Genomic DNA, 45,293 nt, shown 5'->3' on the forward strand with positions numbered 1-45,293 from the left:
GTTCTAATTTAGAACCTCATAGGTAATCTTCTTATCAGTTAAATAAGAATATTAGTGAATATGAAAAAACCAGCTTCGGCTGGTTTTTTGCGTTTTAGCGATCAACTAACAATATTTGAGTTGAAGCGACTCAATTTATTTATCTTTCAGCAACAATATCCGCGCTTCGAAGTAATCAGGGAAAGTACGATAAGTATTAATATAGTCATCCCAGTTTTTAAAATAACCACCGAGGTAATCTAGCTGATATTGGTTGTTTTCAAATGCACCACCCGTGTCTGCTAATACCGTTAATCGACTTTCGCCATTGTGCGTCAGCATAATTAACTTACCTAAACCTAAATGCGCTAGATCACCTGCAACCGTCACTAACGGATAAACCGGGATCTTATAATTAGCATCTTTACCGTAGCCCATTACAGAATTCGTTTTCTTGAAGTACCAGTAACGACCTTGTTCTTCTTTCTTTAGATTACGCTGATAACCGATGCCGTTATTACGATGCACATTAAAAAACTGGCTAGTGATCTCGCTACTATCGCCACTGATACTCTCATCATTAGTAATGTCGACTTTTACTGTGCCTTGCATTAATGAGTCTTCTAAATCGTAACGCGACAGCCATACCATAGGCTCGGCTAACTCATCTTTATCTAAAATACCCGTGATTACATCCTGCTTAGTGAGTTGATGGCGAGTCAAACTCAGTTCAGCATTAGCTTGCTCAAGTGTTAGATCTTTTTCATCATTCGGAATGGCATATAACGCATAAGGGGTTTCAGGGGTTTGCTTCGCAGTTCCTTTAGCGAGTTTAATATAATATTTGGTCAGTAAAATTTTATCGTCAGGCATGTTTTTTAACAGCGGTTTATTTTTGGCAAAGCCCTGCGCTTGCTTTTTATCTGGCATCCAGCGGATCACATCAAAATGTTGGGCAATAAACTCAGCGTCCATCAAACGGCTTGGCGCACCGGTTAATTTATCTTCTTGCTCTATTTGGCAAATAAAATTGAGAGTGCGTTTTACTCGTTCTAAATCACCACCAAATTGCGCCGTCATGCCAGCGGTAATAATACCGGGGTCGTAATCTTTACCTAAGGCAAGGTAATCCACAGTGCCTTTAGCAACACTGCAGAGCTCGGCGGTAGATGGTGTGACCATCTTGCCAATAGCAGGACTTTTTTCTAGTTGGTAAATACGCTTTGCAGATGATGTTACTGCCGCACCTGGGTTTAAGTTAAGCTTTATGTTTTGGTGACTAACAGTTGCAGTACTCGCATAAGTACTCCAGGCCACCAGCACATTAATGGTAAAGATAAATAAAGCACTAAGTTTCATTGTTTTATAAATCTCGCTGTCATTGGTCGCTATAAAATAATAGTCATGGTGATGAATAGGCTTAATTGTTTACAAGTGTGTATTTATCACCCCGATGTAAATCTAACCATCAAATTTCAAACACAAAACTGTAATGCAATTTAGACAAAATATAAACTCTAAGACGAGTAATTTACACTTTATTGACACCTGCAACCCCATACAAAATTAATTAAGGTAACCATCAATGCACTTTTTAATCATTACAAACTTGGTATGGGCTTTTTCATTTAGCCTTATCGGCGTTTATCTGGCGGGTCAGGTTGATGCTTGGTTCTCGGTACTATTCCGCATCGGCTTAGCCATGTTGGTATTTATCCCATTCTTAAAATTGGGCAACTTATCGCGTACCACAATGGCTAAAGTCATGGCGATTGGTGCTTGTCAGCTGGGTATTATGTACGGATTTTATTATCAATCCTTCTTGCTGTTATCTGTACCAGAAGTGTTGCTGTTTACCGTATTTACCCCGATTTACGTGACCTTAATTGATGATTTATTACATTCTCGCTTCAACCCTTGGTATTTAATTACTGCGATCATCGCGGTATTGGGTGCAGTGGTCATTAAATATGCCGGTATTAACGAAGGTTTCGTCGTTGGTTTCCTCGTTGTGCAAGGTGCGAATATGGCCATGGCGATTGGCCAAGTGGCTTATAAAAAACTATCTGAAAACGAATTAAAAGATGTGAAACACAGTGAAGTATTTGGTCTGTTCTATATTGGCGCATTCCTGGTTGCCGTTATCGCGTTCATGTTACTGGGCAGCACAGAAAAAATGCCGACGACTACTACGCAATGGGGGGTATTAACTTACCTTGGTATTATCGCGTCGGGTTTAGGTTACTTCATGTGGAATAAAGGCGCATGTTTGGTGAATGCAGGGACGTTAGCCGCGATGAATAACGTGCTAGTACCACTGGGTTTACTGGTTAATCTGGTAATTTGGAACCGTGATGCCGACTTAGTTAAACTGGCGTTAGGCGGCGGTATCATTTTGCTATCACTGATATTTAATGAAACTGTAGTTAAGCAGAAAGTGAAACAAAAAACATTAGTACAGTAAGCTAATCGCTAGAATAAAATCCTAGGTGATACCACTATCCACATTAAGTCACCTAGGTTACCTCTGCGGTCATATGATTCTAGAAATAAGTACTTCCCAATAACACTATATTCTCTGCTACAATCGCCTTTTTATACGCAAGCAGATCTCCATGTATTTTTTACTCCCGCTATTCACGGTTATCATTTGGTCAGGTAATTCCATTGTTAATGTTTTGTCGGCCAACGTTATCTCACCCGAAACCATCTCCTTCTATCGTTGGTTTATAGCCCTAATTACACTTACGCCTTTTTTAATCAAACCGGTATGGAAAAAACGCCAAGCGATTAAACCCTATTTAACTAAATTAGCATTCTTGGCATTATTGGGCATGGCGATTAACCAATCTCTCGCCTACTTTGCTGCGGCGACAACGACAGCAACACATATGACGCTAATTTTTGCCTTAGTGCCGTTATTAAGCTTAATGTTTAGTGTGCCATTACTCGGAATCTCATTGACTAAAAAAGCATTGCTCGGCGCGGCTATTTCGATGACGGGTTTGGTGTATATGTTAAGCCACGGTCAAATTAGTAACTTACTGTCTGAGGGTATTAATATCGGTGATACCTACATGCTTATTGCAGCCTGTAGTTACTCGCTGTACGGGGTATTACTCAAGCGCTGGCGTCTGCCGTTTAATAACTGGATTGCGCTTTACGTGCAGATGGTATTTGCGGTCATGATCTTACTGCCTATACTCGCGTATAGCGGCCAAGTGAGCCTGAGCAGTGAAGCATTACCACTGGTATTATATGCCGCGATCCCAACATCGATATTAGCCACTTGGTTATGGATGCAGAGTATTCATTATCTCGGTGCCGATAAAAGCGCAATGTTCATGAATTTATTACCGGTATTTACTGCGATCATGGCGACCTTCATTCTTAATGAACAGCTATCAAGTTATCAGTTTATCGGTGGTGCATTGGTATTGGCTGGGGTAATAATGACGCAGTTAAAATCGAAGAATTCGACAGGGAAAGTGGTTACAATTCCGTCTTAATGTAAACGACATAAATATGAGACTTAAAATTCTAGAGCGACATATTTATGGAACAAATAATATTCAAGTTCATGGATAATTAAGGGGGCTATCTTCGCCCCTTAACTAAGTACTAAATTATTGTTTTTTTGTTCAGTTAACCATGTTTTAGTTACTTCATCCAAAGACTTTCCTTCGCGGGAGACCTGATAGTCGAGCGCTGCAACAATCTCACGGATCGTGTATTGGTGGTGTAAAAACTGCGGTTTCCATAGCGGAACGACTACCCACTCTTTATTCACAACGGCTTGTTCGAATGCATTAAAGCAATCTTCTTCACTGCTTGTATAGAACTTATATCCAACATCGTTAAGGCTGTATTCATCCATCATCTTAATTGAAAATCGCGTTATCCCTGCTCCAGGATTAATACCTTGGATGTCTTTTTCATACGAGTAAGCACTGCAGGTTTAAGCAAATCATCTACCTCCGCAACCGCCTCTTCCGGCACATAGTCTGGTCCCCCTCCAAAGTGCATACGGTTTATAATGCAAACCTAATTCAAGCAATGGTTCCATCTCTTCGACATCTGATTTATACATTCCATTATTGGACGGAAGCCAAGCGGAGGATAGCATGTCAACCTTTCCAGACTTCAACTTAGCAAAGTTTTTGATGATAAAAAAGAGTGATTCATTTGAATGACTATCAAACATAATTTGATAGTCATTCGTAGCGATGGCTAGATATGTTAATGTTTGGATTATGGGATTTGGTAAAATTTTCGATGGCATTTTAAAATCGAGGATATAGCGGTAGTTAAGACGTCCGGGGACGGAGCAAAATAAGATGAAATGTGTCGAACCGCACGAGAATAGTCATCAATGGTCGCTGCTCGTTTACCTTGCAGCCTTAAATTGTTAAGGTATTGTTACTAAAGAAAATTAAATCGTTGCTGTTGTGAATGATTAATACTGAATACTCCAATAAGAGATCACTATAATAACGAACCCAATGTATGGGTTGAACAAAGGCGCTTAAAATGAGAAGTGCTAACAAGCAGCGGCAATCTTACCTCCGGCTACTAAAGGTATTTTGGTAAGCAGCCACTAATTTTTGGAGTAAATTTATGACTCAAGCCATACACACTAAAGGTTTCACTCTTGTAGAGTTGCTTATTGTGATTATTATTTTAGGGATCTTGGCATCCGTGGCGCTCACCAAGTTCGTTAATCTGACAGATTCAGCACGTAAAGCTTCATTTAAAGGCTTAACAGGGGCATTACATGCTGCAGCAGATATGACCTATCTTAAGCAACGTGTTAATGGTAAGCAACCTAATGACTCCATTGTGATAGACGACTCTACAATTACCATGATTAATGGCTACCCCTCTCCCAGAAGCATGCGAGACTTAATCCTTGCTTCGGGTGGTAGATGGGAACTGGAAGACCCTAATAATTCCAGTTCTTGGAGTGGTGCGGTTAATTATGCTGAATATATGTGGGTGAAATCTGACGGAACTTATAACAGAACGTGCCGTGCTTACTACTACATAGATGTGACGATGACCAAATATGTAGTTGAGATTGACGAGTCGGGTTGCTAAGTACTGTTCTTCTTTCTGGGGCTATATTGTAAATATTTAAAAGGATAGGTTAGTGAATCCATATAAAATCTACATCTTCTTATTTTGTATAATATTTTCCAATTCTTTATTGGCTCAAAGTTATGAATTCAAAAACTTCCTTATTACACCTGATGCTGTAGGACCAATAAAGAAAGGAATGACGGTAAAAGAAGTTATGGATTTTCTTCCTAAAAACCAGATTAAAAAAGTAATCGGTTATGGGGAGTTTGGAGAGCCTGAATATGATGACTTTGAAATTTATGATGGCTTAGGAAATCATTTGTTAACTATCACCCCATATGGTAAGGCTGATTTAACGAGAAAAATAAATAGAGTTCTAATCTTAGATGATAGATTTAGAACTGGTTCAAACATTGGTTTAGGCTCAAACTATAAAGATATAAAGAAGGCTTATCCAAATTTGAATGCCTCACCAGATATGGACGTTGTGGTCCTTGCGCTAGATGAATTAAATGCATGGATTAGCATTAATAAGAAGCTGTTACCAAGTGATTGGTGGGATAATGAAAATAAGCAAGTTCTCCTTAACAAAATCCCTTTAGATGCGATCACCAATATATTTGTAATCTGGTGGTAATGAAACGTGACGATAAAAATGTGCACTTTAGTGAGGCGTTAACCTCAATTTCGCTATACTTTCTGTAATACGAACCCTATCCTTTGAAGCTCTAAGCTATTATGTCTATAAACAAGATAGTACAGATCTATAAAATAGTCTCATTGTGGTCATTTTGAAAACACCCCCAAGTGATGCCTATTACTTGGGGTTACATTCACTAACCAATAATCTAATTCAAACTACCAATCAACGCCTTTTCTAATTTTAATCCCGGCTCTGAATGCATGTTTGGTATCTTGAATATCACTGACGGTGTCAGCCATTTCAATTAACTCAGCACTGGCTCGACGGCCAGTGACAACCACAGATTGCTCGCGTGGGCGGTTCTTTAATGCATCAAGGATTTCGTCTTTCGGCAAGTAATCATAACTTAGCATGTAAGTTAATTCATCCAGCAACACCACGTGAATATCCGGATCTTTTAAAAAAACTTTAGCCTGTTCCCATACGATTTTAGCCGCAGCAATATCCACCTCTCGGTCTTGGGTATTCCAAGTAAAGCCAGTGCCCATCACCGCAAAAGGGACTCCATGTTTTTCTAACAGGTTACGCTCACCGCAATCCCATTTACCTTTAATAAACTGCACCACTGCCGCTTTATAACCATGGCCGACGCAGCGCGTGACATTACCAAAACCCGCTGTTGATTTACCTTTACCATTCCCCGTGATCACCAACATAATACCGCGTTCTTCTTTGGCTTTTTCGACGCCTTTTTCCACCTTGATTTTACGGTTACGAGACTTACGTAAATGTTTTTCTACTTCGGTCATTTCTGTCATTATTTTACCCTACCCTATAATTCCATTTGTTTTGGCAATGTTTGTTATTTTGGATCCGCGACTTTATTGGTATAACACAATTGCGGAAAATGCTCGCCTTCATGGGCAAATACACTGATGTGGCTAATGCTGGCGTAATCAATTTTAATCCGCTGAAATTGTACGCCTTGCAGATAATCTATTTTTAAACACCAAGCGATTAACGTACGGATCACCCCTGAATGCACAAACAATGCAATACGCTTACCTTGATGCTGTTGTAATACACTCAGTAATGCAGTTTCAACACGTTGTGAAAAATCCGCTAATGACTCCCCATTCGGTGGGGTATTGTTAGCCGGATCGATAAAAAAATTGTGCATGTCTTGCGGAAAGTCATTGTGTAAATCCTGATAAGAACGGCCATCCCAATCACCAAAATCAAACTCAACAAAGTCAGGTTTAATATATAAAGGCAATTGTTGTTGCGCTGCTATGTATTCAGCGAATAACGCACAACGCTGTAAAGGTGATGCGATCATCACATCAATATCAGTAAGATTGGCGCTAATGTCGAGCATTTTCTGCCAACCTAATTCAGACAATTCCGGATTAGTACGGCCTAATAACGCATTACGGATCTGCGGTTCGCCATGACGCACTAAATACAATTCAGTCTGCATCTACCCCCCTTTCAATGCTAACGGTAATCCAGCCACCACTAACGTCGCTTTATCAGACACCTTCGCTATCGCCTGATTTAACCAACCTGCATGATCAACAAAACTGCGGGACAACTCGCCCATCGGCACAATACCACTACCGACTTCGTTACTGACAATCACACAGTCGCCCTCGAACGTCGTTAACGCAGTGATAAATGCCTGGCGTTGAGATCCAAATCCAGCAAAGTTATCAGAACAGATCCAATTGCTTAACCACAAGGTCATGCAGTCAATCAGTACCACGGCATTGGTGCCCGATAATGTTTGCAAACAACTCGCCAGTTGCAAAGGTTCTTCCACCAGCGACCAATTCTGATCACGACGTTGCTTATGTAAGTCAATGCGTTGCTGCATTTCATCGTCGTAGATGGTTGCAGTGGCGAGATAAATTAATTTTTTACCTGTATTTTTCTTACTCGGGCTGTACTGATCAGGGCTTTGGCTTAATTCACCCGCGAGGTTTTCAGCATAGACACTCTTGCCCGAACGAGCACCACCAATGACTAAATGGATCATCCTTGCAGTCCTATAATTAATACCATATAAATTAATAACTCACTGAGTTGCTGCGCTAAACCAAGTAAATCACCGGTGATTCCACCCACTTGTTTATGCACAAAACGACGAAAACAAAACACAAACACCACTAATGCAAATAGCATAGGCAAGATTAATTCAGGCAGCAGTAATAGTGGTAACAATCCTAATATTAAGCTGATATATAAATCACTACGTTGCTTAGGTTCAGCCACAGATTTAGATTTAGTATCGGCGGTTTCACGTACGTAAGGTGAGATAAACATCATCACAGTTGCTACCGTCCGACTTAACGGATGAGCAATAAGTAATGCCAGCATGACGCTGTTATAACTAGAGACACTGATGTTGCTATAACTCAATAACAACGCAAATTTAATCGTTAATACAAACCAGATGGCAATCGATCCATAACTGCCAACCCGCGAGTCTTTCATGATCGCGAGTTTCTGTTCGCGCGTCCAACCACCACCGAGTCCATCAGCCGAATCCATCAGACCGTCTTCGTGAAACGCTCCAGTAAGCAATACGCCAGTAAGCATGGCAAACAAGATGGCAATGTCGACACTAAAATAAAGTTGAGTAAAGTAATATACCGCACTGCAACAACCGCCAATTAGCCAGCCCACCACCGGAAAATAACGACAAGATTGATTTAACTTATTGGCACTAAAATCTAAATTAGCGGGCACTGGAATACGAGAAAAGAATCCCAATGCCAACCAAAACAGTGCTAACTCAACTTTGACTCGATTCATCATACCGCGTCAATACCTGCCGCTGCAAAGCTAGCCATATCATTATAAAAACTGGCTGCTGCTTGTAATAATGGATAAGCTAATGCCACACCAGTGCCTTCACCTAAGCGTAAATCTAACGTCAGTAACGCATCAACATCAAGGTGTTTAAGCATTAATTGATGACCTTGCTCTTGTGATTGATGACAGAACACCATGTATTGCTGACAATTAGGCTCTATCATCACCGCTAACATTGCTGCAGCAGTGGTAATAAAACCATCGACCATGATAATGCTTTGACGCTGCGCCGTTGCTAACATAGCACCGGTTATCTGCACGATCTCAAAACCACCAACGCTGGCCATAATGTCCATTGCCGAATCAAGTTTACCTTCATGCAATGCCATCGCCTGTTTAATTAACGTAATTTTCTTAGCGTAAGCGTCATCAGAAATGCCGGTACCACGACCAGCGCAGTCTGCAACCGGTAGCTTAGTAATGGCAGACATGATCGCCGCCGCAGACGAGGTATTCCCTATGCCCATCTCACCAAAACCTAATACATTACTGCCATTATCCAAATGTTTAATCGCCACATCAGCACCAAACTGTAAACCTTGCTCAACGCTGGCTAATGTCATCGCCGCTTGTTTAGTAAAGTTAGCCGTGCCATTACCGAGTGATTGCATGGTTAAGCGTTCATCCGTTACAGGTAACAAAATACCGGCATCGATCACGTCCATGGCGATTTGGTTACTGCGACAAAAACAATTGATTGCCGCGCCACCGTTGAGAAAATTCAGCACCATTTGCTGCGTTACCGCTGACGGCGCAATACTGATACCTTCTTCGGCAATGCCATGATCACCAGCGAACACTAATATCGTCGGCTGCTTAAGGCTGATCGACTCTTTGCCCGTGATAAGCGCTAATTGCAGAGCTAGCGATTCTAACGCACCCAATGCGCCCGGTGGTTTGGTTTTATTATTGATCTTGTTCTGAATAAATTCTTGGTCAGTGCGATCCAGCGTTTTAACATCAAACATACGGTACCTTTCATCCCTGTAAATAAAATCTGTTTTAATTCGAGCTTTCTTGTTTGGCATCGAGGTCTAACAATAACGATTGTAACTTGCCACTGTAGTCACCCGGTTCCTGCCATAATCCCCGTTGCGTTGCTTCTAATAATCGCTCGGTCATCTCCTCTAACGCATTAACATTATGTGCCAGCATAAAGGCTTGGTTTTCTTGATCAAAAATTAATGCATCCGCCACTTTTTCATATTGATAATCATCAATCAAATTGGTTGTCGCATCATAAGCAAACATATAATCAATACTGGCCGCCATTTCAAACGCGCCTTTGTAGCCATGTTCACGCATCGCTTCAATCCATTTCGGATTTAATACCCGAGAACGGATCACGCGGTTTAACTCTTCCTTTAAAGTTCTGATCTTTGGCATTGCCGGATTAGAGTGATCGTTGTGATATACCACCGGCATTTCATCTTTTAATACTCGAACCGCATTAGTCATGCCCCCCTGAAATTGATAATAATCATCAGAGTCGAGTAAATCATGTTCACGGTTATCCTGATTGTGCATCACCACATCAAGTTGCGATAAACGGTTTGCAAATGCGCCTCTGGCAACCACTCCATCAACATCCTCGGCAAGACTGCCGTAAGCATAGCCGCCCCAATTCAAATAGGCATCAGCCAGATCTGATTGTTGTTGCCAACAACGTTCATCAATCAGTCCCTGTAAACCGGCACCATAAGCCCCGGGTTTGCTACCAAATACCCGATAGGACGCTTGGCGTTTTGCTTCCGTTTCAGTTAGGCCTTGCGCAGATAATTCTTGTACTCGCTGCTTAATATTTTGTTGAATAGTATTTTGTGCACCGGGATCGTCATAATCCGCTAATGCCAATACCGCGGCATCAAACAGTTTCATCACATTGGGAAACGCATCGCGGAAGAAGCCAGAGACCCGCAACGTAACATCAACACGAGGACGACCTAATAATGCACAGGGAGTGATTTCAAAATCGATAACCCGTTGCGAACCCGGAGCCCAAATAGGTTTGATGCCCATTAACGCAAATGCCTGGGCGATGTCATCACCGCCAGTACGCATGGTTGCTGTACCCCAGACCGATAACCCAAGTTGTTTAGGATAATCGCCATGTTCTTGTAAATGACGTTCAATCACGGCTTGCGTTGACCGTTGACCAATTGCCCATGCGGCAGGTGACGGTATCGAACGGTTATCTACCGAGAAAAAATTACGTCCCGTCGGTAACGTATCTAATCGACCTCGGGTGGGGGCACCACTCGGTCCTGGCTCCACAAACAAGCCTGCTAAGCCATCTAACAAGGCTGAAATTTCATTCTCTACACTTTGTTCTAACGCGATTAATAAGGTATTTTTGACATAACTCAGCTGCTGCATCGTGCGTGGCAACGCTGTCATTAAGCTATTATATTTATCGGTCGCAATGCTCGGTTCAATTGTCGCTTCATTCACTAATACCAGCTCACTAACTAACTGCATGGCTAACAACTCTAGACGCTCACGGGTATCAAATTCACTGCGCCAACTGTCATCGGTGAGTTCTGCTAACAGCGATGGTTTCGCCCCTTGCCAAACATCACTACAGGCCGCCAACGGATCAAATATCTCACCCGCTTGTTGTAGATTAAGATCTAACGCCAGATTATGTAATATGCCTTGGCTGTGATGCGCTTTACCGCGTGGTAACCGTAACAACGCGACGATGGTATCGCTGAGTTTATCCGCTTGCGGTAATACCCCAAGAATATGTAAACCGTGACGTATTTGCGCTTCTTTGATGTCACATAAATAAGTATCGAGTTCAGCAAACATGTCATCGCTGCTATCACTATCACCATAACTATCACTATTACCACCGAGCTCTTCGGCGACATGCGAGTTCTTCACCGCATCTACAATTGCCTCACGCAACCAAAGTTCGCGTTGTTCATCCATGCCCATGGCTTGGTAATATTCATCCACCAGCCCTTCAAGTTCAGCCAGTTCGCCATAGACTTCCGCGCGGGTCATCGGCGGCATTAAATGGTCGATAATCACCGACTGAATACGCCGCTTAGCCTGTGCGCCTTCCCCCGGATCATTAACAATAAAAGGATAAAAGTTCGGCATCGGCCCCAATACCAGATCAGGCCAGCACTTCTCTGATAATGCATTGCCCTTGCCCGGTAACCATTCTAAATTACCGTGTTTACCCACATGAATAATGGCATCAACTTGATAGCTATGACGTAACCAAAAATAAAACGCCAAATAGCTGTGTGGCGGAATTAAATCGGGATCGTGATAATTTGCGGCTAAGTCAATATTAAAACCCCGCGCAGGCTGAATTCCCACAAAGGTTTGGCCTAAGCGAATACCAGATAACATTAAGCGACCGTCCCGATATTTAGGATCCTGTTCTGGCCCACCCCACTTATCCCAAATCGCTTGTTGGTTTTCAATCGGTAACTGTTGCAGATACTGCATATATTCATCAACCGCGATACTTTGCCAACAGCCTAAATGATGTAAAGTATCCGGGTTGTTAGTAATAGAGCCGAGTAACTCATTAATCAGCGCGGTGCCATTTTCAGGAATATTTTCGACCGGATAATTGGCCGCGGCTAACGCCGTTAAGATATTCACCGTTGACTCGGGGGTATCTAAACCAACGCCATTACCAATGCGCCCATCTTTGGTGGGATAATTAGCAATAATCAAAGCGATGCGTTTGTCTTGATTGGCTTTTATCGATAACTGGCAATATTTAAAGGCCAAGGTCACCACAAACTCTGCCCGTTCGCGGTGTAACTGATATTTAACGATGGAGGTCTGACAACGCTCACTAAAATCAGCGGCGGTTTTAAAGCTCACCGCCCGCGTCTGAATACGACCATCCATTTCTGGCAATACCACTTGCATGGCAATATCACGACTGCGTAAACCTTGTTTGTAATCCAGCCAATCTTGTTCGGTACTACTGGATAATACTAACTGAAATACAGGAATGTTAAGGCTAAACGGTGAGATGAATGAGCTAGGTTCAGCGCTTAAATCGGGACTGGCGGCGCGGTTACAAGAAAAACCCGTGGTATTGATGATCACTTTCGCTTGAGTCTGTAATAACAACTCATTCACTAGGCCAATAGACTCATCATCTTTCAATGATTGGATCGCAATAGGTAACGGCAACATGTCCTGCTGCTCAATACAATCGATTAAACCATCAAACATCGCGGTATTATCACTTTGTAAATGACTGCGATAAAACAGCAATAAACAAATAGGTCGATCTGATTCACTCACATCAGCGCGATCAGAGACTTGCTGCCAACGCTGCTGCCAGTCGTTCAAACTGACTTGCTGATACGATTTTTTATCATGCCTCAGCGCTGCCTGTATCGTTTTGGGCATATACAACATGCAATTGGGCAATACTTGTGGTGGCCGCCATGCATAATTGTGGTTGAGGTATTGGCTGGCAAGATAATGATACAGGTTGTTTATATTGGCTTCGCCACCCTCTCGCAAATAACGCCACACTGCAACCGCGTCATCACGAGCGACACTTGATGCCGAAAATAATGCCTCATCAGCTGTATCATCACCCGGCACTATGATTAATTGGCGAGGATTTCTGACTGAACCCGCCGCTAACCATGCCTGTAATTGCGCAAAACCATACTGCCAGTAATTTTCGCCGCCCAATAAAGACACCACCACCACTTTGGCGTGATCGAGTACTTTATCTTGATAGAGGTCGAATGCGGCAGGTTTTAATAACTGCATCCAGTTGGCTAACCGGATGGAGGGGAAATCAGGGTCTAATGCTTCAGCGGCACTGGCCAATGCCGCCAATGAACTATCGGCGGCTGACAAAATAACAATGTCCGCAGGTGATTGCTCAAGATCAATGATACCTTCGTCATCGGTGAAACCACCGGGTTGTGCCGCCAATAAATGCATTAAGCAGTTACAGCATCATCAGCGCCAATAACGGCTTGTTGCAACGCACTTTCCAGCACATTACGGTCAAGGTTTTTACCAATCACCACCAACTGAGTTTGACGTACTTCATCGCTATTCCACATACGATCAAAATGCACATCAAGGCGTTCACCCACAGCTTGCAATACTTGACGCATAGGTTTACCCGGTAAGGCCGCAAAACCTTTGGCACGGAAGATATTATGCTCAGTTAATAATTGCGTTAAGATCTGTTGTAAACGTGGACCATCCACTTCACCAAACTTCAGCACAAATGAATCGAAGTGGTCGTGTGCGTGGTCGTGATGTGCGCCATGGGCATGATGATGATCATGATGGTTATGCAGATGATCAATTTGCTCTTCCGCAGCCGCATCTAAGCCCATTATAACGTCTAGGGCAATGTCACCATTGTCGACATAAATGGTTTTAACGGCATCCGGAACTCGGTTCGCAACCACAATTTTAACCTGTTCACGCTCAGCGTCGGTCAGTAAATCGTTTTTACTGACCACCACTAAGTCTGCAGCACTTAATTGATCATCCAATAATTCTTGTAAACTTGGATCGTGATCTAAGCTTTCATCTGCCAAACGTTGTGCTTGTACTTTGTCGGTATCATTGGCAAAACGACCCGCAGCAACAGCCGGGCCATCAATCAGAGTGATAACCGCATCTACCGTACAATATTGCTTTATCTCTGGCCAATTGAATGCCTGAACCAAGGGCTTAGGTAATGCTAGGCCACTGGTTTCAATAAGAATGTGGTCGATATCATCACGACGTGCGACTAACTCTTTCATCACAGGTAAAAATTCTTCTTCTACCGTACAACAGATACAGCCATTGGCTAATTCATAAATACCGTTCACCCCCTGACGCTGCGGTGTCGATTCATCGTCACAATCGAGAGGGCAACTGCGTAATAAATCCGCATCAATATCCAATTCGCCAAATTCATTAACGATAACAGCGATACGTTTGCCCGCAGCTTGTTTTAAAATATTAGAAAGTAAGGTGGTTTTACCACTGCCAAGAAAACCGGTAACTACGGTAACGGGGATTTTGTTTAATTGCATGTATAGCTCCAAACTGCCATGTTGATGAGCGAAAAGTGCTGAAATTATAATTTGAGACTTGGGTTATTACAATGTTTGTTTATTGTTATAAGTTGGAGCCTTACACTATAAAGCATTATCAGTGTTTAACTATTTTGTCGTATACTGGCGCGCAGAGGTATTAATCATGACAACAATTGCAACATTGCCTGAAACTTCAGGTGTTCTTATTTGTGGGCACGGCAGCCGTGCGAAGCTCGCTGAAGAAGAGTTTTCTTTATTAGCAAAGGGACTAAAAGAACGTCATCCAGAATTGAAAGTTGAATATGGCTTTCTGGAATATTCTGCGCCGAATATGCATACCGCATTAGATCGTTTAGTGGCCCAAGGTGTCACAACGATCCATGCAGTTCCGGGTATGCTATTTGCGGCAACTCATGCTAAAAATGACATTCCATCGGTATTAACGACGTATCAAGCCAAGCACCCTAATTTGACTATCGAATACGGTAAAGAATTAGGTTTACATGATGAAATGATCATGGCGTTTCAACAGCGTATTCTCAATGCACTTGGTCACGACACGATCCCAGCTGCGGGTGAACTTTACGATACCATGCTGGTTGTGGTTGGTCGTGGTACATCGGTTGTTGATGCGAATGCCGATGCTGCGAAACTGACGCGTATCGCTTGTGAAAATCTGGGATTTGGCTGGTCAGAAACAGTTTATTCTGGTGTTACCTTCCCGTCTGTAGGCCGTGGTTTAGAAATGGCTCTGAAGCTCGGCTTCAAAAAGATCGTGGTGGCACCTTATTTCTTATTCGGTGGTAAGCTAATCGACCGTATCTACAATTACGTTGATAAAGTGGCCAATGAAAACCCTGACGTTACGTTTTTCAAAGCGGATTACCTGCGTGCACAAGACCATGTGATCAATACTTTTGAGCTACGTATCAATGAAACCATTGCCGAACCAGCGCCAAGTATTACCCTAATGGCCGACTTCCAGGCGCGCCTAGCACGTGGCGAAGTTGATGTTCACCACCATCATGCTGAATTTAAAGCTGAAGGTGAGCATAGTCATGAACACAGTAATAGTCATGACCATTCGCACGACCATGGTCACTCTCATAGTCACGGCCATCATCATGCACCTTACAAACATATTGCCCATCCACATGGTCCACGTACCATGGTGAATGACAATATTTGCGGATACTTCATGAGCCAATTACCAGAACAGGTGATTGCCGAAGAAAAAGCCGCAAGTGAAAAAAACTAATATCCGCGATGCCATTACATTGCTGAATGCCAAGTTTTTAAACATCATATAAAACGAGCTTAACAGCTCGTTTTATATATGAACGACCTCAATTCAAGTTAATAAATTAAATTAAAAACTAAATATTAACGCTCAGTTATACTATTAATCCTCGATTCCCCCCCACACTAAACTAACTAACATTCTATTTTCAAAATAAAACTACGCATTATTGAAAAATTACACTCATTGATAAAATAACCAAAATTGGGTAATTTTATGATTGACATTAATTTCATCTCATGGCTTAATCCACCCTACAAAAAGGTGAGAACGATTCGCATTAAGATTATCATTAGCGTTATTACTATAGGTCTCACCGGTGATATTGGCGCTGTCATCAATATCACTGAATATGGATATATAAGGATTAATAACGATAATGGATAAAAATAAATCAAAATTAATACTCTGCATCAGTGCTGCTTTATGCACTAGCAGTGTATTTTCACAAGCGTTAGCAAGTACTGCAGTATCAACCGCTGACGAGTCTGCGGGCATTGGACATACTCTTGTAACCGATACGCTAGATATCGACCATGTACAGGGTACAAAAATAATAACGATTGACAAAGCTGAACTGGATGCGACCTCACACCGTCATGCGGCGGAAATGCTACAAGATGCAACAAGTGTTTATACCCCGATGAGCTATGCTAACCCTATGCTAAGCGTCAATATGCGAGGAGTACAAGATTTCGGCCGCGTAAATACCAATATTGACGGCATGCGCCAGAATTTTCAGCGAAGTGGTTATCAAGATCAAAATGGCTCTTTAATGGTTGATCCTGAACTACTTCAGTCAATTAAGATTAATAAAGGACTGTCATCTGGTGCGGGAGGTTTGGGCACTATCGGTGGGCAAGTTAGCTTTAGAACCGTTGATTTTGACGATGTGATCAAAGACGGTGATGATGGCGGTATTATTATCCGTGGTGAAACGGGTGTTGGTAAATGGTCAAACGGCAATAAAGTAAAATCAAGCTTAACCGCAGGTTATAATATCACGGATAATGTTGCTGTTATGGGGGCTATTACCAAAACCAAAACCGATGATTACCGGATGGGAAAAAAAGGCAAAAGCATTATCGGTCCAGGGCGGGCTGACCGTTCATCAGGCCGTCGTACTCCAACGAAATTTGCGGTACCAGAACATCTCCTTGATACCTACAAAACAGGCTACTCGATAGAATCGGTATTAGGTAAAATACGCTGGAATATTACTGAACAGCAAAGCCTTAAGTTCAGTTATATAAAAACAAAATCTGAATTTAACGCCGTAGATTACGCGGCTTATTCAGGCACTTACCAGCAGTACTGGCTTTTTAAAACAAACAATAAAATAGCGAATGAAAATATTAGCCTTGATTATAGTTTTAAATCAGATAGTCCATGGTTGAATCTTAATGCTAAGGTGTATCGAGCAAATACTCAATTGGATGAATACTTCCCCAAATCACCGGACATTTCACAAGGCGCCCAAGGATACTGTCAAATGTTTCCTACTAAATTTTATTTCTCGACCGGTAAGCGCTGCTCTGCACAAACATCAACTTATGAAACAGACACTTATGGTCTAGTTGTCAATAACCAATCCTTTATTGATTTTGGTGATACGCTCTTTAGTGCTAATTATGGCTTTGAAGCTGCGCTTGATACAACTAAACCACGGGAGATCAACGGGCCCGACGGTGCTGCATCAGGTATCGCGTCCACACCAGACGGTCGCCGTGCATTAACAAGTATATACTTAGATAGTCGCCTTGATTATCAAGAATGGTTATCTTTATTTGCCGGTGTTCGCTACGATAGATACAATTTACAGGGTGATGCTCGTGTAAACACTAAACTAGGAGACATTAACCCGGCGGGAATAGATGAAACTTTCACGGTTGACAACACTGACACAGGTATTTCTCCTACGTTTGGTCTATCGTTACGTCCTTTTGATTTTATGGAAATAACATCTAATTATGGCAAAGGCTGGCGACCACCAAGTTTAACAGAGACCTTAATAGCGGGAGGAACACCTAACGTAGGCGCATTTGTATCCGCTCTTATTCCAAGCCCTGAACTTAAAGCTGAAACCTCAACGAACCTTGATCTAGGTTTAAAATTTAACTTTAACCAAGTGTTAACCCAGGATGACTCTTTAACACTTGCACTGTCTCATTACCGTACCAAAATTGATGATTATATGATTATGCATTTAGGTGTGATAACTAATGATAACAAAGGAACCACGACACAAGCATTTGTGAATAGAACCGAACCAGTGAAAATAAAAGGATCTGAATTAGCCATTAATTATGATGCAGGCTTTATTTATGGGGGTGTATCAGGCTCTGTCGTTGATGTTGATGAAGGATCGCAGTGTTATAATCCGCATGTACTACCAGATGCAGTAGGGACGATTCCACAGAGTCCATGCGGTCGTACATTCTATTCTCCTTTTCCTAGTCAAGATAAGTTAACCGCTTATTTAGGTACTCGTTTATTACACAGAACTCTGGACGCCAGAGTCACCATGCGTAGGCTTTCCGATAGAAAGGGTCTTTTAGATATAAAACCTTTAAAAGAAGAACGACTCCTCGATGAAAGTTCAGGCATAGGTTACACCCGATGGGATTTAACCCTAAAGTATACGCCTGTTGAATCACTCGCCATTAGCTTATATGGCCGTAACCTCACCGATCAACAATACAGCAGCGCTCTTGGTGCATATCGAGGTGTGATCCAAGCCCCAGGGCGCAGTGTTGCAGTAGGCGTTCAATATCAGTTTTAATTAAAACGACACTAAAATTTTTAGAACGACGAAAACCATCCTGAATGTCTCAGGGTGGAAAATACAAGGAAGGAATAACACATGTCACTTAACTTAACTTTTACTGACACTTTTGTTAACACCGATTTCAATAATGATGGTATTAACAATAATACTTTGAATGATTATTTTGGTTCACTTTCAGGAACCATGTCTTTTAGCCCGTTTGCATTATTTGGTTCATTTAATGGCGGTACTTTTTCGGGTTCTCAATTTGGATTAGAAACCAACAAATCAGGTTCAGATAATGCCTTTGTCGCTTCTGCTGCGGATGGTGACAGCATAACCTATAGCTTTTTCTCTAACCCTAGCCATACCCTATATGGAGAGTTAGACAGTCTGGATCTTGGCGTTGGATTAGACAAATCTGGCCCAGAATGGAGCACAGACAGCTCTATGCTGGGTATTAATGGCTTATCTGAATTTATCAATGATGGAAGAGACGATGCCGGAAATGTTATTGCGCGAACTACCGGTAACAACGACGTGCATAATATCGTTTGGGGGTTAATGCATGGTGATACATCGGCACTAGCAACGGTAATGAGTGATGCAGGCGTTGATCTTAATGGCGCAATTACAACTGCAGGTACTGTGAGTTATGCCGCTGCTGCAGAAGCAGCTGATATGATGGAACTTGCCGCTTAATTTATAATGACAAAGCCAGCTAGTTTAGCTGGCTTTTATTATCTGAGATATTATGAATCAACACGGTTTTTTAAAAATATATCTGACACGCTCAAAGCGAATATTAGCGCATATCGCCTGCTTTACTGCAGTGACAAATATTCTTATGCTAGTACCGTCTATTTATATGCTGCAAATCTATGACCGAGTGCTATCTTCGGGTAATACCTTTACTTTATGGATGCTCACGATATTAATGATTTCACTGATATTCTTGATCGGTGGATTGGAATATATCAGACAAATTGTATTACTTTATTTGGGTAGCGGATTAGATAAAGAAACAGCACCACGAGTTTACAGTGCGGTTTTTCAACAAAAATTGACTGGCAGTAGCCAGGCTCAAGTTAATGCACTGGATGATTTAAGTACGTTACGCCAGTTTATTACCGGACAGGCCCCAGCGGCATTTTTTGATCTACCTTGGTTTCCAATCTACCTCATTGTACTATATTCCTTCCATCCTTTACTCGGACATTTTGCATTATGCAGTGCAGCAATATTGGTACTATTTGCCTATCTAAATGAAAAACTTGCCGCAAATTATATGGAAAAGGCAATGTTGGTTGGAATGGCTGCAAATTACCAATTTCAAACTCAACTACAACATGTTGAAAGTGCACATGCGTTAGGCATCAGAAAAAACCTACAAGCTCGCTGGCTTGGTTTTCAAGAAAGTTTTATCGAATCATTTGTCGGCGGTTCTAAGCGCACCACCGCATTCACACATATGTCTAAAAGCCTACGTATGATAGTGCAGTCGGGCGTACTCGGTCTAGGCGCCTGGCTGGTTATTGAAGGACAGATTACTGCCGGGATGATGATTGCAGCATCAATCCTACTCGGTCGAGTATTAGCACCTGTAGATCAATTAATTATGGCATGGAAACAGTGGATATCGGCTCGTCATGCTTATGCTAGGCTAAACGACCTACTCTCAGGTACCGAGCTTAAAAAAACTAAAATAGCCTTACCAGCACCAACTGGAGCACTGACAGTATCTGGATTAGTTTCAGCACCACCGGGCGTTAATGTCGCGACACTGCGCGGGATTAGTTTTGCATTACAGCCAGGCGATATTTTAGCTGTCAGCGGTGATTCGGGTTCAGGAAAGTCAACGCTTGCCAGAGTGCTATTGAATATCTGGCCAGCCGCACAGGGGAAGATCTATCTCGACAAATCAGAAATTAAACACTGGGATCAACAAGAACTAAGTCAATATCTTGGTTATGTGTCACAGGATTCTGAACTGTTCTCCGGATCAATCCGAGCAAATATTTCCCGGATGGCCGATGATAACGATGAGGCAGTAATTAAGGCTGCCCAAGAGGCTAGAGCTCACGAACTGATTATGTCTCTGCCTCAGGGTTACGAAACAATATTAGGTGAAAATGGCCGCGGTCTATCCGGAGGTCAAAAACAAAAAATAGCGCTCGCAAGAGCATGTTATTTACAACCTAAAATCATCATATTAGATGAACCAGATACCAGTTTAGATAAGCAGGCGCTTGCAGAATTAAAGCAGATACTACAGTCATGGTCTAAACAACAGGTTACGATCATATTGATAAGCCATGATACAGACCTAATATCAATTGCCAATAAATCTCTAGCCCTGAAACAGGGAATGCAGACCTTCTTTGGTGATAACCCTTCATTCAAGAAAACAACAAGGTCATTATCAACCAGTTATCCTTCAGCATCGAATATAAGTATTAGCTTTAAACATACGCTACCTAAGGAACAAGCTAATGGATAGTTCAAATGCAGTAACTGATGTGATAACAAAATGGCTAATATCTGGCTGGTATATTGTATTGTTTGGATTTTTAGGTTTTATTATCTGGGCAACACTTGCACCTTTAGATCAAGGTGTACCTCTGCCTGCATTTGTGGTCGTATCTGGTGACAGACAAGAGATTCAATCTCTGAATGTTGGTCGTGTAACAGCACTGCCGGTTCAGGAAGGCCAGTTCGTACAGCAGGGGCAACTATTAATTCAGTTGGACGATGCACCATTACGCTCAAAGCTAAATGCGAATCTGGTTCAGTATATAACCAAAAATGCAGTACGGTTAAGACTGCAATCAGAAAAACAAATGACAAGTGATATTGTGTGGTCAAAAGAGTTACAACAACTGGCAAGTGAGTCTCAAGTTAGCCAAGAGATTATGACTCTGCAACAAACGCTGTTATTAAGTAATCAAGCCAATTACAAGAATTCTATCGATGCCCTTCAGCAAGAAGTTAATAGTTTAACAGCCACTAAAGAAGGATTATTTTTAAGCCTTGAAAGTCGTAAAAAAGAAAGCGCGGTTCTGAATAAACAGTTTGAAAGTTATCAGTTATTACTTAAAAAAGGCTATGCCTCTGAATCAATAAAATGGGAAGCCGAGCGCACTTTAGCAAAAGTAGAGAGTGAAACCGCCAATTTACAAGGCCAAGTAAATACGGTTATTCATAATATTGCCCGAGCACAAGCAAACCGTGAACAATTTAAAACCCATAAGCAACTGAAAATAAATGAAGAACTTGCGGACGTTAGCTTGGCAGCTGAAGTTATCAAGGAACAGCGAAATCAACTACAGTTACAATTGAAAAACACCACATTACGAGCCCCGATTGCAGGTACTATCGTCGGTTTAAAAGTGTTTCGGGCAGGTAAAGTTGTGAATGCCGGGGATATATTGATGGAAATTGTACCAGTCGACTCACCACTCGTCATACAAGCACAACTGCCTATTTCACTGCGGGATAAAGTTTTTATTAATGCACCTGTGGATTTGAGTTTTGTGGCATTTAGTCAGTCAACCACCCCCAAAGTATCTGGAATATTAACTAAAATAGCGGCAGACAGTTTACGTGACCAGTATACGGGCGAGTATTTTTATCAATTAGAAGCGAAACTCAACGATGATGCAAAACAGCAATTAACTGGTCTCAAAATAGAGCCCGGCATGCCGGTACAGATTTTTGTGAAAACAGGTGAACGTAGTCTCATGAATTATCTCTTAAAACCCTTGTATGATCGGTTAAATATAACGTTTTCTGAGGGGTGAATATTAATAATTTTAGATAAATCCACTGTACTTAAATCCACTGTACTTAAACCAATTAAGACTCACTTAACTGGTCTAAGTACAGTAAAAAATAGCGCTATTATTTCACTGGCGGACGGTAAATATGTGGCTGGTCTTTATCGTATAAATACGAATCATCAAACTTCTCAGTGCCGAGTACATGACCCACTAAAATAAGTGACGTCAGGGTAAACTTCTTCGCTCTGACCTTTTCGACAATGTCTTTTAACGTACCAGTGACTTTGTCTTGATCTGGCCATGAAGTACGGTAGCAAACGGCCACAGGGCAATCTTCACCATAGAACGGGAGCAGTTCATCAACAATTTTTGCTATCTTAGTCACGCCTAAATGGATCGCGAGAGTCGCGCCACTGGCTGCTAATGCAGGTAAACGCTCACGCTCAGGGAATGGGGTTTTGCCTTCATAACGGGTAAAAATAATAGTTTGTGATACCCCAGATAAAGTTAACTCTTTACGTAACCACGCTGCCGATGCAGCTGTTGCAGTCACCCCGGGGATCACTAGATAATCGATATCCAATTGCTCTAAGCGGCGGATCTGTTCGCCAATCGCGCCGTATAAAGAAGGATCACCAGAATGCACGCGAGCAACGTCTTTACCTGCGGCATCCGCCACCCGGATATGTTCAATGATCTCATCCAAGGCGATAGGCGCGGTATCAATGATCTGCTCAGCAGTCTCTTCCACATCCGCAAATAATGCCCGGGGCACCAATGAACCTGCATATAAAATAACTGGGCAGTTATTAATTAGTTTCTGCCCTTTGACCGTGATCAACTCGGGATCACCCGGTCCTGCACCGATGAAATAAACTGTCATAATTTTTTATTATATCCTCGCGGTGTATAAATCCATTCTTTTTGGCCGTTGATGATATGACGAGACTGACTATTACCCACCGTCACCATAGTGAACATATCAACATCATCAGAATGTAGTTTATCTAATGTGGTCAGGGTAATACTTTCATCTTCACGAGTAAGTTGACGTCCTAATAATACTGGCGTATTGGCAGGGCGATATTGCAGTAAAATATCTCGCGCGGTATTAATCTGCCAATCACGTTTTTTCGATCTTGGGTTATAAAACGACACCACAAAATCCCCAGTACCACAGCTATGGATACGTTTCTCGATGGTTTCCCAAGGGGTTAATAAATCCGATAACGAGATAGTACAAAAATCATGACCTAACATAGCGCCAACACGACTGGCACCGGCTTGCATTGCCGAAATACCGGGTACCACTTCAATATCCACATCTAACCACTCAGGGTGATCTTCTAACCCTTGCAACTGGCGATCTAATAATTCAAATACCAAGGTAGCCATCGCATAAATACCGATATCACCACTTGATACTAACGCCGTATCTTTACCACTGGCGGTTAAACTCAATGCTAAACGAGCACGATCAATTTCTTGTCCGAGTGGCAAATCATGATGGATTTTACCATCACAAATCTCACCTAATAAATCCAGATACAAGCCATAAGCCACTAAATCGGTACTGGCTTTAATGGCAGCTATCGCCTTTGGTGCAACCAGGTCTTTATCACCTGGTCCGGTACCAATTAAAAATAATTTACTCATTTCATCACCTTTGTTACTGCGCTATTTTTGCTTGGATATGCTCTGGCTATTGCGCAGGTAGCTACCGCTGATTTTTGCTTGGTTAAAATTAATTCACCTTGTTGTTGGGTGATCTGCTGTACATCAAACAAGGCCGCCGATTCAGCGACCCCATATACTCCAACAACACTGTATACATAATCTGATTTAGTACTTAATAAGTCTTCCATTTCTCGTAACTGGTATTTATCCCAAGTAACAAAAGGTTTATCAATCTGTTTTGCTAATGCAATTAAACCGAGTTCATCAGCTTTAATATCAATGCTGTTAATATGACTGATTTGCGCTAAGGTTAAATTTGCTTGCGCTAAACAAGTCATTAATAATTCATGTAACTTATCTACTGGACAATGTCGCTCACAGCCCATACCAACACTGTACACCGGAGCCAAATAAGGATTAGCGGTGGTCATCACTAATTGCGCCTCAATCAAACTGGCAATATTATCAGCCCAGTCATTAGCGCCACCTTCATGACCGGATAATAACGGGATCACAAACTGCCCTGCTTCATCTAATACCAATACCGCGGGATCAGTATTTTTATGCCTTAATACGGGCGCTAATGTCCGCACCGCAATACCCGTCGCACAGATCAAAATCAGCCGTTCTCCGGCTTGAAATGCCTGCTGCACCTGTGCCGTGAACGGTTTTGGTTTAAACCAGATATCGCTTTGCTCAGGCAGTAGTTGCTGGATTTGTTTCGCTAGCTTTTCGCCCGCTTCCGTTAACGCCACAATACGGATCATGGTTTACCTCGTTGTTGCGTTATGACGAACCACAAATAAAGAAAAATACGGCCCGGCTTCATGCGCCAGCTTAGTCACGTCTTTCTCGATAATCTGTTGTTCACGGCTGATATATTCTAAATAACTGGCATCTTGGGTGCGCCCTGTTACCGCTAACGCAGTTAAAATACGCGGACGAGATTGACCCGCCTTCATGATCACCACACTGTTGTGTTCGGTTAAGGTTTGGCGTAAGAATTCATCACTATGCCGACCACTCACCACAGCAAAAGAATCTGTTAATGCCGTGAGAGGGCTCACCAATGCGGATGCCGCGGCATTAATCGACGAAATACCCGGTACCACTTCACAGACAAACTTATCTTGTAAGCGTTCTAACAAATAACTGAATGAACCAAAGAATAACGGATCACCTTCACAGATAAAAACCACATCCTTGCCTAGCGCTAATTGTTGCTGCACACGCGCCGCACCATCATCATAAGCTTGATTAGCGAAGGTACGGTCTTTACTCATTGGCATCACAATGCCGATCTCTATGGCAGGTGACTTTCTGGCGGCAATCGCGTCACTGGCGATAATTTTAGCCTGCGAGACATTATCGTCATTGGTTAAATAACAGATCACGTCCACTTGCTGTAACAAACGAAATGCTTTTAATGTCATCAGCTCAGGATCACCTGGACCAACGCCAACACCAATTAATTTACCGGACTGGTTATTTTTCATTATCGACTTCTTCATATTTGCTAAATTTAAATAAGGTCACCGGCAGGTTCGGTTTATACATTAACTGACCCGCTAATTTAGTGCCTTTGCTAATCGCTACTTGCAAGGTTTCCGTTTGTTGATCGGACAACGACTGGGCAAAATGCTGTAATTGGTACTTAGTGGTTTCCGTTACCGCACTGGCAACTAATACCCCACCAGCAGGTAATTGCTGCCAACTTAGAGCTAGCACCGACGCTAACTCGCCATCACTGCCACCAATAAATACTTTATTCGCGACTGGTAATGTCGCTAATTCAGCAGGCGCACGGCCCGCAATAATCGCTAAGTTCGCCACCACACCAAAGCGCTGTTGATTTGCGGCTAAACAACTTAACCGGGCAGGATGATGTTCAATGGCATATACTTTTGCGTCTTGCTGCCAATAGGCCAACTCAACCGCAACCCCACCGCAGCCCGCACCAATGTCCCAGATTACATCGCCTTTAGCTGGCTGCATCAGTGACAAGATCTGCAGACGCACTTCACGTTTGGTTATCATGCCTTTACCCGCTTCACGGTCAGTGACAAAGTGTTGGTCTTCAATGCCCGGAAAGTTTGGCAATATGCCGCCAGTACCAAGTGGTTCAACCACAGATACATGTAATGGGTCAAAGCTTAATGCTGATGCTGCCATTAATTGCGTAGCAGTAAATGCGCGAATACGCTGCTGGGCATAACCCAACAATTCACACACCCAAATAATCGATTGATCAAATCCGGCATTAATACATTCTTGGGCTAAATGCTGAGGCTGACTGTGTTTATCGGTCAGTATCACTAAGGTCTGCTTGGTTTTAAGACGGGGTCGAATTTTAGCTAGAGGTCGGCCATGCAAACTTAATACTTCAACATCTTGCAGTGCCAAACCTAATGCATGACAAGCCGCTTGAATACTCGAAATACCCGCATGAAACTGTAAATTATCTTTGCCAAATTTAGTCAGCAACCAACGACCAATACCATAATGTAACGGATCGCCCGAGGCTAATATCACCACACGCAGTTGCTGATGCGTCGCTAATAACGCAAGCAGTTGAGATAATGGCGGCAAGATCACTTGCTTTGCTTCAGGTTTCGCTTGAGCCTGATGCTCGTCAATATTACCCGTCAACAATTGGCTAATAACGGCGAGCTGACGGTCAGAACCAATTATCACCTCAGCTTGCTGTATGGCTTTCTGCGCAGCAGGTGTTAACAATGCGTGTTCTGCAACACCTAAGCCAATCACATCAATACAGGTTCGGCGACCTTTCTTATTAAGGTCCTTATCGCTATCTTGCATAATCTAATACCATTCGCCATTTACGCAACGTAACAAGGCATTTAAAGTCGCAGAAGTCACAGCACTACCGCCCTGACGACCAAGCAAGGTGATACATTCGATCCCCAATTTCTCATGGACATCCCACAATGCTTGTTTTGACTCTGCGGCACCAACAAAGCCCACTGGCATACCAATAATCAATGCTGGTTTTGGTGCGCCATTGGCGATCATTTCTAATAACCGAAACAATGCGGTTGGAGCATTGCCGATGAGGACGATACTGTTGGCCAGATCTTGCTGCCAAAATTCTAACGCCGCCATGGTACGGGTTTCACCTCTTTGTTTAGCGAGAGGAGGCACGCGCGGATCGTTAAGATAACAAAGTGGCGGTTGCGAGATCATGCGTTTGGTAATACCGTGGCGCACCATTTCTACATCACATAGAATAGGCGCTTGTGCATTGATAGCGTCGATACCACTTGCGCAAGCATTACGGCTAAAATGAACTTGCTCGCTTACCTCTGGTATACCAACACTGTGCACAATGCGCATCACCACTTGTTGCTGCTCTTTACTCAAATGGTCTAATGCAGTTAATTGGCGTATTTGGCGAAAGCTTTCTTGCTCAATTTTCTGTGGTCTAACTTCGTAATTATAATCCATATAATACTGCTACTATTCTTGTTAATTGGTTAAACCAATTAATCTGTTAAAAGGCTAATAAGTTAAAAGGTTAAAAATCGCTGACAAACAAACGCATGACATTCGTCTCGACTGGTAAATTCAACATCCGCTGGCGGTAAGCTTGGCCGTGTTTGCATAAATACCGGTATTCCTAATATCCGCGCTGCAGTTAACTTCGCAATAGTCGAATCACCACCACTGTTTTTCGTGATCAGCGCATTGATACCGTAATGCTTAAATAAGGACATTTCGTCGTCAACCGCAAATGGCCCGATTGCTTTTAGCCACTGCATGGCTGGTAATAATGCAGTTTTGGGTTTGACTGCAGTACGCACTAATTGCGGTAATAACAGCAATGAGGAATCCGCTATTAAACGGAGTAATTGCGGCTCTAGTTGCCCGACAGTGAAGAAAGGACAGAGCTGGCTAGCCTGTTCTGATTCAACGCTGGCTTGTGCTTGTAACAAGGTTAATAATTGTGGCCAGCTAGTGAATGTTTGCCAATTATCATCGCGTCCTTGCTGCCATTGCAGGCGATGAAAACGCCAATAAGGTAAGCCACAATCTTTGGCAACTTGCGCAGCAGTGCTACTCATCTGTTGCGCATAAGGGTGGGTCACATCTAAAATTGCGGTGATGTTTTGCGTATTAATATACTGCGCTAATCCGCCAAACTGGCTAAAACCACCGCTGACTATTTCACATCCGACATTCGGCACACGTACCAGTCCCGCGACGCTATAAATCAAGGGAATATGACTGGCGTGTAATTTTGTTGCCAGTTTTCGGCCATCGGCAGTGCCACCGAGTAATAATAATTTCATTCTGACTTAGTTATGATCAGCAAAGCCAATCAAATCTCCCTGTCGGTTAATAACCCATATTTCTAATTCTGTATGTGCCGGTATTTTACTGCGCACCTGTGTAAATGCAGCCTGACACACAGCAGTCGCCAAATCAATTTTATGCGTATAACAATGGTTTAACGCTTCAATCGAGGTATTCGAATTGACCATCAAGGTCATTAATTCAGGACTTGCACCTTGTTGCTGGGCGAGCTCCGCTAAAAAAGGTAGATCAATAGCAGAAACCTTACTGTGCAGATTCCATTTACCCATGGCTAGTTTACTTATTTTGCCAAAACCACCACAAAGACTCAGTTTGCTCACCGGCACTTTTTTAAGGTGTTTTATTACCGCCCCAACAAAGTCGCCCATCTCAATTAGCGCGATATCGGGCAGCTGATAATAGGCTTTAATTGCATCCTCACTGCGATTGCCTGTGGAGGCGGCAATGTGGGTATGACCATTGGTCGTGGCCACATCCAGACCTTGAAAAATCGAGGCTATATACGCAGAACAGGAAAAAGGGCGAACAATCCCTGACACACCTAAAATAGATAAACCACCAACAATACCCAAACGGCCATTCATGGTTTTCAATGCAATCTGTTCGCCATTTTCAACACCTACCGCGACTTCAAAGCCACCTTTATAATCGTGTTCAGCCGCCATAAATTGCAAGTGTTCAGTCATCATTTGGCGTGGCACCGGATTAATTGCCGGTTCACCCACAGCCAGAGCAAGTCCTTCACGAGTAACGATGCCAACACCTTTAGCAGCTTTAAACACAATGCCTGATTGCGGCGTTAGCGTTAACTCTACAAATATTGTCGCACCGTGCGTCACGTCGGGATCATCACCCGCATCTTTGGTCACATCAGCACGTGTGCTCAGAGGTGACAAAAAATGGTATTGAATAATGCTCAGGTCAACAACCTTACCTTTGGGTAACGTCACGTTGACCGTATCAGTTGTGGTTTGACTAAATAAATGATGCGCAGCAGCCACACAACAGGCAGTTGCACAACAACCTGTTGTTAAACCGGTTCTTAGTTTTTTACTGGTTTCATCACTCTCTGGCCACATAAAATTAAACCGCTTGGTACAGCCAGAAACAGCCTAACAAGGTTGAAGCTAACGCGATCACACGACGGCTCCAATAAAATAGCATATCATAGCGCTGTTTTAATAAACCTTGCAGTGAGCCAAGACCCAAGCCAAACGCCATCATAGATAACATCACGCCAATCGAAAACATCAACAGATAGCCAATCACTACAGATAACTCGGTTTGTCCGATAGCAGGGATCAACGCCAGTGCCGGAGCACTCCCGGCTAGACCATGTAAAACACCAACCATTACCGGTAAATGACCGTCTTTGGTCGCGGTTTGCTCTACATCTTTACCATGTTCATCATGGTGCCAATGACTGTGTTCGACATCGCCATGACGATGCTTAGTTATCACTACTTTTTGTTGTCTAAACTGCCAAAATGAATACAGTCCTAACACGATAAGCAGTACGCCAACACTCATCTCGGCAACATGAATTAATGCTTCAGGCAGTGCAATACCAAGACCAAATAACAACAAGCCACTGATGACCAACACACTGCCATGACCAATCGCCCAGTTAGCACTGAACAATACTGTTCGGCGTAGGCTTGGTTTCTGATTACTCAGACTGGAAACCGCCATCACATGATCCGCATCCAGCGCATGCATCATACCTAGGGTAAAACCCAATAAAATAATCGGTAACTGTTCAATTAACATAAGTCTATAATTCCTTAAAAAGTGCTGCGATAGCCTGTGGATTGGATGGAAAAAATAAATGTAAGTAACTGGCGGTGATATTGCCGACGCGATAAATAGCTTCACCCGGTGCCGGATGTTTAGGACGACGGCCGATAGCAATCGGCTCAGGTGTATCAAAACTTAATGATCGGTGATGAGAGTGACCACGAATATCGCCTTCCGGTAACGGTGCTGTTTGCATGCCTTGACAGCCACCACGCTCACGCATTTGACCTTTACCTTGCAGTAATCCCAACATGGTAAATGAGTTATCTTGCAAGTCAGCCAACGACTCAAGGCAATACAAGAATCCACCACATTCAGCCAAAATAGCGCTATCGGTTTGGGCAAAGTCACGAATCGATTGCAACATAGATAAGTTACTTGTCAATTTATCGACATGCAGTTCTGGATAACCGCCCGGTAACCACAACGCATCCGCTTCTGGCATCACTTCATCATACATAGGTGAGAAAAATACATAACTCGCGCCCAGATCGGTTAGCAAGCGTAAATTAGCATCATAGATAAAACTAAACGCGGTATCTTTAGCGATCGCAATGATCTTTCCAGCCAGTTCTGACGCTATTGGTAATAATTTATCCTTCGCAACAGGATGAAACTCAACCGGTTTTACCACATCAAGAATATGCTTTAAGTCCGATGCTTCAATCCAGTCGATACCCGCTGCTAATTTTTGTTTCAATTCTACCTGGATCTCTTCCGCTTGCACCAAGCCAAGGTGTCGCTCGGGTAACGTGATCGTATCGGTACGCTTTAATGTAGCCAGTAACGGCAAACTTGCAGGCAGGGCATCACGGATCAATTGCGCATGGCGTTCACTGCCACAATTATTGGCAATCAGTCCGGCAACATCAAAATCATCGCGGAAATTAGCTAAACCGACTGCGATTGCAGCCGCAGTTTGTGCCATGCCTTTTACATCCATCACAATCGCAATCGGAATACCAAAATGCGCAGCAAGATCGGCACTTGATGGATCACCATCAAAAATCCCCATCGCCCCTTCGATTAAAATAATATCGGCCACCAGCGCCGCTTCATACATTTTTTGCTGGCAATACTCAGGGCCGCCCATCCATAAATCTAACGGTTCAACAGGTTGCCCAGATGCCTGCCGTAGTATTTGTGGATCGAGATAATCAGGACCCACCTTAAATACGCGAACCAGTTTGCCTTGCTTGGTCAACATGGAGGCCAATGCGGCAGTGATCGTGGTTTTACCTTGGCTAGACGAAGGTGCCGCTAATATTAGTGCAGGACAAAGAACTCTGGTCATTGATTACAACTCTTACAACAAATGGTGATGTTAGGAAATACAGCTATTTATTTAAGCTAAATTTAAGTCGGTAGTACTAAATATTCACAATCGAGCTGCAGGGCAATTTCAGCTCCACGGCCACGTTTAATGGCACTGTCTTCAGTATCTATCAACACGGTATGACCCGTTAATTTAAGATCATCCACATCTTGGTTAATACGCCCATCAGTCAGTAAATAATTGCGAAACGCTAACCCGTCTTGTTGTTTTTGGCTGTTAGCTTGATAGGCACGTACTTGCGTTAACATTTCCCGAATTGGGGTGCCACCGCCAGCGGTAATACTATCAAGCAGATGCTGAATATATTTTGGTGCTTTTTGCTTTGGCATAACAGCTTCAATCGCATCGTTACCAAAACCAAAAATACACAACAACTCACGTTGTTTATAAGCCTGCTCAGCAATATGCATGATGGCCGCTTTGGCACGCGATAATTGTCGCTTTTTTAATGTCGAGCCCGAGGTGTCCAATAAAATAACATGTAATATTGGCTGGCCTATCTTGGCTTTTTTAAAGCGTAAACCCGCTGGAGGCCAACGCCCTAATGACGCAACCAAAGTAGCAAACCAATCGAGAGAAGCGGTGGTGTTCTGGCTAGCTTTTTGCCCACCTAACACCGCACCATTATTATTTTTTGATGCTAAGGCAAGTTTATCGGTTAGTTTTTTTTTAGCGTCTTGTTGTTTAATCGGTAGCTCTACAGCCAGAATATTGGTCATTGGCTGAGAAACCGCAGGCATACTGCCCCATTCGCTACTGTCGCTTTGCTGCTGCGTATTTGAACCAGCTGGTTCAGGCAAAGTCGATGGCGGCGAAAATTGTGACGCTTGTGGGTATGTCGACTCTGGCCGAGAAAATGCTGATGTCGAGGGTGGCGGCTGGTGTTGATTATTTTCTGCTGGCGGTGGTGATTGTGGATATTGTGATGGAGATTGTCCCGCATTACGGCGATGGTTTAATACCAATTCTTCAACCGCGAGGATATCCACTTTCGTCACTTCCGCATGACCTTGCCAAGCTGCATGGGCAAGCGCGGTTTTAAACCAAACGATATCAGCACGTAAACCGTCAACATTCGCATCATGGCAACGTTGGGCAATAAACTGACGTAATGCCAGCGAACAACTCACTTGCCCAAGTAAGGCCTGAGCGTTGGTTATATCTTGTTGTAACTGCTGCTGTTGGTCTGCGTATTTCGCTATAAACGCGTTAGGGTTTTGATCGAACGCTTCACGTAAACAGACAATTTCAACCCGTTCGTTAATGCTGTATTGCGCTGATAACTCAACAGATAAGCCGAATCGGTCTAATAGCTGGGCGCGTAACTCGCCTTCTTCAGGGTTCATTGTACCTAATAATATAAAGCGGGATTCGTGTTGATGGCTGATCCCGTCACGCTCAATATAATTGATGCCACTGGCCGATACATCTAATAATAGATCCACCAGTGAGTCTGCCAATAAATTAACTTCATCAACATACACAATACCCTGATGAGCCTTGGCCAGAATACCCGGTTTGAAATTAACTTTTTGCTCGCTCAATACCAATTGTAAATCCAATGTACCCACTAACATCTCTTCTGTCGCAGAGAGCGGTAAGGTAACAAAGCTTTGTAATTCATTCGGTAATATGTCTGCAAAACCGCGGGCTAACGTAGATTTAGCCGTACCGCGTGGGCCATTCACCAATACCCCGCCAATACCAGGATTAATCGCCGCCAGGATCAGTGCTGTCTTAAACAGTGACTGACCCGATACGGCCGTAAATGGAAATTTAACTCGGGACATCAGCAATATTTAACCTTTCTCTTTTATTATTTATTATTTATTATTTATTATTTATTATAATCTAGCGTGCAACGAACTTTTCAGCATCCACGCACAAGACATCCCGAGGGCTATCCAAAAAATAAAATTACTGACAGTCGTCGCCACAATAAACTGCTGATGTAATTCAGTCAGCGCCATGACAGCATGGGCATCCGGATTCGAAAACAGTGGTCCATCAATGTGCGGCGCACCCACAACGAAGGGCAATGCCAGACTAAGTAAACCTAATAATTTAAATTTAACAGGGGCGAATACAAACGTAACTAAACTAATCGCTGCGCCGCAAACGGCCAACAGCCACCAAGATTGACGATGCTCAAGTAAATCAGCAGAAGAACCCGGTACCTCAGGTGGTAAGCCGACACCAGGCACCACAAAAAAGATAAAGTACCCCGCTAATCCCCAGAGTATACCTTGCAACTTAGTCAGTTTAACCAAACCACGAGATTCAAACTGACTCATGACAACTAACAACATACAAGCAAAACCAATGGCAGCTAATACATTCGCCAACACAGTATAACCAACACGCTCAACACCATCTTCGGGTCCCCACGCTTCATCACTGTGATGTGATCCGACATCCATATGTCCATGCATTATTTGTGCTGGCTCACCAGCCACTTCATATACTTCGGCATCTAACAGGATCGGAGTAACACCAATGACTTGGATTGCACTCAATAATAGGCCCGTAAGCATACCGATCATCACGGCACTAAACATAATACGACGAAAAAACATCAAACAAACTCCAATAAATTCATCACTAAATAATCAATAACAACCTTCAATAGCAACACTGAATAATTAATGACAAGGGAATGAAATTGAATGACGCGTATCGTGCGCAGCGTTATGTACTATTTGCATCGGTGCAAAGCCAACAGCAAAAATGATTAACGCACCAAATGCAAATATAGCAGCATGCTGTAATGATTCAGAGCGTGTTAAAGGCGTTGTTTGAGTAGAATTTATTACTTGATTTGTCGTCACTGATGTTGGCATAAAAAACCCTAGGCACGTCATTGTGCTGATGATGAATAAAGATCTAATGTAGATAATGTTTAAAAAGGGCTCAAAAGTACTTTACTACCATGATCAACCTGATCGTAAATACGACACTTATATCATCCTTTATAGCGGCAAAATAATACTATTATAGTCGCTAACAAGCAAGCCAGTCGCCACGTTGGCTAACGATATAAACTCATCCACTATCAACAAGATAATCAACTTTTAAAGCATTAAACACCAACTGGAAAGTAAAATTCAAATTTTAAAACTTAAATTTAAATAGCATGCAATTCAAAACTCCAAACCCAAACCTAACGATTGTTCAGCGTTTCACTATCATGATAAAATTATGACTTCTTATATCTCGCAATATGTAACCTATTAATCATGAAAACGTTATTTTTTCTCGCCCGTCATGGTGAAACCCTGTGGAATAAGCAACAAAAACTCCAAGGTCAGTTAGATAGTCCACTGACCGAAGCAGGCCTATTGCAAGCCCAGCAACTCGCCCAGCAACTAGCAACACCAGCCATAGATCGTATTATCAGTTCGCCACTGCCACGGGCAGAGATGACCGCCAATATAATTAATCAAACGCTTAGTCTGCCACTACAGCAACATCCAGCACTCATCGAACGACACTTTGGTGACTGGCAAGGTTTACTCATTTCTGAGGTCAGCACACATTCCGATTACAATAATATATTTTTGCAAGTGACCGCAAATGCACCGCCAAATGGTGAAACGGGCGAAGCTTGTGCCCTGCGTTTCAAAAGTGCATTGATTGAAATTGCCGAAGCCTATCCACAACAAACCATTTTAGTCATGACCCACGGTGATATTTTACGCTGTTTCTTAGCGCAGGTTAATCAAGCCTCTGCCAATGATGAATTGCCGTTATATGCGAATTGCAGTGTAGCCACCACCGCGTTTGATCATCTTAAGCAGTCTTTTGCTATTAGCGGTACCCTGCAAGCATGAATGATTATATGACCGGCAGCCTGATCCTTATCGCTGCATTTATACTTGATATATTACTGGGTGAGCCACGTCGTTATCACCCGTTAGTCGGCTTTGGTAATTTAACCCAAAAACTAGAGCGCATATTAAATAAAAAGAGTAATAACAAAAGTAATAACAAAGGTAATGACAAACCTTGGCGGACTCGACTCTTCGGCATTTTAGGCTGGTCTTTGCTGACCCTTCCCCTGCCCTTGGGATATTATCTATTGCATCAAGATACACTGTTATTCTGGTGCCTCGACGCTGTCATTGTCTATTCTGCTATTGGTTATAATAGTCTGGTTAAACATGCTAAACAGATAGCAGTACCCTTACTCAATGGTGATATGCAACAAGCACGGCATTTTTGTTCTTACATAGTAAGCCGAGATACCAGCAATCTGAGCGAACAAGAAATTGCGCGGGCGACTACAGAGTCGGTATTAGAAAATGGCCATGATGCGGTCATTGCTTCTTTAGTCTGGTTTGCGATTGGCGGTGCGCCCTTCGTGATCTTACATCGCTTGGTGAATACCCTAGATGCGATGTGGGGTTATAAGAATCCACAGTTTTTATATTTTGGCTGGTGCGCAGCCCGGATGGACGATTTACTCGGCTGGCCAACCGCAAAAATATCGAGTTTACTGTATGCAAGTCAGGCCTTATGGTGTCGCCATACCAGCATATTCAACGCACTGCGCAACGGCTGGTGCCAAGGTCGACAATATAAAAGTTTAAATGGTGGTTGGGCAATGGCAACAGGTGCAACCGTATTGAATGTATCATTGGGTGGGCAAGGTATTTATGATGGCAAAGTTGTTGAATCAGTCACCCTAGGTCAAGGTCCGCAAGTTACTACTACAGATATTGTTCCCAGCTTAAATTTAGTCCGTAATGCTGCCATTATTTTTATCATCAGCTGTTTCTTGGTTAGTTTGATTGCCGCGGTATAACCGGTTTTATTTAAACTTAGATTCAAATATTGAATAAGCGCTTATTCAAGTAAACACTGACTCAATAAACACTAGCCTAAAAAGAGCAAACAAGGAATTTTAGATGACATTAGTGCACGGAGGGCAACTGCAACAAGTTGCACTGCAATATGCGAGACCCATTGCTGACTGGTTAGATCTATCCACTGGTATCAGTCCATCCAGCTATCCGATACCGACCATTCCAACGCCTGTTTGGCAACAACTACCACAACCAAGTCCGTCACTGCTTAATGCTGCGAAACGCTATTACGGTACGACTAATATTGTCGCCACCAGCGGCAGCCAAGCTGTGATCAAACAACTGCCAACGATATTTAAACAGCACGTAGCTGAGCAACTCATATCAGAACAACTCATATCAGAACAAAGCACAGGTACTAGCACAGTATGGTTACCGCTAGTCGGTTATAAAGAACATGAAAGAGCCTGGCGTGAACAAGGTTTTACCATCCAGCAATACACTCAACTACCGACTAGCGCGCAATTAACAGCACACTGTATTGTCGTGGTGATCAACCCCAATAACCCGACGGGCGAACTTTTCAGCCGTAATATGTTACTGGCATTACTGGATAACATTCAAACGCTAAAAGGATGGTTGATCCTTGACGAGGCTTTTATGGATGTCGTCGAGCCCAGTCAATCTATTATTGCGCACACAGATAATCCGCACCTATTGGTATTGCGTTCTGTGGGTAAATTTTTTGGTTTAGCGGGGATCCGTCTGGGTTTTTTAAGTGCGCATCCGCAGTGGTTACAAGCATTAGCACAATTATCCAGTCCGTGGGAAGTCAATGGACCTGCGCAATATATTACCGAAATCGCGTTAATGGATACGCAATGGCAACAGCAGCAATTATTAAGTCTCATGGCTTTATCGGCCACACTAGAGCTATTGTTGATGACTACGTTTGCTTGTCCTGTCGCAGGCTCTGCGTTATTTAAAACCATACCGTTAGACAACGCGCCAGAAGTATATGCATTATTGTGTCAACAAGGGGTTTATGTACGCTTGTGTGATGAACAGAATGCGTTACGGTTTGGTATACCGGACCAGAATGGATTAGTGAAATTGACCAAAGTATTGCAGCAACTCGCTAAGTAATAATAATAATAAGAAGAAGAATTAACATCGCGAGTAACTTGAATATAACGCCATTAACCACAAGTGATAATGACGTTTACAGCCGGATATTTACCAGTATTGGTTATTTTAATCGAGCAAAACCAGCGTCTAAATCAGCGATCAGATCTTCAACGTCTTCCAAACCGATATGTAAACGTACCAAGGTACCGGTGAAATCAACATCACCTGCTGGACGAATACGGTTTAGTTCTGAAGCTTGGTTCGTCAAGATTAATGACTCATAACCGCCCCATGAATACGCCATACTGAAATGGGCAAAGTTATCTAAATAGTTAGCCAGTTGTTCATTGCTTAATTTGTCTTTTAAGATAAACGAGAATAAACCGTTACAACCGTTAAAGTCACGTTTATAGAATTCATGGCCTTTACAACTTGGTAATGCAGGGTGATTAACACGCTCGACTTCTGCACGGGTGCTTAACCAGTTAGCCACTTGAATACTTGCCGCTTCATGCTGCTTTAAACGTATACCCATAGTACGTAAACCACGGCTCGCCATGTACGCAGTATCAGCATCAACCATTTGCCCCATTAAATACGACTGTTCACGGAGTTGTGCCCAGCAGCGTTCATTAGCCACCGCAGTACCTAACATGTAATCAGAATGGCCAATGATGTATTTAGTACCAGCTTGAATTGAGATATCAATATCATGTTCAAGGGCTTTGAATAATACCCCTGCCGCCCAGGTATTATCGATCATGATGATCACGTCAGGATTTACCGCGCGCACCGCTTTTACAATCGCCGGAATGTCTTGTATTTCCATCGTGATCGAACTTGGGGATTCTAAAAATACCACGCTGGTATTCGGTTGCATTAACGCTGCAATGCCCTCGCCTAGCATAGGATCATAATAGGTCGTCGCTACGTTCATTTTAGCTAACATGACATTACAAAAATCTTGCGTTGGTTCATAGGCCGCACCGGTCATGAGAATATGCTCACCCGCGCTTACAAATGACAAGATCGAATTGGTCACTGCAGCTGCGCCACAAGGATAAAGCGCACAACCTTCGCCACCTTCAAGCTCGGTCATCGCTTGCTGCAGAGAGAAATGAGTTTGAGTGCCACGACGACCGTAAAATAGTTCACCGTCAGCACGTTTTGCTGTTGCCGCTTTTTTCGCTTTAACTGAGTCAAATACAATTGATGATGCACGTTGAACAACGGGGTTCACTGCACCGTGTGAGAATTTTTTATCGCGTCCTGCCGAGACAAGTTGTGTAGCTAATTTATCTGAACTCATATTAATGTCTTTCCCTGCTCATTGGTATTTTTATAAAATGGTGAACGATGAAAACACAGTAGCGAAAGATAGAGTGGCAGGCAATGAATAATATTGGTTGTGGCTGGATAAAATAAAACCCCGGGCCAATTTTCCAAAGAAAATCAAACCGGGGTTTAATCGTACTTATTAGCAGAGGCTCTCTAGACGAGAAAGTTACTGCTTACGATTCTTTAGCAGCCTCACCTTGCTTGGCAAAGTATTCTTTGGTTAACTTGAATACCACAGGGCTAAGTAGCGCCAATGCGATCAAGTTAGGCAGCGCCATCATCGCATTTAATGTATCCGCAAGTAACCACACAAAGCTGAGGGAGCTTGTCGCACCGATAGGCACGGCAATGATCCACAAGATACGGAAAGGTACAATCGCTTTCACACCAAATAGATACTGCACACATTTTTCGCTGTAGAAGCTCCAACCAAGGATCGTAGTGAACGCAAATACCGACAGGGCAATAGCAACAATGTAGTTACCCATACCTGGCAACGCGCTGGCGAAAGCAGCCGACGTTAATGCTGCGCCCGTGTCGCCCGATGTCCAAGCACCAGTAACAATAATCGCCAAACCAGTAATAGTACAAACGATAAGGGTATCAATAAAGGTACCTAACATCGCGATAAGGCCTTGTTGTACCGGATCGTTAGTCTGTGCAGCAGCATGTGCAATTGGCGCACTACCTAAACCGGCTTCATTCGAGAACACACCACGAGCGACACCGAAACGAATCGCAGCCCAAACCGCAGCACCAGCAAAACCACCTTCGGCAGCAACTGGCGTAAATGCACTTTCAAAAATTAAGGCGAATGCAGCTGGGATCTCGCTCGCATTCATGAATAGAACCACACAACCAGCACCGATATAGAAGATCGCCATTAACGGGACTAATTTACCAGCGACATCAGCAATACGCTTTACGCCGCCCATTAAGACCAGACCCACTAATACCATCATCACCAGGCCTGAAGCCAATGGTGGTATACCAAAGCTGCTCGATAATGCAGCAGATACCGAATTTGACTGTACTGTGTTACCAATACCAAAACCAGCGATAGAACCAAAGATAGCAAACGCAGTGCCTAACCAAGCCCACTTACGGCCTAAACCATTTTTGATGTAGTACATCGGACCACCAACGAAGTTACCATTAGCATCCTTTTCACGGTATTTAACCGCACAAACAGCTTCAGCAAACTTAGTCGCCATGCCCACTAACGCAGTGCACCACATCCAAAATAGTGCACCCGGTCCACCTAAGAAGATCGCCGTTGCGACACCGGCAATATTACCGGTACCGATCGTGGCAGAAAGTGATGTCATTAACGCATTAAACGGGGTGATTTCACCTTCGCTTTTAGCACCAGCAGAACGTCCGACCCAAAGTAGCTTAAAACCAGTACCTAATTTTAAAATAGGCATCAATTTCAGTCCCAAAGATAGGTATAGCCCTACCCCAAGGATCATGACAAGCATAGGTACGCCCCACACCACACCATTTACCGCAGAAATAAAATTTGTTAAAGCTTCCATTTACATCCCTTCCTTAAAATTCATAATTCTGATAACGCACATTATCAGGCTATATATTCAACAAACAGATAAACATAATACCCACAACTGTTTAACATGCAACCAAGTATCGGCAAATTAACATTAACAAGTATTATATTTTGAATGGCAACAATCCTAGCTACAAGGCTATAAATTCATTAAACATTTTACAAGCAAACAGCCAGAAGCCCCTCCAGTAGTGACACTCATAAAAACTACACCCTGTTATATACATGACAATCTGCTGCTAATTAGTAATGATTTTAAACACATAAAAAAAATATAAAACAAACAATAAGTAAACACCTAGTTAACAGTTTAAGTATAAAAACATGTAAATGTAGGTAAAAAAATGACCTAATGAGACATGTTGTTATTTTAATAAACGGTAAGGCTAGGTCATGAATAATTTAAGAATGCAGAATAAATTACTACTGATTGCGATAGTTCCCATGGTCATTGCATTGTTAATGGCATTGGCAATAATCACTAATTTACAAGCTAACGCAGTAACAAGCATGATCGATGACCATGATTCACTTTTACGTTCAGAGCGTCAGACACAAATCAGTCACGTGGTAAAAATAACCCAGAAAATAGTACAGCGAGAAATCGCCAACGCAGTAGCTCAAAATAAAACCCAACATCAAATATTAGCCGATGTTCGCCATCTCCTTAAACGTGCCCGTTATGGCGATAACAACCTCGGATATTTCTTTATTTACGACAGCAAAGGTTACAATATTGCCGATGCGAGCAACGAAAAAAATCAAGGTCAAAATCGCTTCGAACTGCAAGACAAAAATGGCGTAATGCTGATCCAAGCACTAATCAAAGCCAGCCAGTCAGGTGGCGGTTTTGTTGAATATGTTTACCCCAAGCCTGGTACTGATACGTTACAACCCAAGTTAAGTTATTCTGTCCCCATTGCTGGTACCGATTGGTTTATCGGCACCGGTGTTTATATTGATGATATTGAAAAAGATTTAGCGACGTTCAGTGAGTCAGCATGGCAACAACTTTATACTCAAATACAATCCGTTATTAGCAGTGCGATTGTGCTGGTTATTCTCACCAGTTTACTGATGTTATGGATCGCCAAACGCGTTGCGAATCCCATTAATGAGATGCTCCATACGCTCAATGATATTGCTGACGGAGAGGGTGATTTAACGCGTCGCTTAGATATTAAAGGCAGTGACGAGATCGCTCAATTGGGCGCTGCATTTAATCGTTTCACGTCTAAATTACAGCGTATTATCTGTGCTGTAGCTAACGTTAGCCATCAAGTCACTGACTCTGCGAATAGCTTAAGTCAGCAAACCCAAAAGACCACCGAACAACTCACGATTCATAACAATGAGACTGACCAAGTCGTTACCGCGGTTACACAAATGAATGCCACAGCTAATGATGTCGCTGAAAACGTCACCCAGGTCGCTGACGCAACCCAATTAGCAGCCCAAGATTCTTTATTAGCACAAGATAATGTGGCTACATCAAATACCGCAATCACCAACCTCGTTAATGAAGTTGAGCAAGCCAGTGGCCATATGAATTCACTGCATGAGCAATCACAAAAGATTGACCATGTATTACAAGTGATCGGCGCGATTGCCGAGCAAACTAACCTATTAGCACTGAATGCCGCGATTGAAGCTGCAAGAGCTGGCGAGCAAGGCCGTGGTTTTGCCGTCGTTGCTGATGAGGTGCGTAGTTTAGCAAGTCGGACACAAGACAGCACATTAGAAATTAAAGTGATGCTTGATGGCTTACATCAATTTGTCGCGCAAGCGGTTAGCGCCATGAACACCAGCCAAGAAACCAGTGTTCACGTGATGCAATCATCAACCCAAATCAGCGGTAGTTTGTCAGCCGTCACCGATGCTGTTGACGTAATTAATGATATGACAACGCATATTGCCACCGCCGCAACAGAGCAAAGTTCAGTAACCGATGAAATAAACCGTAACATGATCAACATTCGAGATGTGGTCACCCAATTATTAGCATCAAGTCATGAAACCACACAAGTTTCCACTGACTTATCGGCCGCAGGCGATGAATTAGAAACACTGCTCAGCCAATTCAAGCTCGCGTAGCACAAGCATGGTATTAATCTGTCCGCGATGATGTCCATGAACCATTACCATGAACAAAGACCGTGAACAATTACCATGCACAAAGACGCGGGCACGGTATTAATGAACTAGAATATAGGTAACATGATTGTGAGATGTTACCTATGTATTATTTGCTGATAGGCATGCTATTGATTTACAGCAGTATGTTAAATGCTAACGTTGTTGAACCTGCTGAGCCCGTCACCAACAACGTCGCTATTGCTGTGCCCGTATTAACCATCAAAGGTGCTATCGGCCCTGCTGTTAGTCATTATCTTACCAGCGAAATTAACCGTGCGAATCAGCAAAGCAGTACTGATACGGACAACAACAGTAATTCAACAGCTCCGTTAATCATCATTACTATCGACACCCCTGGGGGGTTAGTCTCCAGCTTACGAGATATAAACCAAGCTATCTTAAACTCAGATATCCCGATTGCCTGTTTGGTTCACCCTCCCGGAGCAAGAGCCGCCAGTGCAGGTACCTATATTCTCTATGCCTGTCATATCGCAGCGATGGCAACGACGACCACTTTAGGAGCCGCTACCCCAGTCAGTATTGGTAATCCATTACCCTCTGGTGACAAGAAGCCAGCTAATCCTTACCAACCGACACCAAACTCGGATAACAAACCCAATACCCAGCCAGATGAATTTGCTCCTGATACTGACGAGCCACAACCCTCTCCCAAGCCATCAGGCTCACCTCCAAAGGCTGAAAAAACAGCCATGGAAAAGAAAGTACTTAATGATGCCGTTGCCTATATCCGTTCTTTAGCACAACTACGTAACCGTAATGTCGAATGGGCAGAATTAGCGGTGACAGAGGCCGCAACACTCACGGCCGTTGAAGCATTAGATAAAAACGTCATTGATCTGTTAGCACAATCGCCACAACATCTATTAAAAAAACTTGATGGTCAACTCGTTACCATCAAACAACAGCAAAGATTACTGACATTAACCAACAGTCCACTGGAACTACGTAAACCCAATTGGCGCAGCAACTTTATCGGCACTATCACCGACCCAAATATCGCTTATATACTGATGTTAATTGGGGTATACGGCATCTTACTCGAATTCTACAGCCCGGGAATTGGGATCGCCGGTGTAACAGGGTCGATCTCCTTGTTCATTGCACTATATGCCTTCCAGCTGTTACCGCTCGATTATGCCGGACTGGCGTTATTATTACTGGGCATTGCATTGCTCATCGCAGAGTCAATGTCGCCGAGCGTGGGCATTTTTGGGCTCGGCGGTCTCATTGCTTTTACCCTAGGTTCCATATTTTTATTTGATACTGATCTACCGCAATTTCAAGTATCCATACAACTTATCGCCGCCCTTGCCGTCGTCTCATTGCTGTTCTTTATCTTTATATTTGGCTATTTATGGGATATACGCAAAAACAAAGTGGTCAGTGGTAAAGAAGCATTAATTGGCGCTGAAGCCACCATAGATATAGGGTTCATTGGCCAAGGTTATATTAATATCAATGGTGAGCGTTGGGCGGCGTATTGCCCACAGCAATTGATCGCAGGACAAGTGGTAGAAATCAATGGCATTGATGGCTTAACCCTGATCCTATTGCCTATCACAGAGTTGGAGGTTAATGATGCAAGCAATCCTCAGTAGCGGCATGTTATTTACCGGAGCAATCATATTCTTATTACTCCTGTTAATCATCAGCATGTTTCGGATCTTACGTGAGTACGAACGTGGGGTGATCTTTTTTCTCGGTCGTTTTGAAAAAGTAAAAGGGCCCGGTCTGATCATCGTGATACCAATCATTCAGCAAATGGTACGCGTCGATTTACGTACCGTGGTAATGGATGTACCCAGTCAGGATGTCATCAGTCGCGATAATGTCTCGGTGCGGGTAAATGCGGTAATTTATTTTCGAGTCATTGATTCGCAAAAAGCCATTATCAATGTCGAAAACTTCCTGCAGGCGACATCACAACTCGCACAGACCACATTACGTTCGGTATTAGGCCAACACGAGTTGGATGAAATGCTGGCCAACAGAGAGGTGCTCAATGTCGATATTCAAGAGATCTTAGATTCACGCACCGATGGCTGGGGGATCAAGGTATCTAACGTCGAAATAAAGCACGTTGATTTAAACGAAACCATGATCAGAGCAATCGCACGTCAAGCGGAAGCTGAAAGAACACGACGGGCAAAAGTTATTCATGCTTCAGGGGAAATGGAAGCCTCCGACAAATTGGTACAAGCCGCAGCGAAACTAGCCGAAGAGCCAAATGCAATCCTACTACGTTATCTGCAAACGTTAACCGAGATCGCCAGTGAGAAAAACTCGACCATTTTATTTCCAATGCCAACTGAATTACTCGCCAATTTAATGCCGGGGAAAATATCGAAAAGTAAAGATGAAGAATGACCCAAAAGTAATCCTATTCGTGGTTTTAACTACGATGATTTATTTACTCGAAATGTAATAAAGGCGAGGCAATTAAAGTAAGGTTGCTGTTGTTGGCATGGATGCCAACCTCAAGCCCCCATGGATGGGTTCACGGCGGGCAAGCCGTCTTTAATCGCCTCAACTGACAGCCTGCACCTTTTGTCTTTTAATGTTTATAATCATTATTATCTTTCTCCCAGAACGCAAAAAACCAGCCGAAGCTGGTTTTTTCATATTAACTAATCTTTTTATTTAACTGATAAGAAGATTATCAATGAAGTTCTAAATTAGAAT

At 42.9% G+C, this 45,293-nt stretch carries 39 protein-coding genes; 15 read left to right on the forward strand and 24 right to left on the reverse strand.

Translation table 11 applies throughout. The features are described from left to right. Positions 1 to 135: 135 nt before the first annotated feature. Positions 136 to 1,338 carry a hypothetical protein gene (locus HRT96_RS20085; RefSeq protein WP_293160146.1) on the reverse strand — a complete coding sequence of 401 codons (1,203 nt, stop codon included), beginning with the start codon at positions 1,336 to 1,338 and terminating at the stop codon, positions 136 to 138. A 226-nt stretch (positions 1,339 to 1,564) separates the two neighbouring features. Here HRT96_RS20085 and HRT96_RS20090 point away from each other — a divergent pair, with 226 nt between their 5' ends. Both HRT96_RS20090 and HRT96_RS20095 read left to right on the forward strand, forming a co-directional pair. After that, complete coding sequence (locus tag HRT96_RS20090; RefSeq protein ID WP_293160148.1) at positions 1,565 to 2,443, forward strand: DMT family transporter; 879 nt, start codon at positions 1,565 to 1,567, stop codon at positions 2,441 to 2,443. A gap of 151 nt (positions 2,444 to 2,594) precedes the next feature. After that, positions 2,595 to 3,488, forward strand: a complete 894-nt coding sequence (locus HRT96_RS20095; RefSeq protein ID WP_293160150.1) for a DMT family transporter — start codon at positions 2,595 to 2,597, stop codon at positions 3,486 to 3,488. Between the two features lie 101 nt (positions 3,489 to 3,589). Here the strand turns inward: HRT96_RS20095 and HRT96_RS20100 are convergent, their stop codons facing one another. Next, a complete protein-coding gene (locus HRT96_RS20100) occupies positions 3,590 to 3,907 on the reverse strand; it encodes a glycine betaine ABC transporter substrate-binding protein (protein ID WP_293160222.1) in 318 nt (105 codons plus the stop codon). Between the two features lie 689 nt (positions 3,908 to 4,596). On the opposite strand from HRT96_RS20100, the gene HRT96_RS20105 reads away from it, so the two are divergent. Then, positions 4,597 to 5,076: a prepilin-type N-terminal cleavage/methylation domain-containing protein gene (locus HRT96_RS20105; protein WP_293160152.1), complete on the forward strand. Its 480-nt coding sequence runs from the start codon at positions 4,597 to 4,599 to the stop codon at positions 5,074 to 5,076. A gap of 52 nt (positions 5,077 to 5,128) precedes the next feature. After that, positions 5,129 to 5,695: a hypothetical protein gene (locus HRT96_RS20110; protein ID WP_293160154.1), complete on the forward strand. Its 567-nt coding sequence runs from the start codon at positions 5,129 to 5,131 to the stop codon at positions 5,693 to 5,695. Between the two features lie 221 nt (positions 5,696 to 5,916). Here HRT96_RS20110 and cobO read toward each other — a convergent pair whose 3' ends face one another. Genes cobO through cobW form a run of 7 tightly spaced genes read right to left on the reverse strand, consistent with a single transcriptional unit; the run spans position 5,917 to position 14,622 of the window. Further along, positions 5,917 to 6,519 (reverse strand): cob(I)yrinic acid a,c-diamide adenosyltransferase, encoded by a 603-nt coding sequence (cobO, locus tag HRT96_RS20115; RefSeq protein ID WP_293160156.1) that lies wholly within the window; start codon positions 6,517 to 6,519, stop codon positions 5,917 to 5,919. Between the two features lie 44 nt (positions 6,520 to 6,563). Next, positions 6,564 to 7,181: a histidine phosphatase family protein gene (locus HRT96_RS20120; RefSeq protein WP_293160158.1), complete on the reverse strand. Its 618-nt coding sequence runs from the start codon at positions 7,179 to 7,181 to the stop codon at positions 6,564 to 6,566. Continuing rightward, positions 7,182 to 7,739 (reverse strand): bifunctional adenosylcobinamide kinase/adenosylcobinamide-phosphate guanylyltransferase, encoded by a 558-nt coding sequence (gene cobU, locus HRT96_RS20125; RefSeq protein ID WP_293160160.1) that lies wholly within the window; start codon positions 7,737 to 7,739, stop codon positions 7,182 to 7,184. It abuts the gene before it with no gap. Further along, the gene (locus HRT96_RS20130; RefSeq protein ID WP_293160162.1) at positions 7,736 to 8,521 is read right to left on the reverse strand and encodes an adenosylcobinamide-GDP ribazoletransferase; all 786 of its coding nucleotides are present in this window, start codon (positions 8,519 to 8,521) and stop codon (positions 7,736 to 7,738) included. Before HRT96_RS20130 ends, cobU begins: the two co-directional genes overlap by 4 nt. Then, entirely contained in the window at positions 8,518 to 9,546 is a 1,029-nt protein-coding gene (gene cobT / locus HRT96_RS20135) for a nicotinate-nucleotide--dimethylbenzimidazole phosphoribosyltransferase (protein ID WP_293160164.1), read from the reverse strand. Before cobT ends, HRT96_RS20130 begins: the two co-directional genes overlap by 4 nt. A 34-nt stretch (positions 9,547 to 9,580) precedes the next feature. Further along, complete coding sequence (cobN, locus tag HRT96_RS20140) at positions 9,581 to 13,522, reverse strand: cobaltochelatase subunit CobN (protein ID WP_293160166.1); 3,942 nt, start codon at positions 13,520 to 13,522, stop codon at positions 9,581 to 9,583. Next, positions 13,522 to 14,622, reverse strand: a complete 1,101-nt coding sequence (gene cobW / locus HRT96_RS20145) for a cobalamin biosynthesis protein CobW (protein WP_293160168.1) — start codon at positions 14,620 to 14,622, stop codon at positions 13,522 to 13,524. Before cobW ends, cobN begins: the two co-directional genes overlap by 1 nt. A 166-nt stretch (positions 14,623 to 14,788) precedes the next feature. Between cobW and HRT96_RS20150 the strand changes: the two genes are divergently transcribed. The 5 genes from HRT96_RS20150 to HRT96_RS20170 all read left to right on the forward strand — a co-directional run bounded on the left by HRT96_RS20150 (position 14,789) and on the right by HRT96_RS20170 (position 22,492). Next, positions 14,789 to 15,883 carry a sirohydrochlorin chelatase gene (locus HRT96_RS20150; protein ID WP_293160170.1) on the forward strand — a complete coding sequence of 365 codons (1,095 nt, stop codon included), beginning with the start codon at positions 14,789 to 14,791 and terminating at the stop codon, positions 15,881 to 15,883. 421 nt (positions 15,884 to 16,304) lie between these two features. Next, complete coding sequence (locus HRT96_RS20155) at positions 16,305 to 18,707, forward strand: TonB-dependent receptor (protein ID WP_293160172.1); 2,403 nt, start codon at positions 16,305 to 16,307, stop codon at positions 18,705 to 18,707. 81 nt (positions 18,708 to 18,788) lie between these two features. Then, entirely contained in the window at positions 18,789 to 19,394 is a 606-nt protein-coding gene (locus tag HRT96_RS20160; RefSeq protein ID WP_293160174.1) for a heme acquisition protein HasA, read from the forward strand. A gap of 52 nt (positions 19,395 to 19,446) precedes the next feature. Continuing rightward, positions 19,447 to 21,192, forward strand: coding sequence for a type I secretion system permease/ATPase (locus HRT96_RS20165; protein ID WP_293160176.1), 1,746 nt, complete (start codon positions 19,447 to 19,449; stop codon positions 21,190 to 21,192). Next, complete coding sequence (locus HRT96_RS20170) at positions 21,185 to 22,492, forward strand: HlyD family type I secretion periplasmic adaptor subunit (protein ID WP_293160178.1); 1,308 nt, start codon at positions 21,185 to 21,187, stop codon at positions 22,490 to 22,492. The genes HRT96_RS20165 and HRT96_RS20170 overlap by 8 nt, the downstream gene beginning before the upstream one ends. Before the next feature lie 100 nt (positions 22,493 to 22,592). Here the strand turns inward: HRT96_RS20170 and cobM are convergent, their stop codons facing one another. From cobM to HRT96_RS20235, 13 genes are all read right to left on the reverse strand, one after another. After that, positions 22,593 to 23,354: a precorrin-4 C(11)-methyltransferase gene (gene cobM / locus HRT96_RS20175; RefSeq protein WP_293160180.1), complete on the reverse strand. Its 762-nt coding sequence runs from the start codon at positions 23,352 to 23,354 to the stop codon at positions 22,593 to 22,595. Continuing rightward, positions 23,351 to 24,127: a precorrin-3B C(17)-methyltransferase gene (gene cobJ / locus HRT96_RS20180; RefSeq protein ID WP_293160183.1), complete on the reverse strand. Its 777-nt coding sequence runs from the start codon at positions 24,125 to 24,127 to the stop codon at positions 23,351 to 23,353. The genes cobM and cobJ overlap by 4 nt, the downstream gene beginning before the upstream one ends. Then, on the reverse strand, positions 24,124 to 24,915 hold the full coding sequence (locus HRT96_RS20185; protein ID WP_293160185.1) for a cobalamin biosynthesis protein: 792 nt from the start codon (positions 24,913 to 24,915) through the stop codon (positions 24,124 to 24,126). The genes cobJ and HRT96_RS20185 overlap by 4 nt, the downstream gene beginning before the upstream one ends. Positions 24,916 to 24,918: 3 nt before the next feature. Further along, positions 24,919 to 25,644, reverse strand: coding sequence for a precorrin-2 C(20)-methyltransferase (gene cobI, locus HRT96_RS20190; protein ID WP_293160187.1), 726 nt, complete (start codon positions 25,642 to 25,644; stop codon positions 24,919 to 24,921). Beyond that, complete coding sequence (gene cbiE, locus HRT96_RS20195) at positions 25,634 to 26,968, reverse strand: precorrin-6y C5,15-methyltransferase (decarboxylating) subunit CbiE (RefSeq protein WP_293160189.1); 1,335 nt, start codon at positions 26,966 to 26,968, stop codon at positions 25,634 to 25,636. The genes cobI and cbiE overlap by 11 nt, the downstream gene beginning before the upstream one ends. A 3-nt stretch (positions 26,969 to 26,971) precedes the next feature. Further along, positions 26,972 to 27,613, reverse strand: a complete 642-nt coding sequence (locus HRT96_RS20200; RefSeq protein WP_293160191.1) for a precorrin-8X methylmutase — start codon at positions 27,611 to 27,613, stop codon at positions 26,972 to 26,974. A 62-nt stretch (positions 27,614 to 27,675) separates the two neighbouring features. Continuing rightward, entirely contained in the window at positions 27,676 to 28,458 is a 783-nt protein-coding gene (locus HRT96_RS20205; protein ID WP_293160194.1) for a precorrin-6A/cobalt-precorrin-6A reductase, read from the reverse strand. A gap of 6 nt (positions 28,459 to 28,464) precedes the next feature. Further along, positions 28,465 to 29,562 carry a cobalt-precorrin-5B (C(1))-methyltransferase gene (locus HRT96_RS20210; RefSeq protein ID WP_293160197.1) on the reverse strand — a complete coding sequence of 366 codons (1,098 nt, stop codon included), beginning with the start codon at positions 29,560 to 29,562 and terminating at the stop codon, positions 28,465 to 28,467. 4 nt (positions 29,563 to 29,566) lie between these two features. Beyond that, positions 29,567 to 30,253 carry an urease accessory protein gene (locus HRT96_RS20215; RefSeq protein ID WP_293160199.1) on the reverse strand — a complete coding sequence of 229 codons (687 nt, stop codon included), beginning with the start codon at positions 30,251 to 30,253 and terminating at the stop codon, positions 29,567 to 29,569. 4 nt (positions 30,254 to 30,257) lie between these two features. Beyond that, a complete protein-coding gene (locus tag HRT96_RS20220; RefSeq protein WP_293160201.1) occupies positions 30,258 to 31,574 on the reverse strand; it encodes a cobyrinate a,c-diamide synthase in 1,317 nt (438 codons plus the stop codon). A 62-nt stretch (positions 31,575 to 31,636) separates the two neighbouring features. Then, positions 31,637 to 33,406: an ATP-binding protein gene (locus HRT96_RS20225; RefSeq protein WP_293160203.1), complete on the reverse strand. Its 1,770-nt coding sequence runs from the start codon at positions 33,404 to 33,406 to the stop codon at positions 31,637 to 31,639. 54 nt (positions 33,407 to 33,460) lie between these two features. Then, positions 33,461 to 34,192 (reverse strand): CbtA family protein, encoded by a 732-nt coding sequence (locus HRT96_RS20230; RefSeq protein WP_293160205.1) that lies wholly within the window; start codon positions 34,190 to 34,192, stop codon positions 33,461 to 33,463. Positions 34,193 to 34,258: 66 nt separating this feature from the next. After that, positions 34,259 to 34,456, reverse strand: coding sequence for a CbtB domain-containing protein (locus HRT96_RS20235; protein ID WP_293130834.1), 198 nt, complete (start codon positions 34,454 to 34,456; stop codon positions 34,259 to 34,261). A 396-nt stretch (positions 34,457 to 34,852) separates the two neighbouring features. Between HRT96_RS20235 and HRT96_RS20240 the strand changes: the two genes are divergently transcribed. The 3 genes from HRT96_RS20240 to HRT96_RS20250 all read left to right on the forward strand — a co-directional run bounded on the left by HRT96_RS20240 (position 34,853) and on the right by HRT96_RS20250 (position 37,567). Beyond that, the gene (locus tag HRT96_RS20240; RefSeq protein ID WP_293160207.1) at positions 34,853 to 35,446 is read left to right on the forward strand and encodes a histidine phosphatase family protein; all 594 of its coding nucleotides are present in this window, start codon (positions 34,853 to 34,855) and stop codon (positions 35,444 to 35,446) included. Further along, on the forward strand, positions 35,443 to 36,420 hold the full coding sequence (cbiB, locus tag HRT96_RS20245; RefSeq protein ID WP_293160209.1) for an adenosylcobinamide-phosphate synthase CbiB: 978 nt from the start codon (positions 35,443 to 35,445) through the stop codon (positions 36,418 to 36,420). Before HRT96_RS20240 ends, cbiB begins: the two co-directional genes overlap by 4 nt. 103 nt (positions 36,421 to 36,523) lie before the next feature. Next, positions 36,524 to 37,567 carry a threonine-phosphate decarboxylase gene (locus HRT96_RS20250; protein ID WP_293160211.1) on the forward strand — a complete coding sequence of 348 codons (1,044 nt, stop codon included), beginning with the start codon at positions 36,524 to 36,526 and terminating at the stop codon, positions 37,565 to 37,567. 103 nt (positions 37,568 to 37,670) lie between these two features. Here the strand turns inward: HRT96_RS20250 and metC are convergent, their stop codons facing one another. Both metC and HRT96_RS20260 read right to left on the reverse strand, forming a co-directional pair. After that, positions 37,671 to 38,858, reverse strand: a complete 1,188-nt coding sequence (gene metC, locus HRT96_RS20255) for a cystathionine beta-lyase (protein WP_293160213.1) — start codon at positions 38,856 to 38,858, stop codon at positions 37,671 to 37,673. Positions 38,859 to 39,060: 202 nt separating this feature from the next. Further along, entirely contained in the window at positions 39,061 to 40,425 is a 1,365-nt protein-coding gene (locus HRT96_RS20260) for a sodium:alanine symporter family protein (RefSeq protein WP_293160216.1), read from the reverse strand. Positions 40,426 to 40,847: 422 nt separating this feature from the next. Between HRT96_RS20260 and HRT96_RS20265 the strand changes: the two genes are divergently transcribed. The 3 genes from HRT96_RS20265 to HRT96_RS20275 all read left to right on the forward strand — a co-directional run bounded on the left by HRT96_RS20265 (position 40,848) and on the right by HRT96_RS20275 (position 44,978). Further along, positions 40,848 to 42,548, forward strand: coding sequence for a methyl-accepting chemotaxis protein (locus HRT96_RS20265; RefSeq protein ID WP_293160218.1), 1,701 nt, complete (start codon positions 40,848 to 40,850; stop codon positions 42,546 to 42,548). Positions 42,549 to 42,733: 185 nt separating this feature from the next. After that, positions 42,734 to 44,209, forward strand: coding sequence for a nodulation protein NfeD (locus tag HRT96_RS20270; protein ID WP_293160220.1), 1,476 nt, complete (start codon positions 42,734 to 42,736; stop codon positions 44,207 to 44,209). Next, positions 44,190 to 44,978, forward strand: coding sequence for a slipin family protein (locus tag HRT96_RS20275; protein ID WP_293160224.1), 789 nt, complete (start codon positions 44,190 to 44,192; stop codon positions 44,976 to 44,978). Before HRT96_RS20270 ends, HRT96_RS20275 begins: the two co-directional genes overlap by 20 nt. Positions 44,979 to 45,293: the final 315 nt, after the last annotated feature.

The organism is Moritella sp., from assembly GCF_013215705.1.
GTDB lineage: Bacteria > Pseudomonadota > Gammaproteobacteria > Enterobacterales > Moritellaceae > Moritella.

Bases quoted from the DNA above. Each gene is read 5' to 3' on its own strand.
- HRT96_RS20105 (WP_293160152.1), top strand. From the start codon at position 4,597: ATGACTCAAGCCATACACACTAAAGGTTTCACTCTTGTAGAGTTGCTT.
- HRT96_RS20160 (WP_293160174.1), top strand. From the start codon at position 18,789: ATGTCACTTAACTTAACTTTTACTGACACTTTTGTTAACACCGATTTC.
- HRT96_RS20230 (WP_293160205.1), bottom strand. From the start codon at position 34,192: ATGTTTTTTCGTCGTATTATGTTTAGTGCCGTGATGATCGGTATGCTT.
- metC (WP_293160213.1), bottom strand. From the start codon at position 38,858: ATGAGTTCAGATAAATTAGCTACACAACTTGTCTCGGCAGGACGCGAT.
- HRT96_RS20200 (WP_293160191.1), bottom strand. From the start codon at position 27,613: ATGGATTATAATTACGAAGTTAGACCACAGAAAATTGAGCAAGAAAGC.
- cobW (WP_293160168.1), bottom strand. From the start codon at position 14,622: ATGCAATTAAACAAAATCCCCGTTACCGTAGTTACCGGTTTTCTTGGC.
- cobT (WP_293160164.1), bottom strand. From the start codon at position 9,546: ATGTTTGATGTTAAAACGCTGGATCGCACTGACCAAGAATTTATTCAG.
- HRT96_RS20225 (WP_293160203.1), bottom strand. From the start codon at position 33,406: ATGTCCCGAGTTAAATTTCCATTTACGGCCGTATCGGGTCAGTCACTG.
- HRT96_RS20120 (WP_293160158.1), bottom strand. From the start codon at position 7,181: ATGCAGACTGAATTGTATTTAGTGCGTCATGGCGAACCGCAGATCCGT.
- HRT96_RS20205 (WP_293160194.1), bottom strand. From the start codon at position 28,458: ATGAAATTATTATTACTCGGTGGCACTGCCGATGGCCGAAAACTGGCA.
- HRT96_RS20170 (WP_293160178.1), top strand. From the start codon at position 21,185: ATGGATAGTTCAAATGCAGTAACTGATGTGATAACAAAATGGCTAATA.
- HRT96_RS20220 (WP_293160201.1), bottom strand. From the start codon at position 31,574: ATGACCAGAGTTCTTTGTCCTGCACTAATATTAGCGGCACCTTCGTCT.
- HRT96_RS20250 (WP_293160211.1), top strand. From the start codon at position 36,524: ATGACATTAGTGCACGGAGGGCAACTGCAACAAGTTGCACTGCAATAT.
- cbiE (WP_293160189.1), bottom strand. From the start codon at position 26,968: ATGCAAGATAGCGATAAGGACCTTAATAAGAAAGGTCGCCGAACCTGT.
- cobO (WP_293160156.1), bottom strand. From the start codon at position 6,519: ATGACAGAAATGACCGAAGTAGAAAAACATTTACGTAAGTCTCGTAAC.
- cobN (WP_293160166.1), bottom strand. From the start codon at position 13,522: ATGCATTTATTGGCGGCACAACCCGGTGGTTTCACCGATGACGAAGGT.
- HRT96_RS20165 (WP_293160176.1), top strand. From the start codon at position 19,447: ATGAATCAACACGGTTTTTTAAAAATATATCTGACACGCTCAAAGCGA.
- HRT96_RS20215 (WP_293160199.1), bottom strand. From the start codon at position 30,253: ATGTTAATTGAACAGTTACCGATTATTTTATTGGGTTTTACCCTAGGT.
- cobJ (WP_293160183.1), bottom strand. From the start codon at position 24,127: ATGAGTAAATTATTTTTAATTGGTACCGGACCAGGTGATAAAGACCTG.
- HRT96_RS20275 (WP_293160224.1), top strand. From the start codon at position 44,190: ATGCAAGCAATCCTCAGTAGCGGCATGTTATTTACCGGAGCAATCATA.
- HRT96_RS20155 (WP_293160172.1), top strand. From the start codon at position 16,305: ATGGATAAAAATAAATCAAAATTAATACTCTGCATCAGTGCTGCTTTA.
- cobU (WP_293160160.1), bottom strand. From the start codon at position 7,739: ATGATCCATTTAGTCATTGGTGGTGCTCGTTCGGGCAAGAGTGTCTAT.
- HRT96_RS20235 (WP_293130834.1), bottom strand. From the start codon at position 34,456: ATGCCAACATCAGTGACGACAAATCAAGTAATAAATTCTACTCAAACA.
- HRT96_RS20210 (WP_293160197.1), bottom strand. From the start codon at position 29,562: ATGTGGCCAGAGAGTGATGAAACCAGTAAAAAACTAAGAACCGGTTTA.
- HRT96_RS20270 (WP_293160220.1), top strand. From the start codon at position 42,734: ATGTTAAATGCTAACGTTGTTGAACCTGCTGAGCCCGTCACCAACAAC.
- HRT96_RS20260 (WP_293160216.1), bottom strand. From the start codon at position 40,425: ATGGAAGCTTTAACAAATTTTATTTCTGCGGTAAATGGTGTGGTGTGG.
- HRT96_RS20085 (WP_293160146.1), bottom strand. From the start codon at position 1,338: ATGAAACTTAGTGCTTTATTTATCTTTACCATTAATGTGCTGGTGGCC.
- cobI (WP_293160187.1), bottom strand. From the start codon at position 25,644: ATGAAAAATAACCAGTCCGGTAAATTAATTGGTGTTGGCGTTGGTCCA.
- HRT96_RS20185 (WP_293160185.1), bottom strand. From the start codon at position 24,915: ATGATCCGTATTGTGGCGTTAACGGAAGCGGGCGAAAAGCTAGCGAAA.
- HRT96_RS20090 (WP_293160148.1), top strand. From the start codon at position 1,565: ATGCACTTTTTAATCATTACAAACTTGGTATGGGCTTTTTCATTTAGC.
- cbiB (WP_293160209.1), top strand. From the start codon at position 35,443: ATGAATGATTATATGACCGGCAGCCTGATCCTTATCGCTGCATTTATA.
- HRT96_RS20095 (WP_293160150.1), top strand. From the start codon at position 2,595: ATGTATTTTTTACTCCCGCTATTCACGGTTATCATTTGGTCAGGTAAT.
- HRT96_RS20240 (WP_293160207.1), top strand. From the start codon at position 34,853: ATGAAAACGTTATTTTTTCTCGCCCGTCATGGTGAAACCCTGTGGAAT.
- HRT96_RS20130 (WP_293160162.1), bottom strand. From the start codon at position 8,521: ATGATGAATCGAGTCAAAGTTGAGTTAGCACTGTTTTGGTTGGCATTG.
- HRT96_RS20265 (WP_293160218.1), top strand. From the start codon at position 40,848: ATGAATAATTTAAGAATGCAGAATAAATTACTACTGATTGCGATAGTT.
- HRT96_RS20150 (WP_293160170.1), top strand. From the start codon at position 14,789: ATGACAACAATTGCAACATTGCCTGAAACTTCAGGTGTTCTTATTTGT.
- cobM (WP_293160180.1), bottom strand. From the start codon at position 23,354: ATGACAGTTTATTTCATCGGTGCAGGACCGGGTGATCCCGAGTTGATC.